We start from the raw sequence: 53743 nt of genomic DNA on the forward strand, positions 1-53743 counted from the left end.
TTCGGCGAAGGCAGATCGTTCTGGTTCATGAACGGGCTGTACACGGTGAAGGTCTCCGGCGAGGAGTCCGGGGACGTGTGCAGCATCGTCGAGATGTGGCTGCGCCAGGGCTGGGGCCCGCCGCCGCACACGCACGACGTGGCCGAGTCGGTCTACGTGCTGGAGGGCCGGCTGCGGATGCACCTCGCCGGCGAGCAGGTGGACGCCGGGCCGGGTTCCTTCTTCCACATCCCCGTCGGGACGGACGAGCAGCCCGAGGTGGTGGAGGAGTCCAGGATCCTGGCCGTCTACACACCGGGCGGCTTCGACAAGTTCTTCGCCGAGGTGGGCGAGCCCGCCGCGTCGAACACCCTGCCACCGCTGTCCGAGGAGCCTCCCGACTTCGAGCGGATCGCGGAGATCGGCAGGCGGTACGGGTTGAGCCTGCAGCCACCGGGTTCGTGAGGCGGCGTTCGTGAGGCGGCGTTCCTGAGCCCGCGCGGTCATGCGGCCGGTCGGTCCCGGCCGGCAAGGCCCGCGATCCACAAGGTCCGCGATGCCGCGATCCGCAAGGTCCGCGGTCCACAAGGTCCGCGATTCACAAGGTTTCTGACCTTCCGTCAGATTGGAACGTGTTCTAGTCTGCGGTGCCATGGGCATCGCCATCACGCACGAACAGCGGGAGCTCGCCCGATCCGTCCGCGGCTGGCTCAGCCGCGCCGTACCGCCCGGGGAAGTGCGGGCACACCTCGACGCGCCCGGGGCGGCACCGGGCCGCCCGGCCTACTGGGACGCGGCCGCGGCGCAGGGCCTGCTCGGGATCCATCTGCCCGAGGAGTACGGGGGCGGGGGCGGCGATCTCGTCGACCTCGCCGTGGTCCTGGAGGAGGCGGGGCGGTCGCTGCTGCCCGGGCCGTACCTGCCGCACGTGCTCGCGGCCGAGCTGCTGCGGCGGGCCGGACGCGGCGAGCCGGCGGGTGCGCTGGCGGCGGGGGAGCGGATCGGGGCCGTCGCGTGGGGCGGGCCGGGGAGCCTGACCGTCGCGCCCTCCGTGACCGCCGACGGGCTCGTCCTCGACGGCGTGTCCCCGCCCGTGCTCGGCGCGGCCGGCGCCGACCTCCTGATCCTGGCCGCGCACTCGCGGGCGCACGGGACCGTCTGGCTGGCGGTGGACGCCGGCACCGTCGACGTCCGCCCGCACGACGACTGCGCCGACCCGACACGGCCCACGGCCGAAGTCGCCGCCGACGGCGTCGCCGTACCGGCCGACCGGCTGCTCACGGGCCTCGACTCCGGCACCGTGCACGACCTGGCCGCCGTACTGTGCGCGGCCGAGGCGTGCGGGACGGCCGCGCGGGCCGTCGAGACGGCGGCCGGACACGCCCGTACACGCGTGCAGTTCGGCCGGCCCATCGGGCAGTTCCAGGGCGTCAAGCACCTCTGCGCCGACATGCTCGTCCGTCTCGAACAGGCGCGGGCGCTGGTGTGGGACGCGGCGCGGGCGGCACGGGAGGACGTGGCGGCCGGGATCCGCTCGTACACGGCCGCGCTCGCCGCCGGGGCCGCGCTGGACGCCGCCTACGGCTGCGCCAAGGACTGCATCCAGGTGCTCGGCGGCATCGGCTTCACGTGGGAGCACGACGCCCATCTGTACCTGCGGCGGGCGCTGGTCGCGCGCGAGCTGCTGGGCACGGGCGACGCGCACCGGCTGGCGGCCGTACGGCACGCGGCGGCGGGGACACGGCGGGAGCTGCGAGTCGAACTCCCGGAAGCGGCGGCCGAGTTCCATCGCCAGGCCCGTGAAGTCCTCTCGAAAGTGGTGGGGTTGCCACCTCGCGAGGCCCGGCGGGAACTGGCGGGGACGGGCTACGCGGCCCCGCACCTGCCGAAGCCGTACGGACTCGGCGCCGGACCGGTCCAACAGCTCGCCGTACAGCGCGAGATGGCGGACCTGGGTGTCGCGCTCAGCCCCTTGTCCATCGCCACCTGGGTGATCCCCTCCCTGCTCGCGTACGGGTCGGCCGAGCAGCAGACCCGCCACCTCGGCCCGACCCTGCGCGGCGAACAGCAGTGGTGCCAGCTCTTCTCCGAGCCCGAGGCCGGTTCGGACCTGGCGTCCCTGCGCACCCGGGCGGAGCGCGGAGCGGACGGCTCCTGGCGGGTGAACGGCCAGAAGGTGTGGACGAGCGCGGCCCAGTGGGCCGACTACGGCATCCTGCTCGCCCGCACCGACCCGGACGCGCCCAAGCACCGCGGCCTCACCTACTTCGTCGTCGACATGAAGAACACGCCGGGCATCACCATCCGCCCGCTGAAGGAGATCACCGGCGACTCCCTCTTCAACGAGGTTTTCTTCGACGACGTGCCGCTGCCGGCCGACGCCGTGGTGGGCGAGATCGGGGGCGGCTGGCAGGTCGCGCGCAACACGCTCGGCAACGAGCGCGTGCACATGGCCGACCAGGTGGCCTTCGACACCGGCCTGGAGTCCCTGATCGCCGCCTGCGGCGCCCTGGACTCCTCGGTCCGGGTCCGCGTCGGCGCCTTGGTCGCCGAGGCGCACGCCCTCGCCTGCATCGGCCTGCGCACCACCCTGCTCCAGGTCTCCGGCCTGGAAGCGGGCCCGGGCGCCAGCGTCCGCAAGCTCGTCCAGACCCTGCACCAGCAGAAGGTGGCCGAGCTGACGCACGAACTCCGGCCGGGGAAGCGGACATTGCACGGGCTGCTGATGTCGCGCTGTCTGACGATCGCGGGCGGGACGACGCAAGTGCAGCTGAACGTGGTGGCCGAGCGCCTGCTCGGCCTGCCGAGAGACTGAGGGGACTGTCGCTGTGAAGTCGTACATCGTCGGTGTGGGCATGACGAAGTTCGAGAAGCCGGAGACCCGGGACTGGCAGTACTGGGACATGGCCAAGGAGGCCGGCGAGGCGGCCCTCGCCGACGCGGGCATCCCGTACGCGCTGGTCGAACAGGTCCCCGTCGGCTACTGCTTCCAGCCCTCGACGGCCGGCCAGCGCGCCACGTACGAACTCGGGCTCACCGGCGTGCCCGTCTACAACGTCAACAACAACTGCGCGACCGGTTCCAGCGCGCTGATGCTGGCCCGGCAGCTGGTGGAGGGCGGCGCGGCCGACTGCGTTCTCGCCCTCGGCTTCGAGAAGATGGCGCGCGGCGCGCTCGGCGGCGGCGCGGAGGGGTCCGGTGCCCGCGGCGGCGCCGCTGATGTCGGCTTCAAGACCTCACCGGTCGCCCGCCACTACGGCATCATGGCCGCCGCCCACGGCTTCGAGATGACCCCGCCCACCGCCCAGATCTTCGGCAACGCCGCCCGCGAACACATGGACCGCCACGGCACCACCGAGGCCCAGCTCGCCGCCGTAGCCGCCAAGAACCACCGCCACTCCGCCGACAACCCCAACGCCCAGTTCCAGGACGTTTACACGGTCGAGGAAATCCTCGCGGCCAAGACCATCCACCGCCCCCTCACCAAACTCCAGTGCTCCCCGACCTCCGACGGCGCCGCAGCGGCGGTCGTGGTCTCGGAGCGCTTCGTGAGGGAACACGGCCTGGCCGGCCGGGCGGTCGAGATCGCGGCCCAGTCGATGACGACGGACACGGAGGAATCCTTCTCCTCCGGCTCCTGCATCGACGCCGTGGGCCGCCCGATGTCGAGGGCGGCCGCCCGCCAGGTCTACGAGATCTCGGGCCTGGGCATCGAAGACGTGGATGTGGTGGAACTGCACGACTGCTTCTCCATCAACGAGCTCCTGACCTACGAAGCCCTCGGCATGTGCGAGGAAGGCGCCTCGGGGAAGTTGGTGGAATCGGGCGCCACGACCTACGGCGGCCGCTGGGTCGTCAACCCCTCCGGCGGCCTCATCTCCAAGGGCCACCCCCTCGGCGCCACGGGCCTCGCCCAGGCCGCCGAACTGGTCTGGCAGCTCAGGGGCGAGGCGGGCCCGCGACAGGTGGCGGGAGCACGGGTGGGGCTGGCGCACAACATCGGGCTCGGCGGGGCTGCGGTGGTGACACTGCTGCGGCGGTAGCGGCCACGGCCTACAGCCAGCCCTGCCGGCGGGCCGCCCGGACCGCTTCCATGCGGTTGCGGGTGCCCGTCTTGCCGATGGCCGAGGAGAGGTAGTTGCGGACCGTCGACTCCGAGAGGTGCAGGGTCGCCGCGATGTCGGCGATCGTCGCGCCGTCGACGGAGGCGCCCAGGGCGTCTCGTTCGCGGGCCGTCAGGGGGTTGGGGCCGGCGCTGAGGGCGGCGGCGGCGAGGGCCGGGTCGATGACGGTTTCGCCGCGGAGGGCCTTGCGGATGGCCTCGGCCAGGTCCTCGACCGGGCCGTCCTTGACCAGGAAGCCGGCCGCTCCGGCCTCCATCGCGCGGCGGAGGTAGCCGGGGCGGCCGAAGGTGGTGAGGATCAGGACGCGGCAGTCGGGGACCTCGTCGCGGAGGTCGGCGGCGGCGTCGAGGCCCGAACGGCCCGGGAGTTCGATGTCCAGGAGGGCCACGTCGGGCCTCGCCGTCAGGGCCGTGCCGACGATCTCGTCGCCCCGCCCTACCTGTGCCACCACCTCGATGTCCGGCTCCATGCCGAGGAGGAGGGCGAGCGCGCCGCGCATCATGCCCTGGTCCTCGGCGAGGAGGACGCGGATCGACTTCGAGGGGCGGTGGTCCTGGGGCATCTCGTTCACAGGTTCAGGGTAGGGCGGGCGACGGAGGTCGTCAGGCTGCCGTGTCGAACGTGTAGTGGGCCGTGTGGTCGAGCATGTCGGCCGGGGTGACGTTGTTCCACGGGCGCATCGTGTCGTGGAGGTCCACGACGTTCGGTGTGCCGGCGGCCGGGAGGTAGGCCGACTTGGGGTGGCGGGCCTGCCAGGTGGCCCAGAGCTTGTCGACGAAGGCGTGGTGGAGCCAGAAGACCGGGTCGTTCGGGGAGACGCCGGTGCCCATCTGGCCGCCGACCCAGACGTGGACGCGGTTGTGGAGGTTCACGCCGCGCCAGCCTTCGAGGTGGTTGCGGAAGCCGTCGGAGGCGCTGTTCCAGGGCGCCATGTCGTACGTCTCCATCGCGAGGACCGTCTCGACCTCGGCGCGCGTCGGCAGCTGGCGGCCGCCGGCGCCCAGGTCCCTGCGCAGGTAGTCGCGGCCGTCGACGCGGACGTTGATGGTCCAGCGGTTGCCGGAGCGGGCGAACGGGCCGTCGGTGACCTGGCCGTCGCGGGCCCGGCCGGTGCCGCCGAGGAAGTCCGGGGCCCAGATCGAGGCGGCGGTGGTGCGGTCGGCCGTCCAGTCCCAGTAGGGCAGGGTGACCGTCGGGTCGACGGACTGCAGCGCCTGCTCGAACTCTATGAGGAAGCGGCGGTGCCAGGGCAGGAACGACGGCGAGCGGTGGCCGACCCGGTCGCCGTTGTCCGTGTCGCCCATGATGAAGGCGTTGTGTGTCGTCACGAAGGCGTCGTAGCGGCCGTTCCGCTTCAGCTCGTGGAGCGCGTTGACGAAGCGGCGCTTCTCGTCGGCGGTGAGCGTGGCCTGGTTCTTGCGTACGGTCATGGTGGTGCGGCTCCTGGAGCGGATCAGGCGTGCGGGAGGGTGACGGGGACGAGCGCGGCGCCCTGGAGTTCGCGGACCGCGGCGCGGGCGGCGGCCCGGGGCGAGGCGACCGGCTCGTAGTGGGTGATCACGCTGATCCAGGTGCCGTCGGCGTTCTGCATGACGTGCAGTTCGTCGCCGTCGATGGTGACGCTGTAGCCGCCCCCGTGATGGCCGCCGTGATTCCCCCCGTGGTGGCCGCCCCCGGTCGACGGGCCGCCCTTGATGCGGCGGCCCTGGTAGATCTCGTCGAAGCCCGCCGGATCCGCCGGAGCCGGAACCGGTGCGGTCGCCGCCTGAGCCTGGCCCGCGAGCGCGAGGCCCGCGGCCACACCGGCCGCCGCCCCCGCGGCGACGCCCAACGCCGTACGGCGCGAGATGTCGGTCATGGAAACCCCCTCATGGTCTGTGCGACCGAGGGTTGGTCATATGCCCCCGGTCGTTTCCATCCGTACTAGGAGGTGTTGGTGTGGCGGAAATCGGCGCAAGTCGGTTGGTCGCGATGCGGACAACCTCCCGCGAAAAGTGCAAGGTTGAACGGAGTTGATCTTGCTGGGGAAGGGGGTTCCGGGGGTTGCGGAGCGAAATCCTCCGCCGGGAGGGGCGCCCATCGGAAATGATCTTGCTGTTCCGTGCGTCGGGTGTGGCGGGGCGCACTTCCGCAGACTGGCCGGATCGCATCCCCGCCCCGGCCCGCTCGTTGGCACGGCATGAACACCGCTCAGCGCACCCTCGCCGCCGCCCTCCTCGCCGGCGCCGCCCTCGGACTCACCGCCGCCCCGTCCGCCCTCGCCGCCGATGCCGGCGCCGACGCCAAGGGGCTCGTCGGACTCCTCGCGCTCGACGCCCTCGACCATCACGGTCAGCCGAGTCAGCCGAGTCAGCCGAGTCAGCCGAGTCGGCAGAGCCGGCCGAGTCAGCAGATCCAGCAGGCCACCGTCAGCGGGAACGCCTCCGAGCAGACCATCGGCAGCTAGGCCCCCGCGGCTCCCGCCCCCGCTTCCACCGCCTCCACCGGCAGCTCCGCCGTCACCCGGAACCCGCCCCGCGGCCCCGGGCCCGACACCAGCGTGCCGCCCGCCGCCGCCACCCGCTCCCGCAGGCCCTTCAGGCCGCTGCCCGGCGTCCCCGGCCCCGTGCCCCGCCCGTTGTCCGTGACCGTCAGGCGGACCCGCTCCGGTCCGCCGCCCACCTCGATCTCGCAGCGCGTCGCGCCGCTGTGCCGTACGGCGTTGGTCGCCGACTCGCGCACCACCCAGCTCAGCAGCGCCTCCGTCTGCGGCTCCAGCGGCGGGCCCGACTGGCGGACGACGGGCTCGATGCCGGCCGAGGAGAGCGCGTCGCGCGCCCGGTCCAGCTCCGTCGTCAGACTGCCCTCGCGGTAGCCCGTCACCGCCTCCCGGATCTCCGTCAGCGCCTGGCGGCCCACCGACTCGATGTCCGTGAGCTGCGCGAGCGCCGCGTCCAGATCCCGGGGTGCCAGGCGCCGGGCCGCCTCCGACTTCACGACGATGACGGAGAGGGTGTGGCCGAGCAGGTCGTGCATGTCGCGGGAGAAGCGGAGGCGCTCCTTCTCGACCGCCGAGCGGGCCAGCTCCTCGCGGGTCGCGCGCAGTTCCTGCACCGTCTCGTTCAGGGTGAGGATCGCCGCCGTCACCATGATCGAGATGAACGTCCCGTACACGATCCCGAACTCGTCCCAGCCCTCCCGCCAGACCGACACCACCCCGACCCCGACGCACAGCGGGAACGCCATCAGTGCCAGCCGCCGGCCGCGCCGGAGGACCGCGCCCACCGCGAGGCCCATCAGCGGGAAGAAGAGCAGCCAGTCACCGCCGTAGGCGGCGGCGAGCGCGAAGGTCAGCGCGCAGAGGACGGCGAGCAGGCCCCAGGTCACCCGGGTCTCGCGGGTGCGGTCGGCGAAGGCGCGGATGACGACCGTGATGTAGAGGGAGTTGAAGGCCAGCAGGCCGAGGCCGCCGATCCACGGGTTCGGGACCTCGTGGTTGATGAGGTTGGAGATCGCGCCGAGGCCCATCAGCAGCCACGGGATCAGACTCATTCCCGTCGGCCCGCGGTCCCGCGCGCTCTCCGCCCTACGCCGCCAGATGTCCCGCAACCCTGCCATGACCGTCCCCGTCCTTCATGCCGTCCCACACGCCAACCGTTACGCCGTCCAACACGCCATCCGTTACGCCCGTCCGTTACGCCCGTCCGTTACGCCCGTCCGTTACGCCGTCCTCGCGGAACGACGGTACGAGACCGCCGCGTACCCGCCGAACAGCGCCGCCCACGCCACCAGGATCGACACCGCCCCCAGGCCCGGCATCGTGCCCTCCGTCACCGCGCGGCCCAGCTCCGAGAAGCGGTTGGTCGGGGTGTACGTGGAGATCGTCGCCAGCCAGTGCGGGAAGAGAGTGGTCGGGAACCACAGACCGCCGAGCACCGAGAGGCCCAGGTTGCAGGCGACGTTGACGACGCCGGTCGTCTGCGCGGAGAGACGGTAGCCGTTGCCGAGCCCGAGGAGGGTGAAGGGCAGCGAGCCGGCCCAGAGCGCGAGCGCGACCACGGCCCACTGCCAGGCGGCGAGTTGTACGCCGTTGACGATGCCGCCCGCCAGCAGCACGGCCATGATGGCCGGCAGCACCACGACCGTGCCGGTCAGGGCGCGGCCCGTCACCACCTGGCCCGGGGTCATCGGGGTGATCCGCAGCTGGCGCAGCCAGCCGATCGACTTGTCCTCGGCGACGCCGCTGCCGAGCGACAGGGCGGCGCCCAGCGCGCCGTACGCCGCCATGCCGACCATCGCGTACGCCTTGTACGCGGAGCCGTTCTGGCCGCCGAGGTTGGTGAAGAGGAGGTACATCATCACCGGCACGCCGAGCGACGAGATCAGGAATCCGGGGTCGCGCAGGGTGCGGCGGACTTCGAGGCGGACGTACGCGGTGATCATCGGGCCGACTCCAGGTTCTCCGAAAGGCGGGTGGTGGTGGCGGTGGGGCGGGTGAGGGCCAGGAAGGCGTCGTTGAGCGAGACCCGGGCGACCTCCAGGCCCCGTACGGCGTCCATCGCGGCCAGGGCGAGCACCGTCGCGTCCGAGTCGTCGCTGCGCAGCTGGGCGCGGTCGCCGCGGATCTCGACGGCGGTGACGCCGGGCAGCGAGGCCAGACCCTCGGTGGGGCGGCCGGCCAGGTCGAAGGAGACGGTGGTGCCGCCCGCGGCGCGCTTCAGCTGCTCGGCGGTGCCGTCGGCGAGGACGCGGCCGGAGTCGACGACCACGATCCGGTCGGCGCTGGCGTCGGCCTCCTCCAGGTAGTGCGTGGAGAAGAGGACGGTGTTGCCGCGCCGGGCGTAGCCGCGCATCGAGTGCCAGAAGGCTTCGCGGGCCTCGACGTCGAGCGCGGCCGTCGGCTCGTCGAGGACGATCAGCTCGGGGTTGCCGGCCAGCGCGACGGCGAAGCGGACGCGCTGGGCCTGGCCGCCGGAGAGCCGGTCGACCCGGCGGCCGGCGAGCTCGGTGAGGCCGGCCAGCTCCAGGGCCTCGGCGACCGGCAGCGGCTTCGGGTAGGTACGGGCCACGAACTCGACCAGCTCGCGGACCGTGACCCGGGGCACCGGGCGGGTGTCCTGGAGCATGGCGCCGATCCGGCCGGACCCGACCGCGCGGACGGGCGCGGCACCGAAGAGCCGGACCCGGCCGCTGTCGGGCTCGTCGAGGCCGAGGAGGAGGTTGATGGTGGTGGACTTGCCGGCGCCGTTGCGGCCGAGCAGGGCGACGGTCTCGCCGCGGCGGATGGTGAGGTCGATGCCGTCCACGGCGCGCACCGCGCCGAAGGTCTTGGTGACTCCGGCGAACTCGACCGCCGTCGCGTCGGCCCCCGTCGTCGTCCTTGCTGTCCCCGTTGTTGTCGTCATGACCACGACGTTACGGAGCGGGAGCGGGGGCCCGGCAGGCTCAGGCGTACGGACCTGGCCGTGACAAATGTCCTGGGCCGGTCCGGGGGTGGCCGGGTCGGTCCTCGATCACCCGTTACGGCGAAGGTTTCTGACGCTGTGTCAGGAGGGTTCCCATCGCCGCACCCCTCCGCTATACATGGGGATCGCCGTACTAGAACGCGTTCTAGAACGGCCCCGCACGGCCTCGGCGCGGTCGACGGTGCGGACGGCCGCGCCGAGGTCTTCACCTGCCACAAGGAGCAGCAACGCGATGCCCATTGACGCCGCCAAGGCCGTCGCCGCCGAGCCCCGCAGCGCGGAGATCGCCTGGGACCACAAGGACGTCCAGCTCTACCACCTCGGCCTCGGCGCGGGCGTCCCCGCGACCGACCCCGACGAGCTGCGCTACACCCTCGAATCCCGGCTCCACGTCCTGCCCAGCTTCGCCACCGTCGCGGGCGCCGGGATGGGCGTCGTCGGCGGGCTCTCCGCCCCCGGCATCGACATCGACCTCGCCGCCGTCCTGCACGGCGGCCAGTCGATCACCCTGCACCGCCCGCTGCCCGTCGCCGGCCGGGCCGTCTCCACCTCGCGGGTCGCCGCCGTCTACGACAAGGGCAAGGCCGCCGTCCTCGTGCTCCGCTCCGAGGCCGCCGACGCCGACGGGCCGCTGTGGACCTCCGACGCCCAGATCTTCGTCCGCGGCGAAGGCGGCTGGGGCGGCGACCGCGGGCCCTCCGAGCGCCTCGAACTCCCCGCCCGCGAGCCCGACGTCACAGCCGAGCGGGCCGTCCGCGAGGACCAGGCCCTGCTCTACCGGCTCTCCGGCGACTGGAACCCGCTGCACGCCGACCCCGAGTTCGCCAAGCTCGCGGGCTTCGACCGGCCGATCCTGCACGGCCTCTGCTCGTACGGCATGACCCTCAAGGCCGTCGTCGACACCCTCCTCGGCGGCGACGTCACCCGGGTCCGCGCCTACCGCACCCGCTTCGCCGGGATCGTCTTCCCGGGCGAGACCCTGCGGATCCGGATGTGGCGCCTGGACGGCCACACCGTCCAGGTCGCCGTCACCGCCGTGGAACGGGACGACGCCCCCGTACTCGCCGACACCGTCGTGGACCACTCCTGACCCACCCCGGAACACCACCCCCGAGGGGAGCCGCACCATGCGCGCAGCCGTACTGCACGAGATAGGCCAGGACAAACTCGAAGTCCTCGACGACGTCGAGGCGGTGGGCTTCGGCCCCGGCAAGGTGCGGATCCGGGTCCGGGCCACCGGTCTGTGCCACTCCGACGTCTCCGCCATGACCGGCGTCCTCCCGCAGCCCGCGCCCTTCGTCCCGGGACACGAGGGCGCGGGCGAGATCCTCGACGTCGGCGACGGCGTCACCGGACTGAGCGCCGGCCAGCGGGTGCTGCTGTGCTGGCTGCCCGCCTGCGGCAGCTGTCCCGCCTGCAAGCGCGGCCAGACCCAGCTCTGCCTGGCCGGCTTCTTCAACGCCGGCACCCCCAACTTCAAGCGCCCCGGCGGTGACGTCTTCGGCTTCGCCGGCACCGGCACCTTCGCCGAGGAGGTCATCGTCGGCGCCGGCTGCGCCGTCCCGATCCCCGACGACGTGCCCTTCGACATCGCCGCGCTCATCGGCTGCGGGGTGACGACCGGACTCGGCGCCGCCATCAACACGGCCAAGGTGGAGGCCGGTTCGTCGGTCGCCGTCATCGGCTGCGGCGGCGTCGGCATCTCCGCCATCCAGGGCGCCAAGCTCCAGGGGGCCGCCCAGATCGTCGCCGTCGACCCCGTCGAGTCGCGCCGCGAGGCCGCCCTCCGCTTCGGCGCGACCGAGGCCGTCGCTCCCGACGCGCTCGCCGACGCCAAGCAGCGCGTCACCGGCGGCGAGGGCTTCGACTACGTCTTCGAGGTCGTCGGCAAGTCCGCCACCGCGCGCACCGCGTACGAGACCACGCGGCGCGGCGGCACGCTGTGCGTCGTCGGCGCGGGCGCCCTCGACGACTTCCTCCAGCTCAACATGTTCGAGCTGTTCTTCGACGAGAAGCGGATCCTGCCGTCGATGTACGGGGGCGGCGACGTGCTCCGCTCCTACGAACGGGCCATCGCGCTGTGGCGGGCCGGCCGCATCGACCTGGAGTCGCTGATCACGCACCGGGTGCCGCTGGCGGGGATCAACGAGGCGCTGGAGCAGATGCGCACGGGCGTGGCGCTGCGTACCTGCATCGAGATCTGACCGCTGGATCCAATATCTGGGATCCAGGATCCGGGACCCAATATCCGGGATCCGGGACCCCATATCCGGCGCCCGGCACCCGGTATCCGGGACTCCATCTCCGGGATCCGATGTCCGGGATCCGATGTCCGGGATCCGACCGCGACCCGACCGCGAACTGAGGGGAAACGACCCATGTCACTGCCTCTTGAAGGGCTGAGCGCCATCGTCACCGGCGCCGGCCGCGGCCTCGGCCGGGCCGAGGCGCTCGAACTGGCCCGGCTCGGCGCGGCCGTCGTCGTCAACGACTACGGGCAGCCCGGGCGCGACGGCTCCGGAGCGGCCTCCGCGGCGCCCGCGGAGGAGGTCGCCGAGGAGATCCGGGCGGCGGGCGGCCGGGCCGTGGCGCACCTCGGCGACGTCGCCGACTTCGAGACCGCGCGGGGTCTGGTGGACCTGGCCGTCGCCGAATTCGGGAAGCTGGACGTGCTGGTCAACAACGCGGGCATCCTGCGCGACCGGATGGTCTTCTCGATGAGCGAGGACGAGTGGGACTCGGTCATCCGGGTCCACCTCAAGGGCCACTTCAACACCACCCACTTCGCCGCCGTGCACTGGCGCGCCCGTGCCAAGGCGGGCGAGAGCGGGGTCTACGGCCGGATCGTCAACACCTCGTCGGAGGCGTTCCTGGCGGGTTCCGCCGGGCAGCCCAACTACGCGGCGGCCAAGGGCGGCATCGTCGGCCTGACGACGTCGACCGCGCTGGCGCTCGCCAAGTACGGGGTCACCGCCAACGCCATCTGCCCCCGCGCCCGCACCCGCATGACCGAGGACGTCTTCGCCGGCTTCGCCGAGCCGACGGCCGAGGACGAGCTCGACCCGCTGTCGCCCGAGCACGTGGCGCCGCTCGTCGGCTATCTCGCCTCCCCGGCGGCGGCCGGCGTGAACGGGCAGCTGCTCGTCGTCCACGGCGGGATGGTGGCGATCGTGGACCGGCCCAGGGTGGCCGCCAAGTTCGACACGGCCAAGGACGTCTTCTCGTACGAGGAGCTGGACGCGCTGCTCACCCCGCACTACGCGGGCCGCCCGGCGGGGGAGACCTTCGCGGCGGCCGAGGTGCTGGGGTTGAAGAAGGACTGACGGGCTCAAGAGCTCACGGAAAGGACTGACCACGCAGGGGGTCTGGTGGGGAACGCGAACGGCCCCCGGAAGGATCCGGGGGCCGTTCGCGTGTTCACCGTTGTTCACCGTGCGGTCCGCACGGTCACTGCGCTTCGTGATCGCGCCGGTGACGGCCGTGCGGGGAGGACGTGGAGTCCTCCGTCGGTGCGGCCGGGCCGCGGTGCTTGCCCGAACCGTTCGGCTCCTGCGCGTCCGTGTTGCTCATGGTGGAACTCACCCCGTTGTTGTCGCTTGTTGCTGTGCGGCCCCGAGAGTTTAGCCACCCGCGCCGCCGTTTTACGCGCCGGGCTTACGGTCCGCCAGCGGCGCCTGACCCAGCGGAACCGGACGGCACACCTTCGGTTCGCCGGGCGCCGCGGCGGCCGGATCCGGCTCCGGTACGAGGGGCTCGGCGGGCTCCTCCAGGGCGGCGAGGCCGCAGGGCGTGTCGGCCGTCGCGTACGGCAGCAGGAGCGTTCCGTCGGCCGTCCAGAGCCCGGAACCGGCCAGCCAGCCGACGGGGGCGGCCAGCTGGCTCATCCGGCGCGCGGACGGCCGCCACATGCCGACCCAGCTGCCTCCCGCCGCGTCGATCCGCACGGCGACCCCGCAGTTCTCCGGCATCAGCACCTGGCCCGGCTGCACGGCGAAGGGCGTCACCGCCGCGTCGTCCAGGCGCAGGAAGTCCGGGAAGCGCACCGGCAGCAGACTGCCGAGCACGCCCCAGCCGAGCCGCTCGTGCCCCGGCGAGGGCGCGTCGGAGCGGATCAGGAGCAGCCCGCTGTCGGGCTCGGCGAGCAGCAGCCGGTCGTTGCTCGTCTCCGTGATCTGGAGCAGCGGCGTGACCTCGCCGCCCCGCTCCAGGTCGATCGCGACCGCCTTCACCGGGCCGTCGTCGAGCTGCCGGTCGAGCGCGAGCATCCGGCCCGTACGGTCCAGCCACACCCCGCCCGCGCAGCGGCCCTTGATCTCGGCGACCCGCTCCGGCCCGAACGCCCCGCCGGCCACCAGCCACAGCGTGGTGGTGTCCGGGCCGACGCACATCGCGTACGCGCAGATGCCGTCCGGCGACGGCGGCAGCAGCGTCAGCGCGCCGGGCGCGGGCGCCTCGACCGCGCCGAGCAGCAGCTCGCCGGTCTCCGGGCCGGTCGGGTAGAGCAGCGAGAACGTGTGCCGGAGCCCGTCCACCCGGCGGCCGACGAGCACCCGGCCGTCCGCCAGCGGCAGCAGCAGCGCGCCGGCCTCCTCGGGCTGGGCGAGCGGGAGCGGCACGGCGTACGGCTCGGGGCCGTCCAGCGTCCACCGCTCCGCGTACAGCGCGTCCCCGGACCCGGCGAGCCGCGCCGCGTAGGCGCCGTTCGCGGTGATCGTGAACCCGCCGGGGCGGTGGGCGGGCATCGGCGGCCACATGGCACCGCCGTCTCCCGCGTCTCCCGCGGCCCTCTCGATGGCACAGGCTGTCATCGACTCGTCACCTCCGGCGACGAAGCTAGTTTTCGCACTTCCAGCCGAACAACACGAGCCACCCCACTTCACACCAAAGGGTGGCGGTCCCGGGAATCCGCTGAGCGCGGGGGGCGGGGTGTGCTGAAGTGACCAGAGTCAGGTGAGGTAAGGCACGCCTAAGTGGCGGCTCGGGGTCTGGTGGACGGGCCCCGAGCTGCCGCGATTCCGTGTGGCTGCCCGGTCGTCCGGTTGCCGGGGTGCCGGGTGGGGCGGTTCGCGCGGGGCGGGCCGTGGGGCTCCCGCGCGGCGCGGTCGCACATCCGCTCGTAGGGACACCGGTGCGGCCGTTTGGCCGCCCGTCCGCCCCGCGGCCGCTTGGCCGCCCGCTCGCCCGTCCCCCCCGTCCGCCCTCGGGGCCCGCGGCGGCGGAGCTCCCGGCGACGACCGGTGCCAGGGGCTCCCTCGGCTGAGACCACCGCAACCATCAAGGCGGAGATCACCGCAACCAAAGCGGAGATCGCCGAGACACCCATCAGCGGAGATCGGCAACCATCGATCGAGGAACCCCGGCGGCGGCCCGCCGCCTCCGCGAGAGCGGCGCCGGTTTAGGCGCAAAGGCAGTACAGGTAGCCTTTCCTCCGTGCCCCGTCTGTCTGAAGTCATCGCCGAGCTCGACGCCCTCTGGCCGCCCGAGCGCGCCGAGCAGTGGGACGCCGTCGGCACCGTCTGCGGCGACCCCGACGCGGAGATCCGCCGCGTCCTGTTCGCCGTCGACCCCGTCCAGGAGATCGCCGACGAGGCGGTCCGCCTCGGCGCCGACCTGCTGGTCACCCACCACCCGCTCTACCTGCGCGGTACGACGACCGTCGCCGCCTCGCACTTCAAGGGCCGGGTCGTGCACGGCCTGATCAAGCACGACATCGCCCTGCACGTGGCGCACACCAACGCCGACACCGCCGACCCCGGTGTCTCCGACGCCCTCGCCGGCGCGCTCGACCTGCGGGTCACCGGTCCGCTCGTCCCCGAGAACAACCTCGGCCGGATCTGCGAGCTCGACCAGCCCGAGACCCTCGCCGAGTTCGCCGCCCGCGCCGCGAAGCGCCTCCCGGCCACCGCCCAGGGCATCCGGGTCGCCGGCGACCCCGACATGATCCTGCGCCGGGTCGCCGTCAGCGGCGGCTCCGGCGACAGCCTCTTCGACGCCGTGCGCGCCGCGGGCGTGGACGCGTTCCTCACCGCCGACCTGCGCCACCACCCCGTCTCCGAGGCGACGCAGCACGCGACCCGGCACGACGCGCCCCTCGGGCTCGTCGACGCCGCCCACTGGGCCACCGAATGGCCCTGGTGCGAGCAGGCCGCCGCGCAGCTCGACTCGATCTCCGACCGCCACGGCTGGGACCTCCGCGTCCACGTCTCGAAGACGGTCACCGACCCCTGGTCCTTCCACCACACCTCTTCTGGAGCCCCCAACTGAACGCCGCGCCCGCCGACCAGATCCGACTCCTCGACGTCCAGGCCCTGGACGTCCGCCTCTCGCAGCTCGCGCACAAGCGCCGGTCGCTGCCGGAGCACGCCGAGATCGAGTCGCTGAACAAGGACCTCACGCAGCTGCGCGACCTGCTCGTCGCCGCGCAGACCGAGGAGAGCGACTGCGCCCGCGAGCAGACCAAGGCCGAGCAGGACGTCGACCAGGTGCGCCAGCGCGCCACCCGCGACCAGCAGCGGCTCGACTCCGGCGCCGTCTCCTCCCCGAAGGACCTGGAGAACCTCCAGCGCGAGATCACCTCGCTCGCCAAGCGCCAGGGCGACCTGGAGGAGATCGTCCTCGAGGTCATGGAGCGCCGCGAGTCCGCCCAGGAGCGGGTCGCCGAGCTCACCGAGCGGACCTCCGCCGTCCAGGCCAAGGTCGACGACGCCACCGCCCGCCGCGACGCCGCACAGACCGAGCTGGACGCCGAGTCCGCCTCCGTCGCCAAGGAGCGCGAGCTGGTGGCCGGCTCCGTCCCGGCCGACCTGATGAAGCTGTACGAGAAGCTGCGCGAGCAGCAGGGCGGCGTCGGCGCGGCCCGGCTCTACCAGCGCAAGTGCGAGGGCTGCCACATCGAGCTCAACATCACCGAGCTCAACGAGGTGCGCGCCGCCGCCGCCGACGCGGTCGTGCGCTGCGAGAACTGCCGCCGGATCCTGGTCCGCACCTCGGAGTCCGGCCTCTGATGACCGCGCCGAGCGAGCTGATCGTCGAGGCCGACGGAGGCTCCCGGGGCAACCCGGGCCCCGCCGGTTACGGCGCGGTGGTCCTGGACCCGGCGACGGGCGAGACGCTCGCGGAGCGCGCCGAGTACATCGGCGTCGCGACGAACAACGTGGCCGAGTACAAGGGCCTGGTGGCCGGCCTGCAGGCCGCCCGGGAGCTCTTCCCGGACGCGGCCGTCCACGTCCGCATGGACTCCAAGCTGGTCGTCGAGCAGATGTCCGGCCGGTGGAAGATCAAGCACCCGGACATGAAGCCGCTGGCCGCCGAGGCCGCCCGCGTCTTCCCGGCGGGCCGGGTCCGCTACGAGTGGATCCCGCGCGAGCGCAACAAGCACGCCGACCGGCTCGCCAACGAGGCGATGGACGCGGGCCGCCGCGGCGAGCAGTGGACCCCGTCGGCCACCGCGCCCCGCCCCGCGCCGGCCGCCGACCTGGCCGCCGCGCGCGGCGCCGCCGGTGACGCGACGGCCGGCGCGGCCCGCGCCCGCGCCGCCCTGGCCGGCAGCCGCCCCGAGCCCGAGGGCCTCTTCGCGCCCGACGCGGCGCGCGCCTCGCTCGCCGCGGCGGCCGAGGCGGACCGGGACGCGGCGGCCGGGACGAGCCTCACGACCGCGACCGGGACGAGCCTCACGACCGCGACCGAGGCGGACCGGGACGCGGCGGCCGGGACGAGCCTCACGACCGCGACCGGGACGGACCGGGACGCGGCGACCGCGACGGGCATCGCGACGGCGGCCGGCGACTTCGAGGCGGAGGCGGCCCACGCGCCCGCCGCGCGGCCCGCGGCGCCCGCCTCCCAGGGCTGGGCCGGTCCCGACATGGGGGCGCCGGCCACGTTCGTCCTGCTGCGGCACGGCGAGACGGCGCTGACGCCCGAGAAGCGGTTCTCGGGCAGCGGCGGCGCCGACCCCGAGCTGTCCGCCGCCGGACGCCGCCAGGCCGAGGCCGTGGCCGCGGCGCTCGCCGCCCGCGGCACGATCCAGGAGATCGTCAGCTCGCCGCTCACCCGCTGCCGCCAGACCGCCGAGGCCGTCGCCACCCGCCTCGGCCTCGACGTGCGCATCGAGAACGGCCTGCGCGAGACCGACTTCGGTGCCTGGGAGGGCCTCACCTTCGCCGAGGTCCGCGAACGCCACAAGGACGACCTCGACGCCTGGCTCGCCTCCCCGAAGGCCGCCCCCACCGGCGGCGGCGAGTCCTTCGCGACGGTCGCCCGCCGCGTCGCCGCCACCCGTGACCGCCTCACCGCCGCCTACGCGGGCCGCACGGTGCTCCTGGTCACCCACGTCACCCCGATCAAGACCCTGATCCGGCTCGCCCTCGGGGCGCCGCCGGAGTCGCTGTTCCGGATGGAGCTGTCGGCGGCGTCGATCTCGGCGGTGGCGTACTACGGGGACGGGAACGCGTCGGTGCGGCTGCTGAACGACACCTCGCACCTGAGGTAGTCCGGGGCCGGGGCGGGCCGCGCAAACCGCTGGACCCCCGCCCCGTCCCCGTACCACCATCGGTGCATGAGCTGGCACTTCACCGAGGACCACGACACGTTCCGGGACGCTGTCGGCGCCTGCCTCGCCGCCGACCCCGCCCGCCACACCGCGATGCTCACCGCGCTGGAGCTGCCCGGACTGCCCGCCGGGCCGCGTGGCTGGTGGACCGACCCCGCGGACGGGCAGGTGGCGGGTGCCGTGCTGGTCGCGCCCGCGAAGGTGCCGCTGCTCGCGGGGATGCCCGCCGGGGCGGCGCGGGCGCTCGCCGCCGAGTGGCCCGGCCGCGCGGGCGAAGTGAGCGCCGTACGAGGGGAGTCGGAGGCCGTCGAGGAGTTCGCGCGGGCCACGGGGCGGGCCTTCACGGTCACGCGCCGGATGAGGCTGTTCCGGCTGGGCGAACTCACGCCGCAGGAGCCCGCGCCGCGGGGCGCCGCGCGCACGGCGGGGACGACGGGGACACCGGGGGCGTCGGGGACGGCGGGGGAGGCGGACGACCTGGCGCGGGCGCTCGCCTGGATGCGGGAGTACGCGCGGGACGTCGGCGAGGACCCGGACGCGGACTACCGGGCCAACGTCGAGGGGCGGATCGACGACGGTCGGCTGTGGTTCTGGGCGGCGGAGGACGGCGAACCCGTCGCGATGGCGAGCATGTCGCCGGTCGTCGCCGGCCAGGCACGGGTCTCGCTCGTCTACACGCCGCCCGCCCACCGCGGCCGCGGCTACGGCGGCGCCGTGACCGGTGCGGTCAGCCGGGCGGCGCTCGACGCCGGCGCCGCGCAGGTGCTGCTCTTCACCGACCTGGCCAATCCGACGAGCAACGCGCTCTACCAGCGGCTCGGTTACCGCCCCGTCCGCGACCACACGGCCGTGGCGTTCGGCTGAGCCGCGGCCGGGCGCCGGGGCGCTTCAGCCGGGCAGGCCGGCCGCCTGCCGGGCCAGCGCCTCCACCCGCGCCCAGTCCCGGGCCGCGAGCGCGTCCGCCGGCAGCATCCACGTACCGCCCACGCAGGGCACGTTCGGCAGCGCCAGATACGCGGGCGCGGAGGCGGGCGAGATGCCGCCGGTCGGGCAGAAACGGGCGCGGGGGAGCGGGCCGGCGAGGGACTTCAGGTACGGGACGCCGCCCGCCGCCTCCGCCGGGAAGAACTTCATGTCCGTGATCCCGCGTTCGAGCAGCGCCACGACCTCCGAGGCCGTCGACACGCCCGGCAGGAACGGCACGCCCGAGCCCCGCATCGCGTCGAGCAGCCCGTCGGTCCAGCCCGGGCTGACGAGGAAGCGCGCCCCCGCCCCGACCGCGTCCGCGACGCCCGCCGCGGAGACGACCGTGCCCGCGCCGACGACCGCCTCGGGGACGGCGTCCGCGATCGCCCGGATCGCGTCGAGCGCGGCCGGGGTGCGCAGCGTCACCTCGATCAGCGGCAGGCCGCCGGCCGCCAGGGCCCGGGCCAGCGGTACGGCGTCGGCGGCGTCCTCGATGACGACGACGGGGACGACGGGCACGGCGGACGCGGCGGCGGATGCGGGTGAGGACGCGGAGGCGGATGCGGAGGCGAGGTCCAGCGGGCGCGGCATGAGCCCCATCCTGCCGAGGGCAAGCGGTGCGCGCAACGACTGTTGCACATGCTGCAACGCCCTAACTGCGCGCGTAGCTCTATGGAATCAGTGGACCTCGTCCACCAAGACGTCCAGCGCCCCCGCCTTCCCGCCCTCCTCCACCACGTACCCCAGGTCCCGCAGCGCCTCCACCAGCTCCGCCCGGCCCGCCGGCGCCGCGCCCGCCTCAAGAAGGCTGCGCACGATCCGGCCCTTCGTCGCCTTGTTGAAGTGGCTGACCACCTTCCGCGTCGGCGCGTGCAGCACCCGCACCGTCGCCGTGCGCGCCGCCACCTCGCCCTTCGGCTTCCACGCCGACGCGTACGCCGACGAGCGCAGGTCGAGGACCAGACCGTCCCCCGCCGCCTCCGGCAGCACCGACGCCATCGCGCCCCGCCAGTGCGCCCCCAGCGCGCCGAGGCGCGGCAGCTTCACACCCATCGAGCAGCGGTACGAGGGGATCCGGTCCGCCACCGTCACCGCGCCCCACAGCCCGGAGAACACCAGCAGGGAGCGCGCCGCCCGCTTCCGCGCGGCCGCGTCCAGCGTGGCCAGGCCGAGCGCGTCGTACAGCACCCCTGTGTAGATCTCGCCGGCCGGCCGCGCCCCGGCCGTCCGCAGCTCGGCGTTCTTGGCCACCTCGCCGCGCAGCCCCTCGCTGAGCCCGAGCACCTCCCGCGCCTTCTCCTCGTCGGCCAGGCACAGCTCGACCAGCTCGTCGAGCACCGCCGCCCGCGCCTGGGCGAGCCCCGGCAGCGACAGCGACTCCGCCTTGAGCGGCGCCCCGCGCCCCGACGCGGCCTTGCCTTCGGAGGGCGGCAACAGGACGAGCACGGTGGATCTCCTTCGTACGAACGGGCCGGTGGCGGGGGTGCGGCCCCACCGGCCCAGCGTACGAGGTCCCCGCCGGCCTCCGTCCCGCCCGCCGTGGCCGCGCCCCACCCGGCCCCGCCTTCCGCGGCCGGGGCCCCACACGACATGCCGCGCCCCCACCCCCGCCATACGCTCGGTCCATGCCCCGACGCCACATCCACGTGACCGCCGCAGCGGACGACCCGCTGCGGGCCGCACTGCGTGCGCTGCGCACCCAGATGGCGATTCCCGACGACTTCCCGGCCGCCGTCCTCGCCGAGGCCGAGGCGGCGGCGAAGGCGCCCCGGCTCCCCGACGAGGACGCCACCGACATCCCCTTCTTCACCATCGACCCGCCGACGTCCCGCGACCTCGACCAGGCGATGCACCTGGCCCGGCGGCCCGAGGGCGGCTACCGGGTCCAGTACGCCATCGCCGACGTCGCCGCCTTCGTCACCCCGGGCGGCGCGATCGACACCGAGGCGCACCGGCGGGCGACGACCCTCTACCTGCCCGACGGGAAGGTGCCGCTGCATCCGGCCGTGCTCTCCGAAGGCGCCGCGAGCCTGCTGCCCGGCAACATCGCGCCCGCGCTGCTGTGGCGCATCGACCTCGACGCGGAGGGGCGGACCGTGGCCACGGACGTCCGCCGGGCGAAGGTCCGCAGCCGGGCCAGGCTCGACTACGCGGGCGCCCAGGCGCAGATCGACGCGGGCACCGCCGAGGAGCCGCTCGCCCTGCTCGCCACCATCGGCAGGCTCCGTGAGGCGCGCGAGATCGAACGCGGCGGCATCTCGCTCAACGTGCCCGAGCAGGAGGTCACCCAGACCGACGGCTCGTACTCCCTCGAATACCGCGCCGTGCTGCCCGTCGACGGCTGGAACGAGCAGATCTCGCTGCTGACGGGCATGGCCGCGGCCGACCTGATGATCGCCGCCGGCACCGGCATCCTGCGGACCCTGCCGCCCGCCCCGGACGGCTCCGTCGCCCGGCTGCGCCGCTCGGCGAAGGCCCTCGGCATCGACTGGCCGCACCACGTCTCGTACGCGGACCTGATCCGCTCCCTCGACCCGCACAACAGCAGGCACGCCGCCTTCCTCCAGGACGCCACCACGCTCCTGCAGGGCTCCGGCTACACCCCCTTCACCGACGGCCACATCCCCTCGCCGGCCGTCCACGCCGCGATCGCCGACGAGTACACGCACTGCACGGCGCCCTTGCGGCGCCTCGTCGACCGGTACGCGGGCGAGCTCGCCCTCGCGGCCGTCGCGGGCACGGCGCCGCCCGAGTGGGTGCTGGGCGCGCTCGCCGGGCTTCCCGCGGACATGACCCAGGGCTCCAAGCGCGCCCGCCAGGCCGAAGGGGCGTGCGTCGACATCGTCGAGGCCGCGCTGATGAGCGGCCGGATCGGGGAGGTCTTCGACTCGGTCGTCATCGACCTGAAGACGCCCCACACCGGCGTCGTCCACCTGGAGGACCCGGCCGTGATCGGGGACGTCGACGCCGACGGAGCGCGGCTGCCGCTCGGCGACCCGCTGCGGGTCAGGCTGACGCAGGCGGATCCGGGACGGGAGAAGGTCCGGTTCGTGCCGGCGGGCCCGACTGCCTGACCGATTGCGGCACCGGCTGCGTGACGGACCGCGTGACCGGCTGCGTGACGGACCGCGTGACCGGCTGCGTGACGGGCCGTGGCATCGGCTGCGTGACGGACCGCCTGACCAACCGCGTGACGGACTGCCGTACCGGCGTGTGACGGACCGCGGCACCGACGGCAGACGGACTACGTGACGGACCGCGTGACGGACCGCGTCAGGGCCCGGTACAGGGCCCGGGAGTCGTCGGCGTGCAGGCGGACCGTCCGTACGGGGCGGGGCGCGCCGAGCAGCCTCGGTGCGTCGACGTCCTCCGTCAGCTCCAGGGTGAGCGAGGTCTGCGAGCCGACGGCCAGGTTCAGCTCGCCGTCCGCCTTCTCGTGCGAGAACAGCGGTTCGTGCCGCACGGCGGCGATCCGGTCCAGCGGGATGCGCACGTCGACGTGGGCGGCCTGGCGGACCCGCAGCGCGTCCGCCGTGAGCACGTGCGGGCGGGTCGCGGAGGCGGCGTGCAGGCCGAGGGCGAAGAGCACGGTGTAGACGTCGAGGACGAGGACGACGGCGTGGACGGCGGGCCAGCCGGCCAGCAGGTACGACATGCCGGCGGTCTCGACGAGGCAGACGAAGGCGAAGCCGTACATCAGCGCCGCCTGGTCCCGGGCGTGCGGGAACGCCACCGCTCCCGGCCCGCCCCGGTCCGGCCGCCGGGCGATCCACCGGCCCAGGCTCGCGAGCAGCCGCAGCTCGTGCCCGACGAGCCGCCGGGCCGGCTCGGGCACGATCCGGCCGGCCGCCTCGCGCGCGGTCAGCCCGCGCCGCCGCAGCCGCAGGAAGGCGACGCCGTTCGCGAGGAACAGCAGGGCGACGGCGGCCTCGGCGCAGCCGAGGACGGGCGGGGGTATCGGCACGCCGGCGAGGAGACAGACGGCGAGGACGAGTTCGGCGGGCAGCAGGGCGTAGAGGAGGTACTTCATGCCCCACGCTCCGCCACGAGCCGCAGCGCGTGCCGCAGCGCGGCGGCCTGCGCCGGCGCCAGTTCGCCGAAGAACACGTCCGCGAGCCCGCCGGCCCCGGGCGCCTCCACCATCGTCCCGTCCGGCAGTACGGCGGCGAGCGCCGCGCCCGCCTCCGCGACCCGGGGGTCGTCGGGCCGGGCGTCGGCGAGGGCGTCGAGGCGGGCGTAGAGCGCGGGCGCGTGCCCGGCGGCGTCGCGCATCAGGTCCATGAGGCGCGCCCGGTCCTCCTCCGGGACGACGGTGTCGAGGAGGGTGAGGATCTCCCGGTCCATGGCCGCCGTCGGCGAGGCGGTGATCGTCCCGGGGAGATCGGCCAGGAGCCCGGCCAGCTCCGGCGACACCGGCCCGTCCGCCGCGAGCCGCCCCTCCCGGGCCTGCCCGAGCAGCTCCGCGAGCCGCGCCCGCCGCTCCCGGATCACCCGCTCCTGCCGGCCCAGGTCCGCGTCCAGCTCCTCCAGGACCTCCACCAGCTCCCGCCCCTCGTCGTCCGCGAGCACATCCCCGACCTCGTCGAGCCCGAGCCCCAGCTCCGTCAGCCGCCGGATCCGCGCCAGCAGCACGGCGTCCCGCACCCCGTACTCCCGGTACCCGTTCGCCCGCCGCGCCGGCTCCGGCAGCAGCCCGATCCGGTGGTAGTGCCGCACGGCCCGCGGGGTGACCCCGACGAGCGCGGCGATCTCCCCGATCCGCATGCCCCTGCCCGTACCGGTGCCCGTGCCCGTGCCCGTGCCCGTGCCCGGACCCGTACTCATGCCTGCGTTCATGCCCATGCCCATGCCCATGACCTCAGTAGAAACCTTGACGCTGCGACAAGGTCAAGCGACTCGGGCGGCGCCGACTTCCTGTGACCGGGCCGCGGGCGAACGCCAGGTAGCATGGTCGGCACGGCAGACGAGCCGGGCGGGCGGCCGCGTGGGGATCCTCGGATCCTCCCGAGGAACGTCCGGGCTCCACAGGGCAGGGTGGTGGCTAACGGCCACCCGGGGTGACCCGCGGGACAGTGCCACAGAAAACAGACCGCCGGGGACCTCGGTCCTCGGTAAGGGTGAAACGGTGGTGTAAGAGACCACCAGCGCCTGAGGTGACTCAGGCGGCTAGGTAAACCCCACCCGGAGCAAGGTCAAAAGGGAACACCCCGGTGTTCCTGCGCGGACGATCGAGGGCTGCCCGCCCGAGTCCGCGGGTAGACCGCACGAGACCGGCGGCAACGCCGGTCCTAGATGGATGGCCGTCACCCCGACGACCGCGAGGTCCCGGGGTACAGAACCCGGCGTACAGCCCGACTCGTCTGCCCCTCAGGCCACTGACCTGCGATATCGCAGGTCAGTGGCCTTTTCTCGGAGAATCGTGGGCGTCGCCCCGCCCCGTTCCGTACCGGTCCAAACTGGACCTCGCGGCTACGAAAGTAGCCATGAAGGTAGCCATGCTGGGTCGCTTGGTGCGGGTGTTGGCCGAGTCGGGGCCTCCGCGTTACGCGTCTACGCCTCGGTGTCCTCTGTTGCGGTCCCGGGGCCGGTGGAATTCTGCTCGTCAAGCCAGGCTTTAATGCCGCCAGGGTTCTGCGCCGGTGCGTCGAACGGGATGATCGGAAACGGGGGCAAGGTGGACAGCAGCGCCGTCATGTCAGCGGGGAGTGCGGCCACCGAGGGCTCAAGCTCCTCGATCTTGGTCAGGAGTCGCTGAAGTTCTTCAGCCATGCAACGCAGATCCAGGTCCGCGCCAGCGACTTGGATCGTTCCCGCCTCTACGTTGATGAGGCGCATGGGGGGAGCTGGGAACGTGGGTTTGGTACCTGCCTGCCACTCCTCGGCGGTGGGGCGAGGCAGGCTGACGATCCACTCGTCAAGGCGCTCGTCGAAGTGCTCGCTTCCGTTACGGACTTCACGGGCCTTCAGCGGGGACGAGTCCTCCACCTCAAGAATCCTTCGTAGAAACGGACCTCGCTTCGCCCGCCACTCCAGGCCCTCGTCGGTCCCTTTCGGGCTCTTTCCATACCCGCTGGGCCCACGGGTCATCGGATATGTCGTTGCTCACGGGCGTCATTGTGCCGTCGGTGGTCTACCGGTTGGGAGCAGATTTCAGAGGTATGGCATGGGTCGCTATTCTCCCGCCGGGTTATCAGGGCGTCGGAGGCTTTCGATGCCTGCCAGTCCCGGAGCCGAGCTTCGGTGACGCCTCAGGTGTGGTGGCAGCCTCGGCGTGGGGGAACAGAACGCGCCGCGCTTCCGCGAGGTTCGCCGCGAAGCCGTGCGGCTCCCAAAGGTGGCCGTTCCACCGCTGGATCGCACGGGGCGCGTCGGGGTTCAGATGCGATGCTCTCGGGCCGTCGCCGGTGACGAGGGGTACGGCGCGGAGCTGCCCGATCCTCGCGTCACGACGCTCGGCCCACTGGGACAGCGGTTCGTCGTCCATGTCCGGAGCGTAGCGGGTCAGGTGATCCGGTGTTCCCAGCGCAGGGAGGGCGCCTGGTCGATCCAGTACCGGTGGGATGCGGATGTCACGTGGAGCCGTACGGAGTCGATCTCCGGCGCCCCGGCGTCCTGCCAGGAGACGAGGGAACGCTCCACGTCGTCCCACAGGGCCACCGGGCCGCCCTGGCGGACGGTCCAGTTCTCGCCGTCGGCGAGGAACTCGGCGAACGACTCCCTCTCCGGATCGAACAGGTACCGCAAGGGCGAGCCGTCTCCGCCCGTCGCGCGGACGAACTGAGCGCCGGGCGCCACCAACTGCGCGAGGAAGGCGGGCATCCACTCCTCCAGGACAAGAGGAGACACCTGGGTGCGCCGCTCACTGTCCGCGTACGCGGTCCGGGCAGAGAGGTCGCCAGCCACGGGGGCCGCTGCCTGGGCCCGCGCCTGCATGAAGGAGGAGCGCCCGACGATCGAGCCCTCGGCGGTGCCGTCATCGCCGACGGCCAGTTTCGCGAGGCCGGTTCCCCACGGCCACGAGCCGACCGTGCCGAGGACAACGCCTCGGGGTCTTGTCTGCCTGATCCACGCGTACGGAATGCGGCGGACCGCGCAGGTGGCGATGACCCGGTCGTATGGTGCCCGGTACGGGTGGCCGAGGAGCCCGTCGCCTGCCACCGTCCACGTCGAGAAGCCGGCGGCTTCGAGAGCGGCGTCGGCGCGTGCGGCCACCTGTCCGTCCACCTCGACCGTGGTGACGTTGTCCTCGCCGAGGTAGTGGCACATCAGGGCTGTGGAGTAGCCGGTGCCCGTACCGATCTCCAGTACTCGGTGACCCACCATGAGGTCCAGGGTCTCGATCATGCCGACGACGGTGGCCGGGTGGGTCGAGGAGGACGTGGGCACGCCCACGACGGGTTCACCGGCCTGGTCGGCGGTGAGGTGGCCGTCGAGCTGGGTGGTGAGGGTGTCGACGCTGTATGCGATCTTCAGCCACTCGTCCGGATCCGTGTCGGCGGCGGTGACGGGCCGCCAGGTCCGCCCCTCGTCCAGGAAGACTCCCGGGCGGAGGAACCGCTCGCGGGGGACGGACTCGACGGCATCACGCAGCCAGGGGGATCTCAGGACCCCTTCATTCACGAGAACGGTCGCCATGCGGTGTCGCTCGGATGCCGGGTCGGTCATCGGCGATCTCCTTGTGCGAGTAGGTCGGCGAAGGCAGCGGACATCGGGAGGCCGGTCTCGGTCTCCAGCCACCCCCACTGTCCGTTGGGATTCAGTTCCAGCCACCAGTAGGCCCCCGCCTGGTCGACCGCGAGGTCGAAGCTTCCCGACTCCAGATCCAGTCGGTCCAGGTAGGCATGGAGTGCCTGGTCCACCCGGTCGGGCAGGTGCTCCACGGTGTAGGTCAGGGCGCTGTAGTCCTTGCGCCAGTCCAGGAGTTCGGAGTCGATGCGCACGGCGAACGTATGCCGACCTACGAGCAGTACGCGAACGTCGGCGACCTTGTCCACGCGGGCCTGGAACAGGTGGGGCGCGACCCGAACGCTGTCGTCGATCTCCTCGGGGGCGACGGGGGCAGCCCATCCCGTCATCGGCACGCCCTCACGGGTGTAGGGGGTCCATCGCAGCGTCTTGAAGATCGCCCGTCCCTGGGCGCGGACGAACTCACGGGCCTCGTCAGGGTCGTTGGTGACAAGGGTGGGAGGGATGGTGAAGCCGAGTTGCTGGGCGAGAACGAGTTGCGCCGGTTTGTAGTCGGCTGCGGCAACGCGCAAGGGGTGGTTGACCCAGAGCGGACCGCGCAGGGCGTAGAGGGTGCCACCGAGTCCGTAGCGGACTTGCGCCGCCGCGAACCGGGAGTCGTCGGGGGACAGGTGGGTAAACGCGGGCCATTCCGGGCGGCGCCAGTACACCGACCGGACCTGGGTCACATCAGCGGTTCTCGACGGGGTGCGCACCTGCCCGACCACCGGGGCCGGGCAGGTGCCGAACCGAGCCGAGACCGTGAGGTTTTCGCCGATGTCGGCGGGGTTGAACCGGACCACCGGCACATCGCGCCGGTTGAGTTCGGTGATCACCATGTCGGCGGTGATGTCGTCCGCCTCGGTGGCCACCAGAACCGGCCTCTCCTCGGTCATGGTCATCAGTCCTGATTGCTGTCCTGATCGTGACCCTGGTCGTTCCGGGAGTCCGAGTTCGTCGTCGTGGAGGTCTCGGTGCCGGAGCTGGTGCCGTGCTTGCCCATCTCGACCACCTGCCCGGCACGGTCGCGGAACACTCCGAGCTGCGTCGTGGGGTCGATGACGACCGTGGCGTGGGGTCGGCGGGTGACCGTCGGGTAGGGCGCGAGTCGGCCCGCACCCCACGGCCGCGTGGGGGAGGGGAGTGCGACAGAGGTGGTCATGAGACTCCTTGGGTTGAAGGGTGTGGTCGGGGTATCCGTCTGTGCCAAGGGGCGTGGACGGCGATCCGCGGGCCGCGGCTCAGGGGCGAGCGGCCTGGATGTTGTCGGCTGCGGTCGTCCACTCGACTCCGGACGCGGGCCGGATGTGCGCGATGCGGACCGTGCCGTGGTTGTGGAGCTCGTGTGTGACGGCGACGAGTACACCCTCCCCGCGCGAGGCGATGTCACGGACAAGCGTGTCCAGGAGCGGGTGGTGCTCGTAGCCGTCGGAACCGACCTGGTTCACTCCTCCGGCTCCTGCCGGGCCTCGAAGCGGCGCATGAACCTCTCCCAACCGCCGGCTGCCCGTACCCGCAGAGCCCGGCTCGGCGCACCCGGCCGGGGCTCCGGCGGCGTGTACGTACGGCCACTGGCGCCAGGGCTCCTGCGGGGCGGTCCGGAGGTCGTCACGTGGTCGCTCCTCTCAGTGAGAGCCGCCCGGAGGGTTCTTCGGCTTCCGAACGGCGTGTGACCAGTGAACGACGATCCGTTACCTTCTCCCAGAGCGGACCTCGCGCAATACCCGGGCGTTTTCCAGGCGTTGGCGCATGGCGGGTATGAGTGCGTGAAAGGGTTCTCGTGAGGGGAGACCTATGACGTCGAGGCGTAAGCACTTTGCGGAACGGCGCGCGGCCCGGGGTTACTCTCAGGAGGAATTCGCAGAAGCGCTCTCGGTGGCCACGTCCACCGTGGTTCGTTGGGAAAGTGGTCGTGCCATCCCGCGTCCCCATCAACGGCCGAAGATCGCAGGGCTGTTGGGGGTGACCCTCCCTGAGCTGGATGCCCTTCTCTCCGACGAACAGACGGCCGAGACAGCCGGGCTCTCCGCTGCTCCACCCCTCCTCCATGGTGATGATGACGACATGAAGCGCCGCGAAGTCCTGGGTCTGCTCGCCGTTACGGGTGCGCTGGTCGCTCTTCCCGATGCCGGTGATGCCGCCCGAGGGTGCGCGGCATCGGCGCTCTTGGAGACGGGGGACGCCTTGCATCGCAGCCTCTGGCAGGTCTACGCGCTATCGGACGCCAAGCAGGTCGTCTTCCCTGCGGTGCGCGCACAGCTCGATGTGATGGCGAAGGGACTGGCCGAGACCCGTACGGCTGTGGATCGGTCCCGATTGTGTCGGATGACGGCCGACCTCTACCAGCTCGTCGGCGAGCTGTTCTTCGACGCCAACCGGTACACCGACGCCGCGCAGTGCTACACGCTGGCCGCCAACGCGGCCCACGCCGGTGGCGACCACGACCTGTGGGCGTGTGCCATGACCCGCCACGCGTACGTCGAGCTGTACGCGCGCCGCGCGCACGCTGCCCAACCCCTGCTCGCGGCAGCTTTCCGCATCGCCCGAAGGGGCGACGGCGCTCTCTCCACCCGTCACTGGGTCGCGGCCGTCCAGGCGCAGGCGTACGCGGCCGTGGGCGACCTCGACGCGTGCAACCGGGCTCTGGATGAAGCCGAGAGAGTGCACGCCCTCGACGGCGCTCACTCTCACAACGGCGGCTGGCTCCGCTTCGACGGCTCCCGCCTGGCAGAGGAGCGAGGAGCCTGCTACCTCCAACTGGGCCGCCCTGATCTCGCCGAGAAAGCGCTCACCGCAGCCCTTGCCCAGCCTCTGTCCCTGCGTCGTCGCGCCGCTGTTCTGAGCGATCTCGCCGTGCTCGGGGCGCACAGGCGGGACATCGACCAGGTCGTGCACTACGCGGAGCAAGCACTCGGACTGGCCGACCGGTCGAATTCGGGATTCATCGGCAAGAAGCTGGACGGGCTCCGGGGGCGTCTTGCCCCGCTCCTGTCCGATGACCGAGTCTCGACTCTTGATCACCGAATCGCGGCGCTTCCGCGCACCGCATGATGAGAGGGACACGCGCATGAATGACGGCCGGATCTTCCGCGAGGCGTGGATCGACGGTGTGAACAAGCACTATCCCGGCGAGCCCAAGCCCGGCTATGTCACGCCGTGGGACGAGACGCCCGAGTGGGAGCGCGAAGCCGCCACCGCCGTGTACGGGCAGGTGCGCGACTTCATCGAGGTCAGCGGCGGGCATGCGGCCCGGCTCACCCGCGAGCAGAAGGGCCGATTCGTCGCGATCTGCTGGACCGCCCAGATGTTCAGGCACTTCGAAGACCCAAAGCCCGGATATGTTGCCGACTGGTCCGACCTGCCGGTCTGGCAGCGGGAGACGGACGCGGACATTTTCGAACGCATCGAGGGGACCGTCTGATCTCAGGAGCGACGACGTCCCCGTCCGGGCTGATCCGGGCGGGGACGTTTTGTTGCGTAAAAGTAGCCACGGGAGCACCATCCCTGCACGTTTATGCAGGTCATAGCGTTGCGCTGACAGAACCCGGCGTACAGCCCGACTCGTCTGCCCCATTCCCTCCCTACTCCAGGGATCTCGCCGCCACCCTCCGCAGATGCGCCTCGAACACCTTGCGCGCGTCCGGGTTCAGCGTGCGCAGTGCCACCATCGCCGTGATCACGACGTCGCACAGTTCGGCCTCGACGTCCTGCCAGGTGTGGCTGTGGCCCTTGCGGGGGTTCTGGCCGGTGGCGCCGATGACCGCCTGGGACGCCTCGCCGACCTCCTCGGAGAGTTTGAGGACGCGGAGCAGGATCTCCTGGCCGGGCGGCAGCTGCTGGTGGGCCGAGAGCCATTCCTGGAGGCGGGCGATGGTCGGCCAGACGTGGTCGGTCATGGCGGCAGCCTGCCCCGTCCGGGGCGCCGGCGAACGGCGCGGAGCGGGTCGCCCCGTTCGCCCGGGTGACCGCGCCGGTGTGTTGAGCGGGGGCCGGCGCGCGGCGGCCGTACGGTCCGGGGCATGACCGTTCCCGTGGACCAGCTCAGCGATCCCGCCGTACGCGCCTTCGTGACGGCGCTCAACGCCAACGACCGGGCCGCCTTCCAGGCCGCCCTCGCGCCCGGCGCCACCATGTCCGACGACGGTTCGGACCGTGACGTCGCCGACTGGACCGAGCGGGAGGTGTTCTCCTCCAACGGCCGCATGGAGGTGGAGGAGGAGAGCGACGGCGGCCTCGCCCTCGTCGCCACCTACACGAACGACACCTGGGGCTCGATGCGCACCGCCTGGCGCTTCACCGTCACCGGCGGCAAGGTCTCCCGCTTCGACACCGGGCAGGCGGGAGAGGCGTAGGGAGTGTCCGGCGGATCATGGCCGGACCGCACCAAACGCCGCGGCCCGTCCGAGCCTGATCCGCCCTACGGGCGCTAACCCCGCCCGATGTACGGCATCGTCGTCGCCATCACCGTCGCGAACTGCACGTTCGCCTCCAGCGGCAGCGCCGCCATGTGCACCACCGTCGCCGCCACGTCCGCCGCGTCCATCACCGGCTCCGCCGCCAGCCGGCCGTCGGCCTGGAGGATGCCGGTCTGCATGCGGGCGGTCATGTCGGTGGCCGCGTTGCCGATGTCGATCTGGCCGCAGGCGATGCGGTGCGGACGGCCGTCCAGGGACAGGGACTTGGTGAGGCCGGTCATGGCGTGCTTCGTCGCCGTGTACGCGATGGAGTGCGGGCGCGGTACGTGCGCCGAGATGGAGCCGTTGTTGATGATGCGGCCGCCCTGCGGCGACTGCTCCTTCATCGCGCGGAAGGCGGCCTGCGCGCACAGGAACGCGCCCGTCAGGTTGACGTCCACGACCGCCCGCCAGGTCGCCGGGGCGAGGTCCTCGACCGGGGTGCCGCCGCCGGCGAACGTGCCCGCGTTGTTGAAGAGCAGGTCGACCCGGCCGAAGCGGTCGCGTACCGCCGTGAAGAGGGCCGCGACCTGCTCCTCGGACGTCACGTCCGTCGGCACGCACAGGACCCGCCCGTCCGGCAGGCCGGCCGCGGTCTCCTCCAGGGGCTCCCGCCGGCGGCCCGCGAGCGCCACCGACCAGCCGGCCGCCGCGAGGGCCCGTGCCACGCTCCGGCCGATGCCCGAACCGGCCCCCGTCACCACCGCGACACCCGCGACGCGTCCGTTGCTCATGGGCGCGCAGCGTACGCGAGACGCGTGCCCCATGAACTCATCCGTCCGACACGTGGATGTTCTGTACCCGACAAGCTGAGGTCGCCCCGCCCCACTGCAATACCCCACGGACAACATCCGTCAGGGGAGGGGCTCATGACACCCGCACAGACCCACGCCGATGAAATCCGCGCCGTCGCACGCCACTTGGGCCGCCGGCGCTTCCTCACCACCACCGGTGCCGCCGCCGCGCTCGCCTTCGCCGTGAACCTGCCGGCCGCCGGCACCGCCGCGGCAGCCGAGCTCGACGGCCGCCGGATATCCGAGGACCCGTTCACCCTGGGGGTGGCATCCGGAGACCCCATGCCCGGCTCCGTGCTCCTGTGGACGAAGCTGGCCCCGCGCCCGTACGAGACGGGTGGCGGCCTGCCCGCCGGCACCCGGGTCACCGTCCGCTGGGAGCTGGCCCGCGACGAGCGCTTCACCAAGGGCGTACGGCGCGGCACCGCCCCCGCGCACGCAGAGTTCGACCACACCGTGCACGTCGAGGTCGACGGCCTCGCCCCCGGCCGCGACTGGTTCTACCGCTTCCGCGTCGGCGCCTGGACCAGCCCGGTCGGCCGCACCCGCACCGCGCCCGCGCCCGGCGCGCACAACACCCGGCTGAAGCTGGCCGCCGTCTCCTGCCAGGCCTACCACGACGGCTACTTCACCGCCTACCGCCACCTCGCCGACGAGGACCTCGACGTCGTCTTCCACCTCGGCGACTACCTCTACGAGTACGCCGTGAACGCCACCGGCGGCGCCCGCGCCTACACCGACCGCAGGCTGCCGGACGTCTTCGACCGGGAGACGGTGACGCTGGAGGACTACCGGCTGCGCTACGCCCTCTACAAGTCCGACCCCGACCTGCGGGCCGCGCACGCCGCCCACCCCTTCGCCGTGACCTGGGACGACCACGAGACCGAGAACAACTACGCCGGCGACACCTCCGAGGACGGCATCCCGCCGGAGGAGTTCCTCATCCGCAGGGCCGCCGCCTACCGCGCGTACTGGGAGAACCAGCCCCTGCGCCGACCGCAGCGGCCCACCGGCCCCGACATGCGGCTCTACCGCCGGCTGCGCTTCGGGCGGCTCGCCCAGTTCGACATCCTCGACACCCGCCAGTACCGCTCCGACCAGGCCTACGGCGACGGCTGGCAGACGCCCGGCCCCGAGTCCGAGGACCCGGCGCGCACCCTCACCGGCGCCGAGCAGGAGCGCTGGCTGATCGACGGCTGGAAGGCCTCCCGCGCCCGCTGGAACGTGGTGCCCCAGCAGGTCGTCCTCTCCGAGCGCCGCAACGTCCCCGGCAGCGCCTTCAAACTCTCCATGGACTCCTGGGACGGCTACCCGGCCTCCCGGCAGCGGATCCTCGCCGGCGCCGAGGCGGCCGGCGTCGCGAACCTGATGGTGCTCGCCGGCGACGTCCACGTCTCCTACGCCCTCGACATCAAGGCCGACTTCCGCGACCCGGCCTCCCGCACCGTCGGCACGGAGATCGTCGCCACCTCGATCAGCAGCGGCAAGAACGGCTCCGAGCGGCCCTCCAACCACGCCAACCTCACCCGCGCCAACCCGCACCTGCGCTTCTACAACGGCCGCCGCGGCTACACCACGGTCACCCTCGGCGAGAGCGAGGCCCGCGCCGACTTCCGTACGGTCTCCGCGGTGACGACCCCGGGCGCGCCGGTCGTCACGGCCGCGTCCTTCGTGACGGAGGCCGGAAGGCCCGGTCTCCATCCGGCCTGAGCCCTCTACCATGGCGAAGGGATTCCTTAAGGTTTCAAGGAAATGGTTTCAACGACGGTCCCGGTGAAACGGAGCCGGTGAACGGAGCAGTCGATGCCGGAGAGCGGCCGGGCCACCGCCAGCGCCACGGAAGACGCCACGGGCACACCAGCCGCCGCCGCCGCACGGCGCGCCGGGCTGCTCGTCACCCTCGTCCTCGGCGGGCTCACCGCCCTCCCGCCGCTCTCCATGGACATGTACCTGCCGGCGCTGCCGCAGGTCACCGAGGCGCTGCGGGCACCCGCCGCCACCGTCCAGCTCACGCTGACCGCCTGCCTCGCCGGCATGGCGCTCGGCCAGCTCGTCGTCGGCCCCATGAGCGACAAGTGGGGCCGGCGCCGGCCGCTGCTCGTCGGCATGATCGTGTACGTCCTCGCCACCGCCGTCTGCGCCTTCGCGCCCACCGCCGGACTCCTCGTCGGCTTCCGGCTGCTCCAGGGCCTCGCGGGCGCCGCCGGCATCGTCATCGCCCGGGCCGTCGTCCGCGACCTGTACGACGGCGTCGAGATGGCCCGCTTCTTCTCCACCCTGATGCTGATCTCCGGCGCCGCGCCGATCGTCGCCCCGCTCATCGGCGGCCAGATCCTGCGGGTCACCGACTGGCGGGGCGTCTTCTACGTCCTCACCGGCGTCGGCGTCCTGCTCACCCTCGTCGTCTGGCGCTTCCTGCACGAGACCCTGCCGCCCGAGCGGCGCCACGCCGGCGGCGTCGGCGAGGCCCTGCGCACCATGCGCGGACTGCTCGCGGACCGCGTCTTCACCGGCTACATGCTGGCCGGCGGACTCGCCTTCGCCGCCCTCTTCGCGTACATATCGGCCTCGCCGTTCGTCGTACAGGAGATCTACGGCGCCTCCCCGCAGACCTTCAGCCTGCTCTTCGGCGTCAACTCGGTCGGGCTCGTCGTCATGGGCCAGGTCAACGGCAAGCTGCTCGTCGGCCGGGTCAGCCTCGACAAGGCGCTCGGCTGGGGCCTCGCGATCATCCTCGCCGCGTCCCTCGCGCTGCTCGTCATGACCAGCGGCGTCTTCGGCGACCCGGGCCTCGCGCCCATCGCCGCCGGGCTCTTCGTGCTGATGTCGGCGATGGGCCTCGCCATGCCCAACACCAACGCCCAGGCCCTCATGCGCACCCCGCACGCCGCCGGCTCGGCCTCCGCGCTCCTCGGCACCTCCTCCTTCCTCATCGGCGCCGTCGCCTCCCCACTCGTCGGCATCGCGGGCGAGACCACCGCCGTCCCGATGGCCGTCGTCCAGGTCTGCTGCGCGGCCGCCGCCGTCGCCTGCTTCCTGCTGCTCTGCCGCCCCTGCCGCCGGGCCGCCGAACAGGGCGACCGGGCCGCCTAGGATCTGTCCGGCGGGCCCTAAAATGTGGCGGTGAACGCCTCCCACCCCTCCGCAGACACCCTGCGCGCCGCGCTCGCCGCCGTCCTCGACGGACTGCCGCCGCGCCAGGCCGCCCAGGCCGTCGAGCGGCTGATCGCGAACTACCGGGGGGCCACCCCGACCCACGCGCCCGTGCTGCGCGACCGGTCCGACGTCGCCGCCTACGCCGCCTACCGCATGCCCGCCACCTTCGAGGCGGTACGGGCCGCCCTGTTCGCCCTCGCGGACGCCGCGCCCGACTGGACGCCGGCCACGCACACGGACGTCGGCGGCGGCACCGGCGCGGCGAGCTGGGCGGTCGCCGAGACCTGGGAGGGCGCGGCGCGCACCACCGTCCTCGACTGGGCCGAGCCGGCCCTCGCCATCGGCCAGGAGCTCGCCCGGGGCGTCTTCGACGCCGACTGGCGACGGGAGCGGATCGGAGCGGCGCTGCGGCTGCCCGACACGGACCTGGTGACCGTCTCGTACGTGCTCAACGAGCTCACCGAGGCCGACCGCACCGCGCTCGTCACCGAGGCCGCGCGCGCCGCGCGGGCCGTCGTGATCGTCGAGCCGGGCACCCCCGACGGCTACGCGCGGATCATCGCCGCCCGCACCCTGCTGATCGACGCAGGCTTCACCGTCGCCGCGCCCTGTCCGCACAGCGGCGCCTGCCCGATCGTGCCGGGCACCGACTGGTGCCACTTCGCGGCCCGGGTCAGCCGCTCCTCGCTGCACCGGCAGGTGAAGGGCGGCTCGCTGCCGTACGAGGACGAGAAGTACGCCTACGTCGCCGCCACCAGGTTCCCCGCCGGCCCGGCCACCGCCCGCGTGGTCCGCAGGCCGCAGATCCGCAAGGGCCAGGTGCTGCTCGACCTGTGCGGGCCGGACGGGCTGGCCCGGGAGACGGTGACCAAGCGGCACGGGCCCCTGTACAAGCAGGCCCGTGACGCGGAGTGGGGCGACGCCTGGCCGCCCGCCGACGAGGACTGAGGACTAGGGCCGCAGCTCCTGGGTGCAGCACTTCACGCTGCCGCCGCCCTTGAGCAGCTCGCTCAGGTCCATCCCGAGCGGCTCGAAGCCGCGTTCGCGCAGCGGCTGGAACAGGCCCACGGCCGCCTGCGGGAGCAGCACGTGCCGGCCGTCGCTCACCGCGTTCAGGCCGAGCACGGCGGCGTCCTCCTCCTCGACGCGCAGGGCGTCGGGGAACAGCCGCTCCAGGACGGAACGGCTGCCGGGGGAGAAGGCGGCGGGGTGGTACATGATCTCGTCGCGGGCGTCGTCCAGGACGCACAGCGCCGTGTCCAGGTGGTAGTAGCGCGGGTCCACCAGCTCCAGGCCGATCACCGGGCGGCCGAAGAACTCCTGGGCCTCGTCGAGCGCGAGCGGGCTGGACCGGAAGCCGCGGCCGGCCAGGATCCAGGACGAGGTCACGGCGAAGTCGCCCTCGCCCTCGTTGACGTGTTCGGGCACCCGGACGTCCGGGTCCGGGTAACCGTTCCTGCGGAACCAGTCCAGGTGCGCCGCCGCCTCGTCCGAACGCTCCGGATGGGCGAACCTGGCGCCGAGCACCCGGCCGTCCACCACGGTCGCGCCGTTCGCGGCGAAGACCATGTCGGGCAGGCCCGGGACCGGTTCGAGCAGCTCGACGGTGTGGCCGAGCGACCGGTACCGCTCGCGCAGGTCCTCCCACTGCGCGAGGGCGAGCGGCAGGTCGACCGGCTTCGTGGGATCCATCCAGGGGTTGATGGAGTACGTCACCTTGAAGTGCGTGGGTGGGCACATCAGATAACGGCGGGGCGAGGCATCGCGCGGGGTGGGGCGCAAAGAAGGCTCCTCTACGGTCGCTGAGCGGATCGCTGGATGCTGATCGTCGATGCCATGGTCCGCTTTCCGGAGGTTCCGCGCAGTGGACCGTTCGGGTGGTTCGGATGAAAAACGCGTGGCGAGACGGTACGTCTCGGGGTCCTGGTACGGTCACGGCATGACCGACTCCAGGACGACCGGCTCCAGGGCAACCGGCTCCAGAACGCCCGATTCCACGGCGCCCGATTCCGCGGCGTCCGACGCCAAGGCGCCCGACGCCTCCCGCCGCAGCGAACGCTCCCGCCGCGCCATCCACGCCGCCGCGCTCGACCTCGTCGCCGAGGTCGGCTACGCCAGGACGACCGTCGAGGGCATCGCCGCCCGGGCCGGCGTCGGCAAGCAGACCATCTACCGCTGGTGGCCCGCCAACTCCAAGGCCGCCGTCCTCATGGAGGCGTTCCTCGACCTCGCGGAGCGGACCGCCGAGGCGGCCGGCGGCGACGCCGGAGGTGAGATCCCCGACACCGGCGACCTCGCCGCCGACCTCCGGCAGGTGCTCCGCGCCACCGTCGACGAACTCGCCGACCCCGCCTTCGACCGGACCACCCGCGCGCTGACCGCCGAGGGCGTCATCGACCCCGCGCTCGGCGCCGAGTTCACCGCCAAGCTGCTCGAACCCCAGCTCCAGACGTGCGTGCGGCGCATCGAGGCCGCCCAGGCGGCCGGCGACATCGACCCGGACGCCGACCCGCGGATCGCCGTCGAACTGCTCGTCGGCCCCCTCCACCACCGCTGGCTGCACCGCACCCTGCCGCTCACCCACGCCTACGCCGACGCCCTCGTCGACCACGCGCTGCGCGGACTCTCGCCGCGGAAGTGAGCGGTTCGCCCGACCCGGTTCCCGACTCCGGTCACCCGGGGCCCAGGATGGTGGGACCATGGAGAGCCGGCCGGGCGAACCCCGGCCGACCGGGCACGCATGAGGTGTGAGGGGATAGATGGGCGACGGCATCGGCCGCTACCGCGGCACGGAGAGCAAACTCGCGCAGTGGCTGCGCAGGCGCCCCAAGCGGACCGCGGCCGACGCCGAGAACGACCGCGAGAAGCTGCTCCTGGCCGTCGCCGCCGCCGGACTGCCGCTCGCCCCCGCCGCGTACCCCGTCGGCTACCGCTGTTCCTGTGAGCGGATCGGCTGTCCCACCCCCGCCCGGCACCCGGTCTCCTTCGCCTGGCAGACCCAGTCGACCACCGACCGCGCCCAGATCGAGCGCTGGGCCCGCAGCCAGCCCGAGGCGAACTTCATCACCGCCACCGGCATGGTCCACGACGTGCTCGACGTACCGCTGCCCGCCGGCCGCGCCGCCCTGGAGCGGCTGCTCGCCGAGGGCGTGGACGTCGGCCCGGTCGCCGTCGCCGGCGTCGCCGAGGGCCGGCCCGACGAGGGCCGCATGCACTTCTTCACCGCCACCCGCGGCACCCCCGAGGACGAGGACGAGTGGTGGCCGTGCGAGCTGGACTGCCATCCCGAGACCATGGACGAGCATCCGGGCCTGCGCTGGCACTGCCGCGGCTCCTACGTCCTCGTCCCGCCGTCCCGGCTCCCCGGTGACGAGGGCGTCCAGCCCGTCATCGGCTGGCTGCGCGGCCCCGAACACCCGCTGCCCGAGCCGCTGAACCTCCTGGAGGCGCTCACCGACGCCTGCGCCCGGCACGCGGCCGCGCAGGCGGAGCAGGGCGAGCCCGCGGACCACGAGGTCGCCTGGCCGCTCAGCCGCTGACGCCCGGCGCCTTCCTGCGAGGGGCTCACGGCACTCGGCGCGACGGGCTTTGCGCTGGAAGGGCCTCCGGCGCGAGAGGCCTCCTGCGGGACCGGCCTACGAGCCCTCGGCCGCCGTCACGCCCTGCAGCCGGCTCAGGACCTCGGCCTTGTCGCTGCTCACGAGGACCGTCTGGCTCGACACCCACCGCTTGGTGACCGTGCTCTTCACCTCGCCGGTCAGCAGCGCCTTCACGTCCGGGCCGACCTTCGGCCGGTAGCCGGGCGCGGCCGTCTGCCGCTCGAAGTAGCGGGTGGCGAAGAAGACGAGGGCGCCGCCGTCCTCGGTGGCGAGCGCGAGGGGCGCGAAGTGCGCGCGGGACTCGGCCTGGTCGGCGTACTGGGTGACGAGCCCGGGCCGGTTGGCCGCCTTCTTGCGCTCGGCGCGCCACTCGGTGGTGTGCGGTCCGGGCGCGAACGGCCCCGGCTGCCCGTCCTTGAGGAACGACACGTACCGCTCGCCGAGGTCCTTCGGCGCGACCGCGAGCCCGGTGGCGCCGGCGGCGACCGGCACCGCGTACCCCGCCTCCCGCTTCAGGGCGGGGATGCGGTCAGGGCCGAGGATCGACAGATAGGCGGCCTGCCACGGCTGGGCGGCGCCGTCGCGCACGAAGACCAGCACCCAGCGGGTGTCGGCCGGGCCGCTGTCGGTGTCCCGGTTGGAGTCGGTGTCGGCGACGAACCAGCGCGGCCAGCCGGCCTCGCGCGGTATCGCGAACTTCGCGTCGGTGAGTTCCAGCGGCCGGTGGTTCGGGTTGCCGCCCGGGTTCGTCAGATGGCGCGACCTCAGACCCGCCTGGTTGATCTCGCCGAACGCGCCGGTGACCCGGCCCGCGTCGCGGGTCGGGTCGTACGCCTGGTCGGCGGCGTTGAAGGCGGCCGTGAAGTCCTTGAGGGCCTGCTGGGCCTCGGCCGGGGTGGCGGCCGGGATCAGCGCCTGCTCGCCGTGCACGGTCACACAGCCGCTCGCGGTCAGCGCGAGGAGCGCGGCCGTCGCGGCCGCGAGGAACGTGCGCGGGCGGGCCGGTCGTACCGGCCGGCCCGTCGCGCGGACGAGGGTGTCAGCCGGTCGCCTCGGCCCGGTTCGCCTGAGCCTTCTCATCGGTCTCGGTCGTCGCCTTCTGCTTCGCCAGCCGCTTGGACGGACCCGACCCTATCGGGGCCAGGAAGATCAGCAGCGTCGGGATCAGATAGAGCGCCCACACCGTGACCTGGAGGACGGTCGGGTCGGGCTGGAAGTTGAACACGCCCTTGAGGAGCGTGCCGTACCAGCTGTCCGGCGGGATGGTCGCCGAGATGTCGAAGGCCTTGTTCGCCAGGCCGGGCAGGAAGTCCGCCTCCTGGAGGTCGTGCACGCCGTACGCGAGCACGCCCGCGGCGACCACGACCAGCATCCCGCCGGTCCAGGTGAAGAACTTCGCCAGGTTGATCTTCAGCGCGCCCCGGTAGAACAGCCAGCCGAGGAGCACCGCCGTGAGCAGGCCCAGGACCACGCCGATCAGCGGCCCGTGGGTGCCGTCCGAGGAGGCCCGCACCGACGCCCACACGAACAGCGCCGTCTCCAGGCCCTCGCGGCCGACCGCGAGGAACGCCGTCGCCACGAGCGCGCCCGTGCCCATCTGCAGGGCCGCGTCCAGCTTGCCGTGCAGCTCGGTCTTCAGGTGCCGGGCGGTCCGCCGCATCCAGAAGACCATCCAGGTCACCAGGCCCACGGCGAGGATCGACAGCGAGCCGCCGAGCGCCTCCTGCGCCGCGAAGGTCAGCTCCTGCGAGCCGAAGGTCAGGCCGGCGCCGAAGGCGAGCGCGAGCCCGACGGCGACGCCGATGCCGATCCAGATCGGCCGCAGGGCGTCCTTGCGGCCCGTCTTCACCAGGTACGCGATGAGGATGCAGACGACGAGGCTCGCCTCGAGCCCTTCGCGCAGGCCGATCAGATAGTTGCCGAACACGTCGGAATCTCCTTACTTCGTTCCGCAGCTTCGTTGCGCGATCACGCGAACAGCTCCCGGCCCCACCAGTCGTCCTTGCCGCGGACGCCCGGCGGAACCGCGAAGATCGCCGAACCGACGTGCTGGGTGTACTCGTTGAGCGCGTCATGGCGGGCCAGCTGGGTCTGCACCGGGATGAAGCCGGAGCGGACGTCGCGCTGGTACGCCAGGAAGAACAGGCCCGTCTCCAGGCGGCCGAGGCCGTCCGTGCCGTCCGTGAAGGAGTAGCCGCGGCGCAGGATGGTGGCGCCGCCGTTGGAGTCGGGGTGCGCGAGGCGCACGTGCGACGTCGGCTTCATCGCCTTCAGGAACGGCGCGTCGTGCTCCTTGGCCTTGCCGGCCGGGGCGCCCTCCTTCTTGTCCCGGCCGAAGACGTCCTCCTGCTCGGCCAGCGAGGTGCGGTCCCAGGTCTCGACGTTCATCCGGATCCGGCGGGCCACCAGGTACGAGCCGCCGTCCAGCCAGGAGGCCGCGCCCGCGGCGTCCTTGCCGGACACCCACACGAACTTGTCGAGGCGGTCGGTCTCGGTGCCGGCGATGTTGCGGGTGCCGTCCTTGAAGCCGAACAGGTTGCGCGGGGTCTGGGCGTCCGGGGTCGTCGAGGACGTCTTGCCGAAGCCGAGCTGGGACCAGCGCACCGCGACCTTGCCGAAGCCGATCCGGGCCAGGTTGCGGATGGCGTGCACGGCGACCTGCGGGTCGTCGGCACACGCCTGGATGCAGATGTCGCCGTTGCTGCGCGCCGGGTCGAGGTTGTCGCCGGGGAACTTGGGCAGGTCGACGAGGGCGGCGGGGCGCTTGCCGGCGAGGCCGAAGCGGCCGTCGAAGAGGGACGGGCCGAAGCCGATGGTGAGGGTGAGCCGGGACGGCTTGAGGCCGAGCGCCTCGCCGGTGTCGTCCGGCGGGGCCTCCGGGAGGCCGCCGTAGGCGCCCTCGCCGACCTCGTGACCGGCCGTCATGCGCTCGGCGGCGCGCGTCCAGTCCTTCAGGAGCTGGACCAGCTCGGCGCGGTCCTTCGTCTTCACGTCGAAGGCGGCGAAGTGCAGCCGGTCCTGGACGGCGGTGGCGATGCCGGCCTGGTGGGCGCCGTGGAACGGCACGGCCGAGCCGGAGTCGGCGACGGTCGCGGTGTCGTCGTCGCGGCCCCGGGTCAGGGCGACGGCGCCGCCGGCGGCGGCGGCGCCGAGCGCCAGGCCGGCCCCGCCCCAGCCGATGACGGCGCGGCGGGACGGCGAGGTGGCGCCGGTGCCCTCGGAGACCTGCTCGTTCTCGGTGTTGTCGCTCATGCTGGTGTACCCCCCTGGGCTTACTTCGCGACCGCGGCGGCGAGCTTGGAGAGCGGCTCGGCGAGCGCGTTGACGGCGTCCGACAGCTCCTTGCGCTGCTCCTTGCCGACCTTCTCGTACGAGGTGAAGACGTACGTGCTCTTGTCCGTGCGGTACTTGTCGAGGAGCGTGTTCAGGGCGGCGAACTGCTTGTCCAGCTCGGCGGCCAGCTTGGGGTCGTTCTTCTGCGCGACCGGCTTGAGCAGGTCGAAGGACTTCTGCGCGCCCTCGACGTTGCCCTTGAAGTCGACGAGGTCGGTGTGGGAGTAGCGCTCCTCCTCACCGGTGACCTTGCCGGTGGCGACCTCGTCCAGGAGCTCCTTGGCGCCGTTGGCCATGGAGGTCGGGGTGATCTCGGCCGTGCCGACCCGCTTCTGCCAGTCCGCCAGGTCCTTGTCGAGGAGGTCGGCGAGCTGCTTGTCGCGGTCGGTGATCTTCTTGTCCTGCCACAGCGCCTTCTCCAGGCGGTGCCAGCCGGTCCAGTCCTTCACCGGGTCCTGGCCGGCCTCCAGGCCGTCCTCGCGGACGTCGACCTTCGGGTCGATGTCGCCGAAGGACTCGGCGACCGGCTCGGTGCGCTCCCAGCCGATGCGGGACTCGGCGTACGCCTTCTTGGCGGCCTCGACGTCACCGGCGCGGACGGCGTCGGTGAACACCTTCACCTTCGGCATCGTCTCGTCGGCCTGCGCCTGCACGTACTGCCGGTAGGCGGCGACGGCCGCGTCCAGCTCCGGCGAGCGCCTGGCGGCGCCGGCACCGGTGGCGGTGACCTTCTGCTTGATGCCGTCGCCCTTCATGCCGGGCTTGCACGCGATCTCGTAGTCACCGGCCTTGATCTCGGCGGTGATGGTCGCCTTGGTGCCCGGGCCGATGTTCTCGCGCTCGGCGACGATCCGCTCGTCCGGGTAGAGGACGTAGACCTCGGTCACCTTCGAGCCGCGGTTCTCCACGTTCAGCTTGAGGTGGCCGGCCGGGAAGTCCTTCTTCGAGACCTCGCAGGAGTCGTCCTTGGCGATGACCTGGACCCCGCCGTCCTCCGACTTCGCGTCGCTCTTCTGCGTGCAGCCCGTGACGGCGGCCAGGGTCGCCGCGGCAGCGGCGGCGGTGACGACGGACAGACGGACGGCTCGCATGCGGTGCTCCACTCGGGGGACGGGTGCGGGGACGGGGTGAGGCGGACCTAACTTAACCGAGGCTTACCTCAGCAATACCCGCGCGTCCAGTGATTCAGCTCTCAAGCAGGCCGGGCCGGACACGGGGCGGTCACGATGCCCTCATGGAGACATCACGGCTTGGTCAAGGGATGGTAAAGCAGTGCGATTTGCCCCGCTTTCAGTTACGTGTGAGTAGCCCCGGCGGGGCGCGGCGACTGGATGGTTGAATTCCGGCATGAACACGACTGACATCGACGTCCTGCGGGTCTTCTGCGCCGGCGACGGCCGGTACGGCAACAGGCTCGGGGTCGTACGGGAGGCGCGCGGGTTCGCCGACGAGGCGGTGCGGCAGGCGCTGGCCAAGGAACTCGGGTTCAGCGAGACCGTGTTCGTGGACGATCCGGAGCTGGGGGTCGTGGACATCTACACGCCCGGGCTCAGGCTGCCGTTCGCCGGGCACCCGCTCGTCGGGGCCGCGTGGCTGCTCGATCTGGAGGTCGTCAACCCGCCCGCCGGCGAGGTGTGGGTGCGCGGGGACGGGGAGTTCACCTGGATCGAGGCGCGGGCCGAGTGGGCGCCGCCGCGGACGCTGCGGCGGTTCGCGACGGCCGCCGAGGTGGAGGCGCTGGACGTTCCGGAGCCCGGCGAGTGGATCTACGCCTGGGCGTGGGAGGACGAGGCCGCCGGGCGGATCCGGGCGCGGGCGTTTCCCGGGCGCGGGGACGGGATCGACGAGGACGAGGCCACCGGCGCGGCGGCGCTGCTGCTCACCGCCGAGCTGGGGCGCGCGCTCAACATCACCCAGGGCCGCGGCTCGCAGCTGCTCACCGCCCCCGGCCCCGACGGGATCGTGGAACTCGGGGGACGGGTGAGGCTCGAAGGAACGATCACGCGCTGAGCGGGAACTCCCCGGCCAGCTCCCGGAACACCGCCCCGTTGAAGTCGAACGCCCGCTTGCACTCGTCGACGATCCGCTGCTTCTCCAGGTCGTCCGCGTCCACCGCGTCGAGCAGCTCCCGGTACGTCCGCTTGAAGGCCGCCGGGTTCTCGATCGCCTCGAACACGTAGAACCGCACGCCGTCGCCCTTGCGCGCGAAGCCCCAGGTCCGCTCCGCGCGGTCGCGGATGATCTGACCGCCCGACAGGTCGCCCAGATAGCGCGTGTAGTGGTGGGCCACATAGCCCGCCGGCCAGTCGCGGGCGCATTCGGCGACCCGCGCCGCGTACGCCTGCGTCGCCGGCAGCGGCGACAGCCCCGCCCGCCAGTCGGCGCCCCGCAGATGCGCGAGGTCCTGCTCCAGGGCGGCCGTGCGGAACAGCTCCGGCCGTATGAAGGGACCCGCGACCGGGTCGGACGCCAGCGCCGCCGCGCCGTCCTCCAGGGCCCGGTACACGAACCACAGCTGCTCCGTGTAGCGCGCGTAGGCGCCGACGTCGAGCCGGCCGCCGAGCAGGTCGCTCATGAACGTCGACGTCTCCGCCTCCGTGTGCTGCTCGTGCGAGGCGGTGCGGATCAGCGTGGAGAAGGGCGTGTCCAAGGCGTGCCTCCGGGGCGGGTAGGGGCCGGTCGGGTGCCGGGAACCGTGAGCGCCCGGACACGACGCACTGGTTCCCGACAGCCTGTCGGTAAAACGCTACCCCTTCGGCGGGTCAGGGCAACGTAAGGATGTCCGCCCCGGTCTCCGTCACCACGAGCGTGTGCTCGAACTGCGCCGTCCGCTTCCGGTCCTTCGTGACCACGGTCCAGCCGTCGTCCCACATGTCGTACTCGTGCGTGCCCAGCGTCAGCATCGGCTCGATCGTGAACGTCATGCCCGGCTGGATCACCGTCGTGTGGTGCGGGGAGTCGTAGTGCGGAATGATCAGCCCGGAATGGAAGGACGAGTTGATGCCGTGCCCCGTGAAGTCCCGGACGACGCCGTAGCCGAAGCGCTTGGCGTACGACTCGATGACCCGGCCGATGATGTTGACCTGGCGGCCCGGCTTGACCGCCTTGATCGCCCGGTTCAGGGACTCCCGGGTCCGCTCGACGAGCAGCCGGGACTCCTCGTCGACGTCACCGCACAGATAGGTGGCGTTGTTGTCGCCGTGGACCCCGCCGATGAACGCGGTCACGTCCAGGTTCACGATGTCGCCGTCCCGCAGGACGGTCGAGTCGGGGATGCCGTGACAGATGACCTCGTTGACGGACGTGCACAGCGACTTCGGGAAGCCGCGGTAGCCGAGCGTGGACGGGTACGCGCCGTGGTCGCACAGGAACTCGTGGGCGACCCGGTCCAGCTCGTCCGTGGTCACGCCCGGCGCGATGTGCTTGGCGGCCTCCGCCATCGCCTGCGCGGCGAGGCGGCCGGCGGTCCGCATCCGCTCGATGGTCTCGGCGTCCTGCACCTCGGGCCCCGTGTACGGGGTGGGCGCGGGCTTGCCGACGTACTCCGGGCGGCGGATGGACCCCGGAACGGAACGGTGGGGGGACAGCTCCCCCGGTACGAGAAGCGACTGGCCAGACATGTCAGCGAGTCTAACGACCGCGTCTGGGGCAGCATGGTGACGGAGGAAGGAGCCGAGGATGGCCCTGTTCAAGAGGCGGACGACCGGCAAGCCCGGCGAGTGGTTCTACTGCCTGGAGCACAAGAAGGTCGAGGAAGGGCCCGAGTGCCCGGCGAAGAACCGGTTCGGCCCCTACGCCAGCCGCGAGGAGGCCGCCCACGCCATGCAGACGGCCCAGGAGCGGAACCTGGAGTGGGACACCGACCCGAAGTGGCACGACCGCGCGGGCAAGGACGAGTCCACGGAGTGACCGCCCGGGCCTGGGCGTCCCAGGGCCTGTCCGGCGGATCATGGCCGGGGCCGCGGCCTGTCCGACCCTGATCCGCCGGACAGGCCCTAGGCGAAGCGGGCCGTGGCCAGGACCGTTCCCTCCGGGCCCAGCAGGCGGGCGCCGGTCACCGTCGTCGTGTCGACACCGGCCGGCGCGCCCCAGTACCCGTAGCCGTTCCTCAGCGCGAACGAGCCCACCTGCACCGTCGCCCCGCCGGCCTGGACGAGCTCACAGCGGACCGGCCCGCGGCTCGCCCCCTCCAGGTCGACGGACATGTACACCCAGCCCCCGCCGCCGGGGTGCGCGTAGATCCGGCCCACCTCGTGGCCGCCGGACACCAGTGCCGCCTCCCGCAGGCCCGCCGTGTGCTGAGACACCGCCGCCGGCGCGCCCTCCACGACCGCCGAGCCGATCGCCCAGCCGCCGAAGCCGCAGGCCACCGCCGCGGCCGCGCCCACCGCCGCGAGCCGCAGCCGCAGCCCGCGCCGCTTCCTCGCGGACGTGCCCGCCGGCGCCGCGCCGAGCGCCCGCACCACCCGGGACTCGAAGCCGACCGGCGGCTCGGCGCCCGGCAGCAGCGCGAGCAGCCCGTCCTCGACGGCCGTCAGCCGCTCCACGTGCTCCCGGCACTCCGGGCAGTGGTCCAGATGCGCGACCGCCTCGGCCCGCTCACGGGCCGGCAGCACGCCGAGGGCCAGCTCGGCGGCCAGCTCCCGCAGCCGCTCGCACTCCATGCCGCCCATGCCGCCCGTGCCGTCCGTGCCGCTCACCGCCGTCACCTCCCCTCCGCCGGTTCGAGGAGCGCCCGTACCTTGATCGTCCCGGTCCGGATCCGGGTCTTCGCCGTGCCCAGCGGCACGCCCTCGGCCTCCGCGATCTCGCGCGCCGTCATCCCGTAGATCCCGGCCATCACCAGCGCCCGCGCCTGCTCCCGGGGCAGCTCCGCCACCGCCCGCCGGACCCGCTCCGCGCTGTCGTCGGCGAGCGCCCGCCGCTCCGGCGTCTCGGTCACCGAGCCGAGCAGCGTCTCCAGGTCCTCCGGGGCGACGGGGCTCGGACGCCGGGCCCGCACCGTGTCGATCGCCAGGTTGTGCGCGATGGCCGTCAGCCAGGCCCGTACGGAGCCGCGCCGCGGGTCGTACATCTGGGCGTGCCGCCAGGCCCGCTCGAAGGTCTGCTGGGCGACGTCCTCGGCGAGCTGCCGATCGCCGACCACGGCGACGGCCACACCGAAGACCGTGCGCTGGAAACGGCGCACGAAAGCGACGGCCAGTTCGGGATCGCCCGTCGTCAGACCGCTGAGCAGTGCCTCGTCGGGTACCCGCCCGAGAAAAAGGCCCATGCGCCACATGTCAGGGATACGGTTCGCCGTCCGGAAGGGATTGCCCCCTCGGGTCCCCATTGTCCGCCCGCGCGCAATCCCTGGCCCCGGCTGGTCCGTATCCCCTTCCAGGGGGCGAACCGGAGGACCGACTCATGGCAAGCGTACGAACCGCACGCAACGGCAAGCGACTGGTGCTCGGCGTGGCCGCGGGCGGGCTGACCGCCCTGCTCGCCGCCTGCGGAGGCGGAGGCGGAGGCAACGGCGGCGGCAGCACCACGACCCCGCCCCCGTCGACGTCCGGCGCGGGGACCCAGGTCACGGCGGAGCTGACCGACTTCCACATCAAGCTCTCGACGCAGAAGTTCCCGGCCGGCACCTACACCTTCACCGCGAAGAACATGGGCAAGCACGTCCACGGTCTGGAGATCGAGGGCAACGGCGCCGAGAACCGCAGCAAGGACGTCTCGCCGGGCCAGTCCACCACCCTCACGGTCACGCTGAAGGACGGCACGTACGAGGTCTACTGCCCGGTCGACGGACACAAGGACCTCGGCATGAAGACCAGCATCACGGTCGGCGGAGCGGCCCCGGCGCCGGCCACGAACAACCCGTCCCCGACCGGCGGCTACTGAGCCCGCCATGACCACCGCCTCCGCCATGACCACGAACGGAGCCGCCACGCGGCTCGTCCTGCGCCTGGCCGGCGCGGGCCTGACGGCGGCCATGGCCGCGATCCATCTGCGGCTGTGGGCCGAGGGCTACCGGGACCTCGCCACCATCGGCCCGCTCTTCCTGCTGAACGGCATCGTCGGCATCCTGCTCGCCGTCGCGCTGCTCGCCACGCCCGTGCGCCGGCTCGGGCCGCTCGCCGCCGTCACCGCGCTCTTCACGGCCGGCACGCTCGGCGCGCTCTTCCTGAGCCTCACCACGGGCCTGTTCGGCTTCGACGAGTCGATCGACGCGGAGCTGGTCCGCCCGGCCCTGTACGTCGAGATCGCGGGCGTGGCGGTCCTGACCACCCTGGCGGTGGCCTCCCTGAGCCACCACGATCGCGAAGAGCGTCGCGAGGAACGTGGCGACGAGCGTCGCGACGAGCCGAAACGCTAGGCCGGGGCCGCCGCCCGCTGTGCCTTGCGCGCCAGCGCGTCCTCGTCCGTCCCGGCGTCGTACGCGAGCAGCTTCGGCAGCGCCAGGCACAGCAGCCCGACCGAGGCCACGCAGGCGAGACCGCCCGACCAGACCGCGGCCCGGGTGCCGGTCCAGCCGGCCAGGGTGCCGGCCCGGACCTGGCCGAGCTGCGGGCCCACGCCGTACGAGATGAGCTCGATGCCCGCGAGCCGGCCGCGCAGCTCCTCCGGGATGGTCTGGTTCCAGATGGTGGAGCGCCCGAGGCCGCTCAGCATGTCGCCCGCGCCGGCCACGCCCAGGCACAGCAGCACCAGCCACACGTTCCCGAACCAGCCGGCCGCGGCGATCGCCGCGCCCCACAGCGTGGCCCCGGCCACCACCAGCAGCCCGTGCCGCCGCACCCGCGAGGTCCAGCCGCTGGTCAGGCCGAGGACCAGCGAGCCGACCGAGCCGGCCGCGTACATCAGGCCGAGCGCCCAGGGGGCGTCCAGCTCGTCGGCGAGGAACGGGAAGATCGTGTTCGGGAACGCGAAGAACATCGCGGCCAGGTCGATCGCGTACGTGCCGAGCAGCACCGGCCGCGACCACGCGTACCGCGCGCCCTGCGCGATCCCGCGCAGCGACGGCTTGTCGGCGTCGTGCGCGGCCGGCGCGGGCGAGAGGCCCCGGCACATCAGCACGGTCACGACGCAGCCCGCCGCCGTCACCGCGTAGGCGGCCGCGTGCCCGGCGTACGCCACGACGAGGCCCGCGAGCGCGGGACCGGCGACGGAGCCCAGCTGCCAGCGCAGCGCGTTCAGCGCCGAGGCGGCCGTCTGCTGCTCGTGCGGCACGATCCGGGCGAGCAGCGAGTCGATGGCGGGCCGCTGCAGCCCGGCGAGGGCCGACACCCCGGCGGCGACCACGTACAGCGGCCACAGCAGCGGCTCGGGCAACAGCGCGTTCAGGAGCAGGACCAGGGCGAGCAGCCCGAAGGCCGCCTCGGTCGCCATGATGACCTTGCGCCGGTCGACGGCGTCGGCGAGTGCCCCTCCGTACAGCCCGAACACCACCAGCGGGACGAGCTCCACCGCTCCCATCACACCGACCGCCAACGGCGAGTCGGTGAGGTCCTTGATCTGCAGCGGCAGCGCCACCAGCGCCATGTAGCCGACGAAGACGGCGACGAGCCCCTGCGCCCAGAGGCGCCGGAAGTCACGGGACGAGCGCCAGGGGGCGAGATCGGGGAGGAGGCGTTTCACGAGGTCTCATGCTGAGCGGGGCGCATGCCCCGGGCAACCGAATTACCAGCGCGGCGGAGGAGGCGCCGTCAGCCGGTCGGCGAGCCGGGACAGCCGGTCGCGGAAGCGCGGCCGGCCGCGGGGCGCCGGCGGCAGGCAGTTCTCTCCGGTCGCCGCGCTCACCAGGTGCTGCACCGTGTCCAGGTCGACCTCCGCGTCCGCCGCCACCGTCAGCACCTCGTGCGCCAGACCGCCCAGCTCCGGGTCGCCGCTGTCCAGGGACAGCACCGTCGCCCCCGCCCGCCGGGCGTCGTGGACCCGCTCCAGCAGCCCCGCGTCCGGCCGCGACGGCGCCACCATCAGCAGCGTCGCCCCGCGCCCCGCCGACTCGATCCGCCCGAGCCCGACGGCCAGGTGCGGCGGGTCGCCGGGCCGCGCCCGGTGGCGTACGAGGGTGGGCGCGAGCTCCGGGCGGCCGGACCAGGCGGACTCGTCGACCAGGTGCGCGGCCAGGTGCCACGGCTCGTACTCCGCCGTGCCGACCAGGAGCAGTCCGCCGCCGTGCGACACGACCGAGGAGCGGAGCGAGCCCGCGAAGCGGCGGGCGGCCGCGGGCCACTGGGTACCGGCGAGCACTTCGCGCAGCAGCGCGACACGTACGGCGTCCATGGCCCCGGATGGTGCCCGAGCGCCGCTCGCCCCGTCAGCGGTTCGGCGCGGACTCACCCGCACGGGTTCCGGTGACCCGACCGGCCAGTAATGTCGGGGCCATGACTTCCTCCAACACCGCCCCCACCGCTCCGAAGGACCCCTGGGACCTCCCGGACGTCTCCGGGCTCGTCGTCGGCGTCCTCGGCGGCACCGGCGACCAGGGCCGCGGCCTCGCCTACCGGCTCGCCAAGGCCGGCCAGCAGGTGATCATCGGCTCGCGCGCCGCCGACCGCGCCCAGGCCGCGGCAGCGGAGCTCGGCCTCGGCGTCGAGGGCGCCGACAACGCCGAGTGCGCCCGGCGCAGCGACATCGTGATCGTCGCCGTGCCGTGGGACGGCCACGCCAAGACGCTGGAGTCGCTGCGCGAGGACCTGGCCGGCAAGCTCGTCGTCGACTGCGTGAACCCGCTCGGCTTCGACAAGAAGGGCGCCTACGCGCTCAAGCCGGAGGAGGGCTCGGCCGCCGAGCAGGCCGCCGCGCTGCTGCCGGACTCGCGGGTCACCGCCGCCTTCCACCACCTGTCGGCGGTGCTCCTCCAGGACGCCTCGATCGAAGAGATCGACACCGACGTGATGGTCCTCGGCGAGGTCCGGGCCGACGTGGAGATCGTCCAGGCCCTGGCCGGCCGCATCCCCGGCATGCGCGGCGTCTTCGCGGGCCGGCTGCGCAACGCCCACCAGGTGGAGTCGCTCGTCGCCAACCTGATCTCGGTGAACCGCCGCTACAAGGCGCACGCCGGCCTGCGCGTCACCGACGTCTGAGCCGAGGCCCGAGCCGAGGCCCGAGCCGACGTCCGAGCCGGTCCCGGTCGCCGGGAGGGCATGGGGGACACTGGACGGGCACATCGCCCGTAACCGGACAGGAGCCGACCCCCATGCCCCGCCTCGCCCTCTACGCCCTGGTCGTCTGCGTGCTCGCCGTCGCCGCGGCCGTCATCTCCTTCGTCCAGGGCAGCTTCCTCGGCATCGTCTGGGTGCTGCTGGCGGGCCTGTCCTCCAACATGGCCTGGTACTACATCAAGCGCGGCCGCATCCAGCAGGGCTAGACGCGGCCGGACGCGGCTCAGGCCCGGCAGAACTCCGGGGCCGACTCCCAGAAGCGGTACAGCGTCGAACCGCAGTAGCGCGACAGCTCCGGCACGCCCAGCGCCTGCATCAGCGCGTCGACCCCGTCGAAGAAGGCGTTGTTGACCGCCGGGACGAACAGCAGCGCCATCACGATGAAGAAGCCGTACGGCGCGTACGGCGCGATCTGCCGCTTGATGCCGTACGACAGCCAGGGCTCGACCACGCCGTAGCCGTCCAGGCCCGGCACCGGCAGCAGGTTCAGGAGCGCCGCCGTGACCTGGAGGAACGCCAGGAAGGCGAGCGCGAACTGGAAGGCGCGCGGCACCCCGTCGAGCGCGTGCAGCCAGAACGGGGCCGTGCAGACGACGGCGAACAGCACGTTCGCCAGCGGGCCCGCGGCCGAGATGAGGCTGTGCTTCCAGCGGCCGTGCACCCGGCTGCGGTCGATGAAGACCGCGCCGCCGGGCAGACCGATGCCGCCGAGCATCACGAAGAGCACCGGCAGCACGATGCTCAGCACGGCGTGCGTGTACGCCAGCGGGTTCAGGGTCAGATAGCCGCGCGCGCCCACGGTGATGTCGCCGCCGTGCAGCGCGGTGCGGGCGTGCGCGTACTCGTGCAGACACAGCGAGACGACCCACGCCGAGGTCACGAAGAGGAAGACGGCGAGCCCCGTCGAGGTGGCGAAGCCGGTCCACACGGCCCAGCCGGTGACGGCCATGACCGCGAGGATCGCCAGGAAGACGGGGCTGATCCGCCGCTCGTCGTGGCGATGGGTGGTCGTGGACATGGCCTGCTCCTGGAAACCGGGGTCGGGTGTGCGGGAAACGTACCGGGCGGGGCCCGGGTTCCTGACGGGGGTCCCGGCCACGGCGGTGATCCTTCACGGAGAATGGGCCCGTGCGCTACTCCGTTCTCGGCCCGGCCCGGGTCCACACGTCAGAAGGCACCGCCGTCGCCGCCGGCGGGCCGCGGGTGCGCGCGCTGCTCACCGTGCTCGCGCTGCGCGCCGGGTGGGCGGTGCCGGTGGCGGTGCTCGTCGACGAGGTGTGGGGCGCCGAGCCGCCGGCCGACGCCGTCGCCGCGCTCCAGGCCCTGGTGGGCCGGCTGCGCCGGGCCCTCGGCCACGACCGGGTGCTCTCCACCGACGGCGGCTACCGGCTGGCGGCCGAGCCCGACGACGTCGACGCCCACCGCTTCGTGCGGCTCGCGGCCGAGGGCGTACGGGAGCTGGACGCGGGCCGGCCGGAGCGCGCGGCCGGGCTGCTCGACGAGGCGCTCGCGCTCTGGCACGGCCCGGCCCTCGCCGACCTGCCCGACCGGGAGGCCGAGGCCGCCCGCTGGGAGGCCCGCCGGCGCGACGCCCGCCGGGCCAGGCTCGCCGCCGCGCTCGCGCTGGGCGAGGCGGCCGCGGTGCTGCCCGAACTGGACGCGCTGTGCGCCGGCCACCCGCTCGACGAGCCGCTGCAGGCCCTGCGGATCCGGGCGCTGCGCGACACCGGCCGGCCGTCCGAGGCGCTCGCCGCGTACGAGGCGGTCCGGCGCGCCCTCGCCGAACGGCTCGGCACCGACCCGGCGCCCGAACTGCAGTCCCTGCACGCCGAGTTGCTGGCCGCTCCGGCCACCCCGCACACCACCCGGCACACCACCGGGCCCACGGCCGGGCCCACGGCCGGGCCCACGGCCGGGATCGCGGCCGGGACCGCGGCCGGAACCGCGGCGGCCGGCAATCTGCGCGCCCGGCTCACCAGCTTCGTCGGCCGCGAGGACGACATCTCCGCCCTCCGCGACGGCCTGCGCGCCCACCGCCTGGTCACCCTCCTCGGCCCCGGCGGCGCCGGCAAGACCCGCCTCTCGCAGGAGGCCGCCGAACGCGCCGCCGCACCCGCCGCCGGACCCTTGGGGAGCGGGCCGTGGCCCGACGGCGTCTGGCTCGTCGAGCTGGCCCCCGTCACCGACCCGGAGGCCGTCGTCGAGGCCGTCCTCACCGCCCTCGGCGCCCGCGAGACGGTGCTGCGCGGCGCCGGCGCCGACGAACTGCGCTTGGGCGAGGACCCGGACCGCACCGGCCGCCTCGTCGAACACTGCGCCGGCCGCCGGCTGCTGCTCCTCCTCGACAACTGCGAGCACGTCGTGGGCGCGGCCGCCGAGCTGGCCGAGACGCTGCTCGCCCGCTGCCCCGGTGTCACCGTCCTCGCCACCAGCCGCGAGCCGCTGGGCGTCCCCGGCGAGGTGCTGCAC

The 53743-nt window shown here is 73.1% G+C and carries 59 protein-coding genes and 1 other RNA gene (2 of these 60 cut by a window edge); 28 read left to right on the forward strand and 32 right to left on the reverse strand.

From position 1 onward, the window contains the following. The 3 genes from ACFYU9_RS09475 to ACFYU9_RS09485 all read left to right on the forward strand — a co-directional run. Positions 1–444, forward strand: the 3' portion of a protein-coding gene (locus tag ACFYU9_RS09475) for a cupin domain-containing protein (RefSeq protein WP_389205661.1). It extends 24 nt beyond the left edge of the window; the window shows 444 of its 468 coding nt (coding positions 25–468); its start codon lies beyond the left edge, outside the window; it ends in the stop codon at positions 442–444. Positions 445–631: 187 nt separating this feature from the next. Beyond that, on the forward strand, positions 632–2794 hold the full coding sequence (locus ACFYU9_RS09480; RefSeq protein WP_389343946.1) for an acyl-CoA dehydrogenase: 2163 nt from the start codon (positions 632–634) through the stop codon (positions 2792–2794). A gap of 13 nt (positions 2795–2807) precedes the next feature. Then, positions 2808–4022, forward strand: a complete 1215-nt coding sequence (locus tag ACFYU9_RS09485) for a lipid-transfer protein (protein WP_389343949.1) — start codon at positions 2808–2810, stop codon at positions 4020–4022. A 10-nt stretch (positions 4023–4032) separates the two neighbouring features. Here the strand turns inward: ACFYU9_RS09485 and ACFYU9_RS09490 are convergent, their stop codons facing one another. The 3 genes from ACFYU9_RS09490 to ACFYU9_RS09500 are packed head-to-tail and all read right to left on the reverse strand — an operon-like array spanning position 4033 to position 5961. After that, a complete protein-coding gene (locus ACFYU9_RS09490; protein ID WP_389206715.1) occupies positions 4033–4665 on the reverse strand; it encodes a response regulator in 633 nt (210 codons plus the stop codon). Positions 4666–4705: 40 nt separating this feature from the next. After that, positions 4706–5533 (reverse strand): tyrosinase family protein, encoded by an 828-nt coding sequence (locus ACFYU9_RS09495; RefSeq protein WP_389205655.1) that lies wholly within the window; start codon positions 5531–5533, stop codon positions 4706–4708. Positions 5534–5556: 23 nt separating this feature from the next. Continuing rightward, entirely contained in the window at positions 5557–5961 is a 405-nt protein-coding gene (locus ACFYU9_RS09500; protein WP_389205653.1) for a tyrosinase family oxidase copper chaperone, read from the reverse strand. 321 nt (positions 5962–6282) lie between these two features. Between ACFYU9_RS09500 and ACFYU9_RS09505 the strand changes: the two genes are divergently transcribed. Further along, positions 6283–6549: a hypothetical protein gene (locus tag ACFYU9_RS09505; RefSeq protein WP_389343952.1), complete on the forward strand. Its 267-nt coding sequence runs from the start codon at positions 6283–6285 to the stop codon at positions 6547–6549. On the opposite strand, the gene ACFYU9_RS09510 is transcribed toward ACFYU9_RS09505, so the two are convergent. The 3 genes from ACFYU9_RS09510 to ACFYU9_RS09520 form a co-directional block, all read right to left on the reverse strand. Then, positions 6546–7700 carry a sensor histidine kinase gene (locus ACFYU9_RS09510; protein ID WP_389343954.1) on the reverse strand — a complete coding sequence of 385 codons (1155 nt, stop codon included), beginning with the start codon at positions 7698–7700 and terminating at the stop codon, positions 6546–6548. The two genes, ACFYU9_RS09505 and ACFYU9_RS09510, sit on opposite strands and share 4 nt — an antisense overlap. Before the next feature lie 102 nt (positions 7701–7802). Further along, positions 7803–8525, reverse strand: a complete 723-nt coding sequence (locus ACFYU9_RS09515) for an ABC transporter permease (RefSeq protein WP_389205647.1) — start codon at positions 8523–8525, stop codon at positions 7803–7805. Beyond that, positions 8522–9487 carry an ABC transporter ATP-binding protein gene (locus ACFYU9_RS09520; protein ID WP_389205644.1) on the reverse strand — a complete coding sequence of 322 codons (966 nt, stop codon included), beginning with the start codon at positions 9485–9487 and terminating at the stop codon, positions 8522–8524. Before ACFYU9_RS09520 ends, ACFYU9_RS09515 begins: the two co-directional genes overlap by 4 nt. 292 nt (positions 9488–9779) lie before the next feature. On the opposite strand from ACFYU9_RS09520, the gene ACFYU9_RS09525 reads away from it, so the two are divergent. From ACFYU9_RS09525 to ACFYU9_RS09535, 3 genes are all read left to right on the forward strand, one after another. After that, positions 9780–10637: a MaoC/PaaZ C-terminal domain-containing protein gene (locus ACFYU9_RS09525; RefSeq protein ID WP_389205642.1), complete on the forward strand. Its 858-nt coding sequence runs from the start codon at positions 9780–9782 to the stop codon at positions 10635–10637. Positions 10638–10674: 37 nt separating this feature from the next. Next, on the forward strand, positions 10675–11751 hold the full coding sequence (locus ACFYU9_RS09530; RefSeq protein WP_389343956.1) for a Zn-dependent alcohol dehydrogenase: 1077 nt from the start codon (positions 10675–10677) through the stop codon (positions 11749–11751). A gap of 174 nt (positions 11752–11925) precedes the next feature. Continuing rightward, complete coding sequence (locus ACFYU9_RS09535; RefSeq protein WP_389343958.1) at positions 11926–12870, forward strand: 3-oxoacyl-ACP reductase; 945 nt, start codon at positions 11926–11928, stop codon at positions 12868–12870. Between the two features lie 124 nt (positions 12871–12994). On the opposite strand, the gene ACFYU9_RS09540 is transcribed toward ACFYU9_RS09535, so the two are convergent. Together ACFYU9_RS09540 and ACFYU9_RS09545 are read right to left on the reverse strand one after the other, a co-directional pair. After that, positions 12995–13117: a hypothetical protein gene (locus ACFYU9_RS09540; RefSeq protein WP_389205636.1), complete on the reverse strand. Its 123-nt coding sequence runs from the start codon at positions 13115–13117 to the stop codon at positions 12995–12997. Between the two features lie 71 nt (positions 13118–13188). Then, entirely contained in the window at positions 13189–14355 is a 1167-nt protein-coding gene (locus ACFYU9_RS09545; RefSeq protein WP_389205634.1) for a hypothetical protein, read from the reverse strand. 622 nt (positions 14356–14977) lie between these two features. Between ACFYU9_RS09545 and ACFYU9_RS09550 the strand changes: the two genes are divergently transcribed. From ACFYU9_RS09550 to ACFYU9_RS09565, 4 genes are all read left to right on the forward strand, one after another. Continuing rightward, positions 14978–15811 (forward strand): Nif3-like dinuclear metal center hexameric protein, encoded by an 834-nt coding sequence (locus ACFYU9_RS09550; protein ID WP_389205632.1) that lies wholly within the window; start codon positions 14978–14980, stop codon positions 15809–15811. After that, positions 15808–16551 (forward strand): zinc ribbon domain-containing protein, encoded by a 744-nt coding sequence (locus ACFYU9_RS09555; RefSeq protein WP_389206713.1) that lies wholly within the window; start codon positions 15808–15810, stop codon positions 16549–16551. Before ACFYU9_RS09550 ends, ACFYU9_RS09555 begins: the two co-directional genes overlap by 4 nt. Further along, positions 16551–18035: a bifunctional RNase H/acid phosphatase gene (locus ACFYU9_RS09560; RefSeq protein WP_389343959.1), complete on the forward strand. Its 1485-nt coding sequence runs from the start codon at positions 16551–16553 to the stop codon at positions 18033–18035. The genes ACFYU9_RS09555 and ACFYU9_RS09560 overlap by 1 nt, the downstream gene beginning before the upstream one ends. 66 nt (positions 18036–18101) lie before the next feature. After that, positions 18102–18959: a GNAT family N-acetyltransferase gene (locus tag ACFYU9_RS09565; protein ID WP_389343961.1), complete on the forward strand. Its 858-nt coding sequence runs from the start codon at positions 18102–18104 to the stop codon at positions 18957–18959. Positions 18960–18983: 24 nt separating this feature from the next. Here the strand turns inward: ACFYU9_RS09565 and eda are convergent, their stop codons facing one another. Together eda and yaaA are read right to left on the reverse strand one after the other, a co-directional pair. Then, complete coding sequence (gene eda, locus ACFYU9_RS09570) at positions 18984–19652, reverse strand: bifunctional 4-hydroxy-2-oxoglutarate aldolase/2-dehydro-3-deoxy-phosphogluconate aldolase (protein ID WP_389343963.1); 669 nt, start codon at positions 19650–19652, stop codon at positions 18984–18986. Between the two features lie 87 nt (positions 19653–19739). Further along, positions 19740–20507: a peroxide stress protein YaaA gene (yaaA, locus tag ACFYU9_RS09575; protein ID WP_389205624.1), complete on the reverse strand. Its 768-nt coding sequence runs from the start codon at positions 20505–20507 to the stop codon at positions 19740–19742. Positions 20508–20686: 179 nt separating this feature from the next. Here yaaA and ACFYU9_RS09580 point away from each other — a divergent pair, with 179 nt between their 5' ends. Then, a complete protein-coding gene (locus tag ACFYU9_RS09580; RefSeq protein ID WP_389205622.1) occupies positions 20687–22135 on the forward strand; it encodes an RNB domain-containing ribonuclease in 1449 nt (482 codons plus the stop codon). Positions 22136–22305: 170 nt separating this feature from the next. On the opposite strand, the gene ACFYU9_RS09585 is transcribed toward ACFYU9_RS09580, so the two are convergent. Both ACFYU9_RS09585 and ACFYU9_RS09590 read right to left on the reverse strand, forming a co-directional pair. Continuing rightward, positions 22306–23091 carry a hypothetical protein gene (locus ACFYU9_RS09585; protein WP_389343964.1) on the reverse strand — a complete coding sequence of 262 codons (786 nt, stop codon included), beginning with the start codon at positions 23089–23091 and terminating at the stop codon, positions 22306–22308. Continuing rightward, a complete protein-coding gene (locus ACFYU9_RS09590; protein WP_389344156.1) occupies positions 23088–23825 on the reverse strand; it encodes a MerR family transcriptional regulator in 738 nt (245 codons plus the stop codon). The genes ACFYU9_RS09585 and ACFYU9_RS09590 overlap by 4 nt, the downstream gene beginning before the upstream one ends. A 200-nt stretch (positions 23826–24025) precedes the next feature. Here ACFYU9_RS09590 and rnpB point away from each other — a divergent pair. Next, an RNA gene (rnpB, locus tag ACFYU9_RS09595) (RNase P RNA component class A) lies at positions 24026–24424 on the forward strand. A 187-nt stretch (positions 24425–24611) separates the two neighbouring features. Here rnpB and ACFYU9_RS09600 read toward each other — a convergent pair. From ACFYU9_RS09600 to ACFYU9_RS09625, 6 genes are all read right to left on the reverse strand, one after another. Further along, the gene (locus tag ACFYU9_RS09600) at positions 24612–25046 is read right to left on the reverse strand and encodes a hypothetical protein (protein ID WP_389205617.1); all 435 of its coding nucleotides are present in this window, start codon (positions 25044–25046) and stop codon (positions 24612–24614) included. A 205-nt stretch (positions 25047–25251) separates the two neighbouring features. Next, positions 25252–25545: a DUF6087 family protein gene (locus ACFYU9_RS09605; RefSeq protein WP_361163715.1), complete on the reverse strand. Its 294-nt coding sequence runs from the start codon at positions 25543–25545 to the stop codon at positions 25252–25254. Between the two features lie 17 nt (positions 25546–25562). Further along, positions 25563–26726, reverse strand: a complete 1164-nt coding sequence (tgmC, locus tag ACFYU9_RS09610; RefSeq protein WP_389205615.1) for an ATP-grasp peptide maturase system methyltransferase — start codon at positions 26724–26726, stop codon at positions 25563–25565. Next, entirely contained in the window at positions 26723–27682 is a 960-nt protein-coding gene (gene tgmB / locus ACFYU9_RS09615; RefSeq protein ID WP_389206709.1) for an ATP-grasp ribosomal peptide maturase, read from the reverse strand. The genes tgmC and tgmB overlap by 4 nt, the downstream gene beginning before the upstream one ends. 5 nt (positions 27683–27687) lie before the next feature. Beyond that, positions 27688–27948 (reverse strand): putative ATP-grasp-modified RiPP, encoded by a 261-nt coding sequence (tgmA, locus tag ACFYU9_RS09620; RefSeq protein ID WP_389205612.1) that lies wholly within the window; start codon positions 27946–27948, stop codon positions 27688–27690. Between the two features lie 79 nt (positions 27949–28027). Beyond that, a complete protein-coding gene (locus ACFYU9_RS09625; RefSeq protein ID WP_389205610.1) occupies positions 28028–28234 on the reverse strand; it encodes a hypothetical protein in 207 nt (68 codons plus the stop codon). 427 nt (positions 28235–28661) lie between these two features. On the opposite strand from ACFYU9_RS09625, the gene ACFYU9_RS09630 reads away from it, so the two are divergent. Further along, positions 28662–29837, forward strand: a complete 1176-nt coding sequence (locus ACFYU9_RS09630) for a multiprotein-bridging factor 1 family protein (protein ID WP_389205608.1) — start codon at positions 28662–28664, stop codon at positions 29835–29837. 16 nt (positions 29838–29853) lie between these two features. Further along, positions 29854–30207: a hypothetical protein gene (locus ACFYU9_RS09635; RefSeq protein WP_265861963.1), complete on the forward strand. Its 354-nt coding sequence runs from the start codon at positions 29854–29856 to the stop codon at positions 30205–30207. 160 nt (positions 30208–30367) lie between these two features. On the opposite strand, the gene ACFYU9_RS09640 is transcribed toward ACFYU9_RS09635, so the two are convergent. Further along, on the reverse strand, positions 30368–30682 hold the full coding sequence (locus ACFYU9_RS09640; protein ID WP_389205606.1) for a MazG-like family protein: 315 nt from the start codon (positions 30680–30682) through the stop codon (positions 30368–30370). Between the two features lie 123 nt (positions 30683–30805). On the opposite strand from ACFYU9_RS09640, the gene ACFYU9_RS09645 reads away from it, so the two are divergent. Next, positions 30806–31138 (forward strand): nuclear transport factor 2 family protein, encoded by a 333-nt coding sequence (locus tag ACFYU9_RS09645; protein ID WP_389205604.1) that lies wholly within the window; start codon positions 30806–30808, stop codon positions 31136–31138. A gap of 74 nt (positions 31139–31212) precedes the next feature. Here the strand turns inward: ACFYU9_RS09645 and ACFYU9_RS09650 are convergent, their stop codons facing one another. Continuing rightward, entirely contained in the window at positions 31213–32007 is a 795-nt protein-coding gene (locus ACFYU9_RS09650; RefSeq protein ID WP_389343965.1) for an SDR family oxidoreductase, read from the reverse strand. Between the two features lie 102 nt (positions 32008–32109). Here ACFYU9_RS09650 and ACFYU9_RS09655 point away from each other — a divergent pair, with 102 nt between their 5' ends. The 3 genes from ACFYU9_RS09655 to ACFYU9_RS09665 all read left to right on the forward strand — a co-directional run bounded on the left by ACFYU9_RS09655 (position 32110) and on the right by ACFYU9_RS09665 (position 36138). Continuing rightward, the gene (locus ACFYU9_RS09655) at positions 32110–33744 is read left to right on the forward strand and encodes an alkaline phosphatase D family protein (protein ID WP_389343966.1); all 1635 of its coding nucleotides are present in this window, start codon (positions 32110–32112) and stop codon (positions 33742–33744) included. Between the two features lie 93 nt (positions 33745–33837). After that, positions 33838–35127 (forward strand): Bcr/CflA family multidrug efflux MFS transporter, encoded by a 1290-nt coding sequence (locus tag ACFYU9_RS09660; protein WP_389343968.1) that lies wholly within the window; start codon positions 33838–33840, stop codon positions 35125–35127. A 30-nt stretch (positions 35128–35157) separates the two neighbouring features. Further along, entirely contained in the window at positions 35158–36138 is a 981-nt protein-coding gene (locus ACFYU9_RS09665; RefSeq protein ID WP_389343969.1) for a small ribosomal subunit Rsm22 family protein, read from the forward strand. A 3-nt stretch (positions 36139–36141) separates the two neighbouring features. Here ACFYU9_RS09665 and ddaH read toward each other — a convergent pair whose 3' ends face one another. Next, the gene (gene ddaH, locus ACFYU9_RS09670) at positions 36142–36972 is read right to left on the reverse strand and encodes a dimethylargininase (protein ID WP_389205594.1); all 831 of its coding nucleotides are present in this window, start codon (positions 36970–36972) and stop codon (positions 36142–36144) included. A 157-nt stretch (positions 36973–37129) separates the two neighbouring features. Here ddaH and ACFYU9_RS09675 point away from each other — a divergent pair, with 157 nt between their 5' ends. Then, on the forward strand, positions 37130–37831 hold the full coding sequence (locus ACFYU9_RS09675) for a TetR/AcrR family transcriptional regulator (RefSeq protein WP_389343971.1): 702 nt from the start codon (positions 37130–37132) through the stop codon (positions 37829–37831). A 118-nt stretch (positions 37832–37949) separates the two neighbouring features. Further along, positions 37950–38729 (forward strand): bifunctional DNA primase/polymerase, encoded by a 780-nt coding sequence (locus ACFYU9_RS09680; protein WP_389343973.1) that lies wholly within the window; start codon positions 37950–37952, stop codon positions 38727–38729. Between the two features lie 96 nt (positions 38730–38825). Here ACFYU9_RS09680 and ACFYU9_RS09685 read toward each other — a convergent pair whose 3' ends face one another. Genes ACFYU9_RS09685 through efeO form a run of 4 tightly spaced genes read right to left on the reverse strand, consistent with a single transcriptional unit; the run spans position 38826 to position 43213 of the window. Further along, positions 38826–39869: a hypothetical protein gene (locus tag ACFYU9_RS09685; RefSeq protein WP_389343975.1), complete on the reverse strand. Its 1044-nt coding sequence runs from the start codon at positions 39867–39869 to the stop codon at positions 38826–38828. Next, the gene (gene efeU, locus ACFYU9_RS09690; RefSeq protein ID WP_389205585.1) at positions 39829–40716 is read right to left on the reverse strand and encodes an iron uptake transporter permease EfeU; all 888 of its coding nucleotides are present in this window, start codon (positions 40714–40716) and stop codon (positions 39829–39831) included. Before efeU ends, ACFYU9_RS09685 begins: the two co-directional genes overlap by 41 nt. A gap of 41 nt (positions 40717–40757) precedes the next feature. Next, positions 40758–42041 carry an iron uptake transporter deferrochelatase/peroxidase subunit gene (efeB, locus tag ACFYU9_RS09695; protein ID WP_389205583.1) on the reverse strand — a complete coding sequence of 428 codons (1284 nt, stop codon included), beginning with the start codon at positions 42039–42041 and terminating at the stop codon, positions 40758–40760. A 20-nt stretch (positions 42042–42061) separates the two neighbouring features. Beyond that, the gene (gene efeO, locus ACFYU9_RS09700) at positions 42062–43213 is read right to left on the reverse strand and encodes an iron uptake system protein EfeO (RefSeq protein WP_389343977.1); all 1152 of its coding nucleotides are present in this window, start codon (positions 43211–43213) and stop codon (positions 42062–42064) included. A 256-nt stretch (positions 43214–43469) separates the two neighbouring features. Between efeO and ACFYU9_RS09705 the strand changes: the two genes are divergently transcribed. Beyond that, a complete protein-coding gene (locus ACFYU9_RS09705; protein WP_389343979.1) occupies positions 43470–44132 on the forward strand; it encodes a PhzF family phenazine biosynthesis protein in 663 nt (220 codons plus the stop codon). Here ACFYU9_RS09705 and ACFYU9_RS09710 read toward each other — a convergent pair. After that, positions 44122–44772 (reverse strand): heme oxygenase (biliverdin-producing), encoded by a 651-nt coding sequence (locus ACFYU9_RS09710; protein ID WP_389205576.1) that lies wholly within the window; start codon positions 44770–44772, stop codon positions 44122–44124. The two genes, ACFYU9_RS09705 and ACFYU9_RS09710, sit on opposite strands and share 11 nt — an antisense overlap. Before the next feature lie 112 nt (positions 44773–44884). Further along, entirely contained in the window at positions 44885–45742 is an 858-nt protein-coding gene (gene map / locus ACFYU9_RS09715) for a type I methionyl aminopeptidase (RefSeq protein ID WP_389205574.1), read from the reverse strand. Positions 45743–45800: 58 nt separating this feature from the next. Here map and ACFYU9_RS09720 point away from each other — a divergent pair, with 58 nt between their 5' ends. Further along, positions 45801–46031 carry a hypothetical protein gene (locus ACFYU9_RS09720; protein ID WP_389343981.1) on the forward strand — a complete coding sequence of 77 codons (231 nt, stop codon included), beginning with the start codon at positions 45801–45803 and terminating at the stop codon, positions 46029–46031. 86 nt (positions 46032–46117) lie between these two features. Here the strand turns inward: ACFYU9_RS09720 and ACFYU9_RS09725 are convergent, their stop codons facing one another. After that, complete coding sequence (locus ACFYU9_RS09725; protein WP_389343983.1) at positions 46118–46822, reverse strand: zf-HC2 domain-containing protein; 705 nt, start codon at positions 46820–46822, stop codon at positions 46118–46120. A 5-nt stretch (positions 46823–46827) separates the two neighbouring features. Next, positions 46828–47403: an RNA polymerase sigma factor gene (locus ACFYU9_RS09730; protein WP_389343985.1), complete on the reverse strand. Its 576-nt coding sequence runs from the start codon at positions 47401–47403 to the stop codon at positions 46828–46830. 125 nt (positions 47404–47528) lie between these two features. Between ACFYU9_RS09730 and ACFYU9_RS09735 the strand changes: the two genes are divergently transcribed. Continuing rightward, a complete protein-coding gene (locus tag ACFYU9_RS09735) occupies positions 47529–48008 on the forward strand; it encodes a cupredoxin domain-containing protein (RefSeq protein WP_389205567.1) in 480 nt (159 codons plus the stop codon). Positions 48009–48015: 7 nt separating this feature from the next. Further along, positions 48016–48483, forward strand: coding sequence for a hypothetical protein (locus tag ACFYU9_RS09740; RefSeq protein WP_389205566.1), 468 nt, complete (start codon positions 48016–48018; stop codon positions 48481–48483). Here the strand turns inward: ACFYU9_RS09740 and ACFYU9_RS09745 are convergent. Next, entirely contained in the window at positions 48480–49745 is a 1266-nt protein-coding gene (locus ACFYU9_RS09745; protein WP_389343987.1) for an MFS transporter, read from the reverse strand. The two genes, ACFYU9_RS09740 and ACFYU9_RS09745, sit on opposite strands and share 4 nt — an antisense overlap. Positions 49746–49787: 42 nt before the next feature. Continuing rightward, positions 49788–50393 (reverse strand): hypothetical protein, encoded by a 606-nt coding sequence (locus ACFYU9_RS09750; protein ID WP_389205562.1) that lies wholly within the window; start codon positions 50391–50393, stop codon positions 49788–49790. Between the two features lie 101 nt (positions 50394–50494). Here ACFYU9_RS09750 and npdG point away from each other — a divergent pair, with 101 nt between their 5' ends. Next, positions 50495–51196, forward strand: coding sequence for an NADPH-dependent F420 reductase (gene npdG / locus ACFYU9_RS09755; RefSeq protein WP_389343989.1), 702 nt, complete (start codon positions 50495–50497; stop codon positions 51194–51196). 113 nt (positions 51197–51309) lie between these two features. Then, positions 51310–51480 (forward strand): hypothetical protein, encoded by a 171-nt coding sequence (locus tag ACFYU9_RS09760; RefSeq protein ID WP_389205558.1) that lies wholly within the window; start codon positions 51310–51312, stop codon positions 51478–51480. Positions 51481–51497: 17 nt separating this feature from the next. On the opposite strand, the gene ACFYU9_RS09765 is transcribed toward ACFYU9_RS09760, so the two are convergent. Beyond that, a complete protein-coding gene (locus tag ACFYU9_RS09765; RefSeq protein WP_389205556.1) occupies positions 51498–52292 on the reverse strand; it encodes a site-2 protease family protein in 795 nt (264 codons plus the stop codon). A 110-nt stretch (positions 52293–52402) separates the two neighbouring features. On the opposite strand from ACFYU9_RS09765, the gene ACFYU9_RS09770 reads away from it, so the two are divergent. After that, positions 52403–53743: the start of a BTAD domain-containing putative transcriptional regulator gene (locus ACFYU9_RS09770; protein WP_389343991.1), read on the forward strand. It continues 2058 nt past the right edge of the window; 1341 of the gene's 3399 nt are visible here — the first part of the coding sequence; the start codon lies at positions 52403–52405; the stop codon falls past the right edge of the window.

It is taken from the genome of Streptomyces sp. NPDC004327, assembly GCF_042873935.1.
Taxonomy (GTDB): domain Bacteria; phylum Actinomycetota; class Actinomycetes; order Streptomycetales; family Streptomycetaceae; genus Streptomyces.

Coding starts and splice junctions, on each gene's coding strand:
- ACFYU9_RS09545 (WP_389205634.1), bottom strand. CDS start 14,355: ATGACAGCCTGTGCCATCGAGAGGGCCGCGGGAGACGCGGGAGACGGC.
- ACFYU9_RS09660 (WP_389343968.1), top strand. CDS start 33,838: ATGCCGGAGAGCGGCCGGGCCACCGCCAGCGCCACGGAAGACGCCACG.
- ACFYU9_RS09740 (WP_389205566.1), top strand. CDS start 48,016: ATGACCACCGCCTCCGCCATGACCACGAACGGAGCCGCCACGCGGCTC.
- ACFYU9_RS09515 (WP_389205647.1), bottom strand. CDS start 8,525: ATGATCACCGCGTACGTCCGCCTCGAAGTCCGCCGCACCCTGCGCGAC.
- eda (WP_389343963.1), bottom strand. CDS start 19,652: ATGCCGCGCCCGCTGGACCTCGCCTCCGCATCCGCCTCCGCGTCCTCA.
- ACFYU9_RS09750 (WP_389205562.1), bottom strand. CDS start 50,393: ATGGACGCCGTACGTGTCGCGCTGCTGCGCGAAGTGCTCGCCGGTACC.
- ACFYU9_RS09590 (WP_389344156.1), bottom strand. CDS start 23,825: ATGCGGATCGGGGAGATCGCCGCGCTCGTCGGGGTCACCCCGCGGGCC.
- ACFYU9_RS09760 (WP_389205558.1), top strand. CDS start 51,310: ATGCCCCGCCTCGCCCTCTACGCCCTGGTCGTCTGCGTGCTCGCCGTC.
- ACFYU9_RS09685 (WP_389343975.1), bottom strand. CDS start 39,869: ATGAGAAGGCTCAGGCGAACCGGGCCGAGGCGACCGGCTGACACCCTC.
- ACFYU9_RS09540 (WP_389205636.1), bottom strand. CDS start 13,117: ATGAGCAACACGGACGCGCAGGAGCCGAACGGTTCGGGCAAGCACCGC.
- ACFYU9_RS09680 (WP_389343973.1), top strand. CDS start 37,950: ATGGGCGACGGCATCGGCCGCTACCGCGGCACGGAGAGCAAACTCGCG.
- ACFYU9_RS09705 (WP_389343979.1), top strand. CDS start 43,470: ATGAACACGACTGACATCGACGTCCTGCGGGTCTTCTGCGCCGGCGAC.
- tgmC (WP_389205615.1), bottom strand. CDS start 26,726: ATGACCGACCCGGCATCCGAGCGACACCGCATGGCGACCGTTCTCGTG.
- ACFYU9_RS09535 (WP_389343958.1), top strand. CDS start 11,926: ATGTCACTGCCTCTTGAAGGGCTGAGCGCCATCGTCACCGGCGCCGGC.
- ACFYU9_RS09530 (WP_389343956.1), top strand. CDS start 10,675: ATGCGCGCAGCCGTACTGCACGAGATAGGCCAGGACAAACTCGAAGTC.
- ACFYU9_RS09560 (WP_389343959.1), top strand. CDS start 16,551: ATGACCGCGCCGAGCGAGCTGATCGTCGAGGCCGACGGAGGCTCCCGG.
- ACFYU9_RS09640 (WP_389205606.1), bottom strand. CDS start 30,682: ATGACCGACCACGTCTGGCCGACCATCGCCCGCCTCCAGGAATGGCTC.
- ACFYU9_RS09480 (WP_389343946.1), top strand. CDS start 632: ATGGGCATCGCCATCACGCACGAACAGCGGGAGCTCGCCCGATCCGTC.
- ACFYU9_RS09720 (WP_389343981.1), top strand. CDS start 45,801: ATGGCCCTGTTCAAGAGGCGGACGACCGGCAAGCCCGGCGAGTGGTTC.
- ACFYU9_RS09655 (WP_389343966.1), top strand. CDS start 32,110: ATGACACCCGCACAGACCCACGCCGATGAAATCCGCGCCGTCGCACGC.
- ACFYU9_RS09580 (WP_389205622.1), top strand. CDS start 20,687: ATGCCCCGACGCCACATCCACGTGACCGCCGCAGCGGACGACCCGCTG.
- ACFYU9_RS09510 (WP_389343954.1), bottom strand. CDS start 7,700: ATGGCAGGGTTGCGGGACATCTGGCGGCGTAGGGCGGAGAGCGCGCGG.
- ACFYU9_RS09525 (WP_389205642.1), top strand. CDS start 9,780: ATGCCCATTGACGCCGCCAAGGCCGTCGCCGCCGAGCCCCGCAGCGCG.
- tgmA (WP_389205612.1), bottom strand. CDS start 27,948: ATGACCACCTCTGTCGCACTCCCCTCCCCCACGCGGCCGTGGGGTGCG.
- npdG (WP_389343989.1), top strand. CDS start 50,495: ATGACTTCCTCCAACACCGCCCCCACCGCTCCGAAGGACCCCTGGGAC.
- efeO (WP_389343977.1), bottom strand. CDS start 43,213: ATGCGAGCCGTCCGTCTGTCCGTCGTCACCGCCGCCGCTGCCGCGGCG.
- ACFYU9_RS09565 (WP_389343961.1), top strand. CDS start 18,102: ATGAGCTGGCACTTCACCGAGGACCACGACACGTTCCGGGACGCTGTC.
- ACFYU9_RS09490 (WP_389206715.1), bottom strand. CDS start 4,665: ATGCCCCAGGACCACCGCCCCTCGAAGTCGATCCGCGTCCTCCTCGCC.
- ACFYU9_RS09500 (WP_389205653.1), bottom strand. CDS start 5,961: ATGACCGACATCTCGCGCCGTACGGCGTTGGGCGTCGCCGCGGGGGCG.
- ACFYU9_RS09645 (WP_389205604.1), top strand. CDS start 30,806: ATGACCGTTCCCGTGGACCAGCTCAGCGATCCCGCCGTACGCGCCTTC.
- ACFYU9_RS09605 (WP_361163715.1), bottom strand. CDS start 25,545: ATGGACGACGAACCGCTGTCCCAGTGGGCCGAGCGTCGTGACGCGAGG.
- ACFYU9_RS09650 (WP_389343965.1), bottom strand. CDS start 32,007: ATGGGGCACGCGTCTCGCGTACGCTGCGCGCCCATGAGCAACGGACGC.
- ACFYU9_RS09735 (WP_389205567.1), top strand. CDS start 47,529: ATGGCAAGCGTACGAACCGCACGCAACGGCAAGCGACTGGTGCTCGGC.
- ACFYU9_RS09635 (WP_265861963.1), top strand. CDS start 29,854: ATGAATGACGGCCGGATCTTCCGCGAGGCGTGGATCGACGGTGTGAAC.
- ACFYU9_RS09505 (WP_389343952.1), top strand. CDS start 6,283: ATGAACACCGCTCAGCGCACCCTCGCCGCCGCCCTCCTCGCCGGCGCC.
- ACFYU9_RS09675 (WP_389343971.1), top strand. CDS start 37,130: ATGACCGACTCCAGGACGACCGGCTCCAGGGCAACCGGCTCCAGAACG.
- map (WP_389205574.1), bottom strand. CDS start 45,742: ATGTCTGGCCAGTCGCTTCTCGTACCGGGGGAGCTGTCCCCCCACCGT.
- ACFYU9_RS09495 (WP_389205655.1), bottom strand. CDS start 5,533: ATGACCGTACGCAAGAACCAGGCCACGCTCACCGCCGACGAGAAGCGC.
- efeB (WP_389205583.1), bottom strand. CDS start 42,041: ATGAGCGACAACACCGAGAACGAGCAGGTCTCCGAGGGCACCGGCGCC.
- tgmB (WP_389206709.1), bottom strand. CDS start 27,682: ATGACCGAGGAGAGGCCGGTTCTGGTGGCCACCGAGGCGGACGACATC.
- ACFYU9_RS09765 (WP_389205556.1), bottom strand. CDS start 52,292: ATGTCCACGACCACCCATCGCCACGACGAGCGGCGGATCAGCCCCGTC.
- ACFYU9_RS09520 (WP_389205644.1), bottom strand. CDS start 9,487: ATGACGACAACAACGGGGACAGCAAGGACGACGACGGGGGCCGACGCG.
- ACFYU9_RS09585 (WP_389343964.1), bottom strand. CDS start 23,091: ATGAAGTACCTCCTCTACGCCCTGCTGCCCGCCGAACTCGTCCTCGCC.
- ACFYU9_RS09730 (WP_389343985.1), bottom strand. CDS start 47,403: ATGTGGCGCATGGGCCTTTTTCTCGGGCGGGTACCCGACGAGGCACTG.